The sequence below is a fragment of the Pseudoalteromonas sp. McH1-42 genome, assembly GCF_022347845.1.
GTDB lineage: Bacteria > Pseudomonadota > Gammaproteobacteria > Enterobacterales > Alteromonadaceae > Pseudoalteromonas > Pseudoalteromonas rubra_D.
In genome coordinates, this window is the sequence record NZ_JAKRFU010000019.1 from 1 (window position 1) to 57,671 (window position 57,671).

Sequence of the window (57,671 nt, forward strand, 5' to 3'; positions counted from 1 at the left end):
GTTATCTGGTTAGTTTTTGGCGAAATAAATTAGATCAAACAATGCCGTGCGTGTCCATCACATTGATTTTAAGAATGATTATCTGGGGATTCCTCAGAATCGGGCGTTATGTTTCTAGCTGTTCACTAAGAGAACTCGAGCAGATGTTGTATACCCTCATAGGCATGTTGGCTATTTATCTAGTGCTTAAGCTTGCTCTAAGATTGGTGATTTCTTATCGCTATCGATTAAAGAAAACTCAACTCAATGAGAAAATAGATGTTGATATTTCATCTGACGGTTTCGATCAAAAAATGATGGCTTACAAGCAAAAGGTGCCTACATTCATAGATCAAGGTTTTGAAATGGAAACATGTGATGACTCTATCGAGATTCCTTTCAAAAGAGTAGTTGAAGCTTTTGCGAGTGGGGATACTGAACAAATTCAAGATATTTGTTCCGATATTCTAAGCCTCACTCATGAACCTACACTTGAAGCTTTAGCTTCTCGTTTTGACGAATTTAGGTGTTTAGTTGCAAACCTTCCCGTCGAAAGGAGTTACGGTCGTGACTATAGGTTTACAGCCCTTAGAGCATCAAATTATCTCGGAGACGTTTCTAGAGGTTGGTGCAAATGTAAAAGCTTTAACTCAGGTAATTCCTTTTTTCCGCCGATAGCAACCAAAAAGGGAGATATTAAAATTATTGAAACAATCATAGTTAAAGAAGACTACTCTACTACTTACAAGTATGAATGTTTGAAGTGCGGCGCAATCAGTTCAGTCAATGTTAATATGGGCGGGCACGCCCCATTTACTCGGTCGCTTTAGCATGAAAAAACATAACAAGGCCACCATAGCAAGTACGATGCAAATTACGAAATGGAAATCACTGAGGCTGCTCTGGCTTCCATGGTTTATATTCCACCTTTACATCTATATTGAAATTTCGTTTTTTATAAACTCTCCTGATGCTATTCAGGTAATACGAAGTTTGATTACCTCTTCAATTTTGATTGGGTGTATTTTTTATGCTTTGGGTATACGGTTTCTTAACAGAGCATTCTGGCAATCTTTATTGGTTATAGGGATTATTGACGAACTAATAGGAGGGTTCGAAGACGGTGGTTTTGACCCAGTTACAGTAGTAGTCATTTTTTCATTTTATTTTGTTTTAGCGCTATACGCTCTTCAAAACAAAACAATATGGCGGCTTGATCAAGTATCTGAAACATAACAAGAAACAATGGCGCCAATAGCTAACTTTAACCATATCAGCCATCCCGAGGCGTCATCCGGGATGGCTATTTTGTCCTTTAAATCCGTGTTTGGTCAGTCCTCAGTGTGCGTTCGTTCAGCGATCCGCGCCTTCAGAGTTTGCACAAAGCTCCGTGATACCGGGATTGGGTTATCGGCGCCTGCCAGCAGCACAAAGTGTTTGCGGGCCTGGTATTTAAGCGCTAATAGCTGGGTGGCATTAATGATGTAGCTGCGGTGCAGCCGGTAAAATAGTGACTCGGGCAATTGACTGCAAAAGCCATCAAGCGTTTGTTCAGAAATAATAGTCTCTGTGTTGTGAATCTCTGCTCCGGGTTGGGTCAGGTGCACCCGCCGATAGCGGCCAATACTTTCAATGTAATTGATGTGTTCAAACTCAATGAGCTTTTGCTGTGCATGATCACTGAGTGTCAGGCACGCTGTGGAGTCCGATGGCTTAATCTGGGACTGCTGACGAATGATTTTGCCTATGCTTTTGGCAATCAGCTCCGGCCTGGCGGGTTTGACTAAGTAATCGATGGCATTGGTGTCAAAGGCTTTCAGTGCGTATTGTTCGTACGCGGTCATAAAAACCAGCTGATACTGTAAATCCTGCGTCGCTTTGGCGACATCAAAGCCATTGAGCTCTGGCATTTCAATATCCAGAAACACAATATCCGGGCGCTTAAGCATGATCTGTTCAATGGCGGATTTGCCATCGGCTGCCTCGGCAACAAGGGTGAGCTCATCAAAGCCACAGATCACTTCTTTTAACTGTTGTCTGGCTGCCTGTTCGTCGTCGACGATGATCACGGTTTTCTTAGTCATATACGGCTCGGTTTGGTTATCGGGGTAGCTGGATAAATGCACTGGTGCCTTCATCGCAGGAGATCAGCCTGAAACTCGCAGCGCCCCGATAATGCAGATTCAGGGTTTCACGAATAATGCGCAGTCCCTCGCCCTGACTGAGCTGGGTGTCGTCAAAAGGTGCGCCCGTATCCTGCACTTCAATCAGCAGGTCATGCTCCGTCGTTTCAATAATGATACTGATATGGCCTGCTCGCGCGTAGGGGGCAATGCCATATTTCACGGCGTTTTCAACAATCGGCAGCAACAGTAAAGAGGGGACCGGCAGCGGGTCGAGTTTACCCGGGCAATCCAGATCAAATGTCAGCCGATCGGCGAACCTTTTTTGTTGCAGCACAAGGTAAAGCTCCACCAGTTTAAGCTCCTGCTCAAGTGTAACAAACTGTTGTTTGGCCAGTTCAACGGTGTGGCGCAGCAGATCACTCAGGTCGTAAATCAGCGCTTTTGCTTTGTGCGGGTCTTGAGTAACTTCACTGGCAATCAGGTTAAGCGTGTTGAACAAAAAGTGCGGATTCGACTGCATTTTCAGCATTTGTAACTCAGCTTGTTTTGCCTGCAGCTGCGACTGAAAGTGATAGGTTTGCTGCTTGAGCATCAGCATGACCGCAATGTAGACCAGGGTCTCAAGTAACATAATCACTATGGGCAAAAAGGTCACCTGGGTTACTGCATTGCTGGTGGGCAAGCTGACGATAGGGCCAATCAGGATGTACAGCAGAATGATGGAAAACGGCCTGAGCAGCCAGATGTTATGACGACACCACGCAGGCAAAAACTGGGCGGGCAAAAACCGCGCACAGATTGACTCACACAGGTTAAACAGCAGGTAGCCTGCACAAAATCCGCTCCATATTTTCACTATTACCTCAGCTAACAGGGTCAGTGTAAATATATCGAGTAGCAGCAACACACAGGACAGCAGCAAGATATTGAACCAGGGCCAGATCAGTAGAAATATCCAGGCCTGGGTGGTGCTTTTGTTATAAAGGCCGATCTGGCTCTCTGCGGTAGGTGCAGTATTCACTCGGTGATCCAATCGTTGTTGATAGAGTAAATGGTACAAGCAAATTTGCTTGGATGAAACGTTGCCTCGACACCATTGGCGCAGACTTTTACACCATCTGCACGCAACAGGCTGGGGCGGTCAATTGCGCGGTGTTATTCCTGTGTCCCGGTAAGACAAGTCATTGTCATCTGATACATAAGGAAAACAACCATGGTTTACAACATTCGATCATCACAATTCAAATTAAAGCAGTCAGTTATGACTTTGCGTAAGGTCATTGGCGTATGCCTGTTCAGTAGCATACTGGTGGCCTGTAGTGACAACGATGATGACACGGCCAGTGTCGAAGAAACGGTCAGCACAGACACCCCGGTAGAAACCCGGCCCACAACCGGGCCGCTCAGCGAGGCCTGTCTGGAGGCAGAAATGGTGCCTTCAACCACCAGCAAAGGCGTGGAGTTTATCCGCACTCCGGATGCGTGTTTTGATGAGCTACCTGGCTATGATTTTGCAGCGAATTATCTGGACATTGAAGGGTTAAGGCTGCATTACGTGGATGAAGGACCAAAAGACGGTGAAGTGGTACTCATGCTGCACGGCCAGCCAAGCTGGTCGTACTTATATCGAAAAATGATCCCGATATTGGCTGAGGCCGGTTATCGTGTGATTGCCCTTGATAATATGGGCATGGGTAAGTCAGATAAACCCCTTAATGTGGCGGTGCATCAGTACGAACATCATGTCGCCTGGACCAAGGCGTTTATTAATCAGCTACAACTCACCGATATCAATTTGTTTGTACAAGACTGGGGCAGTCTGATCGGGTTGAGAGTGGCAGGGAATATGTCTGAGCGCTTTGCCAGAATCGTCGTCGCAAATGGGGATATGCCCATTATTCCGACTGGTACGAACCCTTATCAAGTGCCCAGCTTTGAGATAGATGAGTCGCAACCAGCAGATGCCAGCACCTTTTTTGATACCCGTTCAAGTGATCGCGTCGAAGGGTTTCAGCAATGGATCGATTATGCCGCCAGTGTACCGGAGCTGATGGCGGGGGATGTGGTGCAAAAGCTCTCTGCAATTGAACTGACTGAGGCCGAAGTCACCGCATACAATGCGCCTTATCCCAATGTGCAGTACAAAGCGGCTATCCGGGCGTTTCCTTCCATGCTCTCCGGCATAGAAATGCAAACTTTACCGGCATAGCAAACGCTGGGCGCTTATCATAACCCGTTTATGTTCAATGCAGGCGAATATGACACAGGACTCGGCAGCGAAGCCAATCAGCGCAAGTGGGTAGACCATGTACCAGGCTCTGACGGGGTAGATCACAGACGTTTTCAGGCCGGGCACTTTATCCAGGATGATGTAGGAGAGGACCTGGCGCTGCATGTGTTAGATTTTTTGCAAACGACCGCGCCACAGACTCCGCTGGTCACGGGCGGGCCAAGCTACAACATGCGGTACTGTGAGATCTTATTGCCTTTCCTGCAAGATGACAAAATAGTTGCTCAGGTGTGGGGTACGCCGGGCGTGGATATGTGTCGTCAGGCTCAGTGGGATGCCATTGACTTTGAAGACGTTGTCGCAGAATACGGCGCACTGACTGCAATCCCTAACGGTCCACGTTTTTTTGTGGTGGACGAAAGCCGGGGAGCGGAGGTGATAGCGCAAGAGGCTGAAACGCAAATTCGCCAGTTCGGTGAAATAAACATGCGTTTATTAACCACCGCAGATCTGAGCGCTGCGCAGGGCGAACAACTTCCTTACGTTGCCGGTGAGGTGTCGAGAAGCAATACCTGGCACTTCTATAAAGGCAGACGCATTTATGAGCTAACCGATAACACAGGTCAGGTTTTTGTGATGCAGTCGTTCAGCCGTATTTCGGACGCTTCATTGCAAATGGATGACTTGGCAAACCTGGGAGATCGGCTCACGCTGCCTGAAGGCTGGACGTTTTCCAGTCGTATCTTGACGGAAGCGCTGGATATGACGCCCGCAGAGGGCATTGCTTATGTATTGCAGGATGAATTAGGCAATAGTTATCAGCTGGTGCAGTAGTCTTAACAGATCACTTACCTGAGACAGCTATTCGCTTGACATGGCTCAGACACCAACATTGGAGTCGGTGTCTGAGTCAGGGCTTTGCAAACCATGACAAGGACCAAAGTCAAAGAGACGGATACTCAGCGAAGCGGTCCTTTTTGAGTGAATTCGCTATGGCTTTGGCCGGCCAGCTCGATGAGAAAATTGACACGTCTACCGTTGAACAGTGGCATCCTCGCATTAGTTAAACTATCCCGTTTTGATTAATAAGTTACAAGACAGTATGAGCGTTACTTAGTATCTTTTTGGGGTGCAGATTGACACTTTTAATTACAGGAACAGCGTTCTGAGTTTGCATATTGAAGTGTCAGGTTTGATCGAAATTAATGTATATTTTCATAGGGGAAGCGTCAGATTTCAATATTTAATCCATGTGCAGTAGTGTCTTATGCGTTTTCAATTAAAGTACATTGATGGTTACTTTCCAACCAATGATCTTGCAGGTATAATGCGCCCAATTTTGCAATTATAATGGAAGTTCATTTAATGAATAAAACAACTCTACCACTGAGTCTGGTAATGTGTTTAGCTCTGGCAGGATGCGGTTCAGGGTCAGGTGATGATAACAAACAAACTAATGTCGGTTCTGAAGAGCAAAAAGTGACAGAGCCGGAGACTAACTCAACAACAGAGCCAGAAGAGTCTAAAGAGTCAGAAACTGAAGAAGCTGAAGAGTCGAAAGAGACTGAATCTGAAGAGCCGGAAAAAGAGTCTGAAGAGCAGCCTCTGTCTATCTCAGTCACTTCTTTATCCAGCACAAGTATTGTCAGCGCAGCTTCAACTGAAGTCAAAGTTGCCGTCTCTGATGAAAGCTTGGTAAAAGAACTGTCTTTGCTGGTTAACGGTGAGAAAATCAGTACTATCAAGACGGCTCCCTGGACATTTGACTGGAATGCGTACTTTTGGGGCAATTCATCACCGACTATTACAATTGAAGCCGTGGATCAACAGGATCAACGTCACCTTCTGAATAACCCGTTCACCGTAGAAGTGACAAACGAAGTGATTGACCCGTTGGTGTTTAATGCATTGCAGGCTGAGGTGCGCAATGTCGATGCGCTGCAACTTGCGCTAAATCCAGTCGAAGGCGCTACTAATTACGAGGTAAAGGTAGCGTTTAATGACGAAGAAACATTCGTTACATCTGATAGTGTCAATGTTGGACTGAGCGACTTATCCCCTGGCGACTACATTATTAGCTACCGTGCAAAAAATGCACATGACCATACTGGCCCTTGGTCTGCACCAGCTGAATTCAGCCTATTGAATCCTCTCGCTCCAGCAGCACTGGGTGAACCTGAAATCGAGTTCAGCGAACAGGGCTACAAATTGACTTTTGCAGCGCCGGAGCTTGAAGACGGGTTTTACATGCAACTGTCCGTATCAGGTTATGACCAACTGATGGCCACAACTCAAGATGGCGGTGCGTTAGTGTTTGAAGGGCTCAATCCAGGTTACATGCAATTTGAGGCAAGGATCGTAAATGCTTACGGTCATATCTCTGAACCCGCTATGACTTTAGTGAACCTTGCCGCGCCACAGACGCCAAACAACGTCTCTGTTAACATGACACCAGAAGCTTCTCAGCATCGTGTAGCATTCAGTTGGGATGGTGTGCAGAATATTGATTCATACACGTTGACAGCGATTAATACTAAGACTCAACAGTCTTTTACTGAGTCAGTTAGCGGTGCGAACAATATCGAATTGTTATTGCCTGCGGGTAACTACAGATGGCAGATGCAAGCGACTGACATTGCAGGTAACCAGTCACTCTGGAGTGATTCATGGTATATCGACGTTGCGCAATATGATGTTAGCTTTCCAAACGACGGTCACTCGTTTACCAGTATAGAGACTCAGGATAAAGGGCTTGTCATCCTATCTTCAGTACGAAATGACAACTGGCTTACAAAGCTAGATGCTTATGGGCGTGTTGAATGGGAAAAAACCATTGAGAAGCCCGGAAGTGCGCCTCTGAGGGAGATTCATGAACTTGCCAATGGGGAGTTGATCGCCAGTGGTGACATTTATGATGGGACTGTTAGAGCCTATTTTTCAGTAAGTGCTAAGTTCAGTGCGAGTGGCGAATTAATCTGGTACAGCGAAGCGGAAAGCACAACCGACACGGATCACATAGGTAATATGCACTCTGCGGTTGTGTGGAATGATCAGTATTATCGCCTGAAAGTGTATAAGCCACAAGATGGAGACTACGATGCGCAAATACAGCAACTGGACTTGTCCACGGGTGAGATAGTTAAAAGCACAGCGCTGACTAACCCGAACGCTGCTTACCATAACATCCCGAAGCAGCTATTGGTCGTAAACTCTGAGCAACTGGCAATTGGCGGTGTGTTGAGCTCGCGTTCGGACTTTAGTAGTGGTCTGTATGTTGTTAAAGTTGATACTGACTTTCAGCAAACACACTTCTGGGAAGGCATTCTCAATTACGTAGAACTTTTCACAACATTTAAGTTGGATAATCAAAATAACCTGTTACTTTTTGGCGCTGATCATGCATCGAGTGACATTAGAATCAAGTTGGATCCTGACCTAGGTTTGCTGTCGGAGGTCCGTGAGTATGATGATTTCGACATTAATTTCGAATATGCGGCTTATGTCAATGAAGATGGCTCAGTTTCCGGGATAGGTTATAACCACAGCAACGACGAAGTCGTGGAAGTAAAGCTTAATAGCAAACTCAACTATGTATTTGCTAATCCCATTGCTGAGCTAGACTTACCCAGGGAACCAGTATGGGTACATAAATCCGCAGATGGTACAACGAATATCGGGAGCAAGAATTATAGTACTAATACCCTGCGTGTAATACGCAAAGTGCTAAATTAACGGCTTCCATACCAAAACGAAACCCGGAGCAAAAGTAATAAAGACGCTCCGGGTGACGTTTACGACCGGCCTTTAGCAGCAGGCAGTTTTTCCAGATTATATCGTTTCATATTCCTATCTTTGGCTGGTTTTTTCCCATAGGGCCAGAAAGCACATCGACCGCTTCCATCACTTTGATTTTCAACTTTTAATTCGCTTCTTAAATCGGGACTAAGCTGAAAACGTCGTACTTACCGGGTTTTGTGTTGCAACGTCCTGAAATGCGCAGAGTTCATCATAAATATAGTTACCATAAACAAATTATGGGTTAGCTACCTGGGATCTGTTGTTTGGCACATTGTCGAACCCAAAAGACTATGTCCAGCTGGTCGGTTTTGATGAAACACGTAAAAACAGAGTCTACGACATGCGCAAGACCAGGGACGTCTATAAATCATAACCACTAGTCTACACGTCAATTAGCTTAGTGATTCATGGCGTGTGATTGAGCACACGCTGAGCGTGCTTTTTAGTCTCGTTTTTCTCATTGTGATTTTCATCCTGCATTGCGTATTGCAATAACGCAAATCAGAAAAATAAAAACCTTTAAAAATCAGTGTCATAAAGTTGGCCTCATGCTTGCAATCTCTCTAGCAGCAAATCAAAACGTTGGAGAGTCACATGAAAAAGATATTATTCGGAGCCTGCGTGTTTTCCGCAGGACTATCAGCCGCCCCGTTCGACACGTGTCCGTCAAAAGCCTTTTTGGTGCAGGGGAACACGGCAACTATGTATGGCGTTAACCTGGTCTCAGGTTCGTACACCACGTTCGCTGAAAACGTTGGTACCAACAACAAGCTTAATGGCATCGGGTTTAGCGTCCACGACCGTTACATTTACGGTTGGGACTACAGTAACAAAGACATCGGTCGGGTGGGAAAAGACTACGTTCTTGAGCCCATCATGACGTCGGGATTCCCCGATACCAACTTTTACGTGGGTGATGTCGCTATTCACGAGAATGCATTTTATGTTTATAAGAAAGGCAGTAGCTTAGGTCTTTATCGTGTATCGCTCGACGAAAACAGCGACGACTATTTGCAGGCAGAGCGTATCATTGATGGCAGTGCGCTGAACCTTAATATCTTTGATATGGCGTTTGCACCTAATGAAAATGCCAGCCTGGCATATAGCGTAGACAGCAATGGTAATCTACACCGCATTGACGTATCAAATGGCACCAGCACCAATCTTGGCAATGTGGGTCAGTCAGGAACGTTTGGAGCCGTCTATTTTGATGTGGAGAGCAATTTTTACATCAGCAGAAATCAGGACGGGCATGTTTATAAAATAGATATAAACGATACAAATAATACCCAGCTTTTCGCATATGGTCCGGTTTCCAATACTAACGACGGCGCACGCTGTGCAACAGCCCCGATTATTGATGATACAGAAGACCCAACCATAGACTATGGCGACGCACCGGATAGCTATGGCACCTCGCTTAACGCCAATGGTGCGCGTCATAATGTGGGTGACTTATTTTTCGGCCAGAGTGTCAGTGCAGAATATGTACCTAAAGCCACAGACGACGACAACGGCATTAGCTTTTTAACCAACCTTGAAACAGGCTATGAAACGCTGGTTTCGTTCACGCTATCGAAATCCGGGTATGTGAATGCCTGGATTGACTGGAACGGTGATGGCCAGTTCCAGCAGTCAGAGCGTGTGATAAGTGAGTACCATGGGGTTGCCGGTGAAAACCGTGTGCTCATTCCTGTGCCTGTTGATGCTGTCGCAGGCAGCACCTGGGCCAGATTCCGGGTTTCGAACACCAGTGATATTGCACCACAGGGCGGGATTGATAATGGTGAAGTGGAAGATTTGAATGTCTCTGTTGTTGCCAGCAGCCTGATCCAGAACTCGACCTCGTGGAAAACCGCCGCGTTTGAAGATTTATGGCCGCAAAAAGGCGACTATGACTTTAATGACGTGGTAGTGAGATATCGTGTGACGACCAGCCAGATTGGTAACCAGGTTGTGCGTTACAACATTGAAGGCGCGCTTATCGCAGTCGGGGCCGGTTATCACAATGCCTTTGCCATTCGTTTAAAAGACATTGCCCGTAAGCATGTTGATGAAGCCCAGGTTGAACTGACCGTTGACGGATCACTACAGGACGGCAGTCCGCTGGAAGCCAACCGAAACGAAGCCATTGTCGTCATCTTTGCCGATACCAGAGAGATGGTGCCGGTGCAGCCAGGCTGCAAATTCTTCAGAACTGAAACCGGCTGTAGTGACATCCAACGAGCGCCTTATTCTTTTGAAATCAGCATTCCGCTCGCGACCAGTTACAACGCGAATGTGGCGACCAACAGCAAAGTTGACCCGTTTATCTTCGCGGTAGATGGTCATTACCATGGGCCATTCGTAGACCAGAACAACGGTCGTGGCTGGGAAGTCCATCTTAAAAATCATGAGCCAACCGAAGCGTTTGACAGTAGTTACCTGGACCAGGGCGATGACACTTCATCAACCAATGGTTACTTCCAAACGTCAACGGGTTTGCCCTGGGCACTTATCATTAACTCTCAGTGGGACCACCCAATGGAGCGCGTTGATATGTCACTTGCGTATCCTCAATTTGTGGAATTCGCCCAGTCAGCAGGCGCACAGAACGCAACCTGGTTTGAGAATCCAGTATCTGACTATCAATACACCATCAGCAACGCAGCGCAAAACTAGGAGAGCATCATGAACAAATTAATCGTAACGCTAATGACACTTTTACTAACAGCATGTGGTGGTGGTGGCTCTGAAGGCAGCAGCAACAGCCAGTCGACCAGCAATACGGCCCAGGCCAGTGTGACGAATACAACGCAAACGCAATCGAGTAACCAGGCTCAGCAAGGTAACGCAACTGAGCAGCAAGCGAGTAGCACCGAAGAGCAGGTAGCTGAGGAGCAACCTGCGGAAGAGGCCCCAGTTGGGGAAGGCATGGAGGCTGTGGTTGTAGATGGCGGGTTTGATTTCCAGACGGATGTGCCGGTCACTGTTTCAGTTGCCCCCGATGTGGTCAATGGTCGCGCCTACATCAATGTGTGTCAGCAAGATGCCGCGCTCACCAACGACGATACCTGCTTTTTGAGAGCGCCAGTTGATAGCAATGGACTAACGGTTCAGCTTGAACTGCCGCATTCGGAGCAAAAGTTAAAAGCTGAAATTTGGTATTACAGTACTGGCGTCGAGCCGCTTGTATACACCTGGGAGTTTGATGGCACTCAGCAACAGCAAGCGTGGACAATTAACTAACCAGTATGCATGAGCAAGATTCGTGGTGACTCACGATAGTCCAACGTAAAGCATATCTCAGCAGTGAGGTATGCTTTTTTCTTTGTGTTAAACGTGCCAGTTTACGACTTGAGGGAGTTATGCTGAGAGCCGCAATCTGCTGGTGTTTCTGGCCTTCCGCTAAATGTCCCTTAAATTTATTAATCTTTTCTTGCTGGTTTGGCGTTGTAAGCGCTGCAGAATCCTAAAAATCAAAACAGTCTTGCAGACTGGTACAGCAGGTGTTAGTTTGAATTTTATACTTACAATGCGTTATTGCAGTGGTGGTGTATGCTTGCTCAAGTAGTGGCGTGAAACCTGCAAGCTTTCAAACAACCTGCTATGGACTGATCATGTTTAGAGTTGTTTTGGGCACAGTGATATTGGTTGTTTTATTATTCTGGAGTGTGTCCCTGGCCGTTTTACCAAATTATGTGTGGTTAATTAAAGGGCTCACAAAAAAGCAGCCAGAACCGGAGTCACCTATTGAGTATGTGGTTGCATTGGTACCAAGGAATTTAGCCAAATTTAAAATTGAACATTTAGAGAGCGATTGCTTTTTTTATATTGATGGGCAAAGGATCAGTTACCTATCAATCCTTATCGATATCATATTTGATGCCTTTCGCCTGGACTCGTTTGAGCTGGATAAAGTTGCATCTAAACAGCTTGTGTTAAGGTTCAAAGAGCAAGGTTGCAGTTTAAACGTACATCACCCCGCAAATGGATTGGCGCCCATTCATTCTGCCTTGTTATCCGGCTATTTAGATCATGACTACCTGATACGACTGATTGAGCTTGGTGCTGATGTTAATCTGCCCATTAAACATGCTGACTTTCATTCGCATGGTGGGCGCACAGGGCTTGAACTTATCAGACTGATAGTTGCAAACAACAGAAGTACTCACCCGGCCTATTTCAAGCGCTTGTTGTTAGAGTTAGAAGCACGTAACCAGTCATTAAGTCGGGTTGAGGCTTCGCGCTTAGACTGAGACTGATGTCTCGTAAATTGAATGTATAGCAAAGGAGGCACCTTGAAAACCGCAATAGAGATACCGCAATTACCCGAGGACTCAGCGCGGGCTAAAATTTCACACATAAACGTGAACGAAGGTCAGCAGGTTGAGGCAGGGCAGGCACTTTTTGAGGTGGAGACCGACAAAGTGATATTAGAAGTTGAAGCCCCACACAGTGGTGTTGTAGAGGGGTTGAATATCAGCCAGGGGTGTCACGCCGAGCCAGAACAAATCACCATGTATTTGAGAAGCCCCGTGCCCGGAGAAACGCTTACTGAGCGTAAAGAGGCCAATTATCGCGAGGCCATGATTGAACAAGTAGTTAAAGGTGATTCGGATAGGGTCCTTCTGGAGCAAGTGATAGGAGAGCGCCTGTTTGACAAGCGCGGGCTTATGTGTGGCGCTATTGGTTGTGTTGTTGGGGTATTAGTTGGTGTTATTGGGACTTATGTGTTGATGGGGACGTGAGTTAACCATGTCAGTCAGCAGAATGACTTACTGATTTCCTCTGCCATTCATTCTGGCCTGCTATGCTTGATAGGTAAGATGGGACAGCGCAGTTGTGTTGTACACAATTCAGTGCGACGTCAGATCTGGATTAGGTTGACGGTATGTGAAAGGCCAAGGTAAAGGAGAGGAAGATGTCATATGTAGATTGTTTTGTCGCAGCAGTACCGAATGACAATAAAGAAAAGTACATTGAACACGCAGAAGTATCCGCAGTGGTGTTTAAAGAACATGGTGCGTTAGAAGTGGTAGAAAATTGGGGTGATGATGTGCCGCAAGGAGAAGTGACTTCTCTGCCTCTGGCGGTTAAAGCTCAGGACAACGAAACTGTGATCTTTTCGTGGGTGGTGTGGCCGTCTAAAGAGGTGCGTGACACAGGCTGGGGTGCCATTATGGAAGACCCAAGAATGTCTGCGGAAAATAACCCTATGCCATTTGATAGCAAGCGCCTAATCTACGGTGGGTTTAATACGATTCTTACCGCATAGTTGCCAAACCTGGCATACGGGTTATGCAAAGTACTTACACTGTGAAATCTCACCACTCACTAAGCTAGCAGGCAGAGTCGCAGTGTCATTTTAAGTTTTGTGGTATTGTCTGAATTGAATATTGTGACTTGCAGCTGGGAAACTGAAGCGTATGAAAAATGAATATCATGGCTCGTGTTTGTGCGGACACGTCACCTTCTCCGTCTCCGGTTTCAGCACCAAAGTGGCTAATTGCCACTGCACTATGTGTCGTAAATTTCATGGCGCAGCTTTTGGCACTTTAGTGTCCGTGACTGATTTAAACTGGTTGTCGGGTAAAGAGTGCTTAAAAGAGTTCACAGCCCCCAATGGTACCACGCGTACATTTTGTCATACCTGTGGGTCCAGCCTCGGTTTTCGAAGTAAAGGTGTGTCACCAGAAGACATAGAAATCGCCATATCCACATTCGATACAGATATTCCAGTGAAAGTGGATGCGCAGATTTTTACCAGCAGCAAAGCAAATTGGTGTTCACTACAGGCTGATATTCCAACCTTTAAAAACGCCCGAACGTCATCCCGTATGTAAAACCGGCCATGTGATTTTAGCTGGTCGCATTCAGAAGCGTTGCTGTGGTCTCTTCAAAGTGCCCCAGTTTATCGACCTTCAGCCCGTTGCTGGTGAGATATAAATAATCGTTGAACAGGCGCACTAAACTCCAACATATCACGCGTTTTTGTAACTGTATTTGTTCTGCCGGACACTGAGTGTAGAGCGCAATTGCACGGGCTTGCAGGGCAGGATTAACGATGGGACCCTGGCCTTGCCAGTTGATCAGGGCTAAGTCAAAAGCCGGGTCGCCGAAATGTGCACGCTCCCAGTCAATCGGAACAAGCTGCTGCCCGGGTGTCGCAATCAGGTTGCCGGGGTGGAAGTCGCCATGGTTGAGTGTAAAAGTGCTAAGCGAATTAAAGAGGCTCTGGCGGTCCTGCAAAATCGTGCTGAGCTTGCCATAGATATTCGTCATTTTGGCGCGTTCAGACGTGCGGTTGCGGAAATATCGCCAGATGACCCTAAGTTGGTTGGCCGGGTTCAGAGTAAGGCTGGTGGGGGAGCTTACCTTACCATGGTGTGTTGCTGTGATCTGATGGATATCTTTGAGCATAAGGACTACCTGCTCAATATTGAGTTGTGCCCAGTTTGTTGTGGTTGTCCCTTCGATATAAGGGCGAAGCAGCATCTGGCTGGCGTTATCTGAGTGTATTAGCCTGGATGGCAGCGCGAAACGTGTGTTAGCGAGCAGCAAATAGGTGTTTGCTTCGGTGGCAAGTCCACTTTGATGTCGGCCAAGGGAGCGTTTACATACCCATTGGCTGCCGTCGGCGCAGATCAGCAAGGAATTGTCGTGGGTCAGGCCACCCTGGAGTGGCCTTTGACTTGTGATGCACTGTTTTAATGTGTCTGATGAGTCCAATTGCATAGTTGACGCGGACGATTAACGTGAATCCGGATGGGTCCACTGATAGGCTTGCATCGGTGGGTCCAGTTCGGTTTTGGCCAGTGCATTGGTAAAGTTGGAAATGAGTTTAGCGGCCAGGCCGGTTAGCACTTCCAGTGCTTGCTGTTTGCTGTATCCGGCACTCAAAAAGGCTGCCAGCGCGTCATCGCCAATATGCCCCTGTTTTGCCAGCAGCGCTTTTACAAAGTCTTGCAGTGCCTGAAGTTTACTGTCTGGCAGTGGGGTCCCTTCGCGCAGTGCGCTGATCAGATCGTCGGGCATGCCGGCAGATTTCATCATCCAGGTATGACCGGGAACACAATAGTGACAGTTATTTTCATAGTTGGCGGTCATAAACACCACCTGCTGTTCAACGGCCGACAAACTGGTGTCTTGCAGAAAAGCGCTAAAGGTATCGTTATAGGCTTTGTAGGTCACGGCCGACTCTGCCAGCACTTTATGCAGGTTGGGCAGCATGCCAAAACTGGCCAGTGATTGCGCCATGAGGGGTTTAGAGTCTTGTGGTGCAGTGTCGGGCTCATAATAGGTAAACATGTGTGTGCTCCTGTTAAAAGGCGGTTAGTTATGCATACCGCGAATGGGGTAGTTGTTGTCCGGGTCCCTGATCCAGCCAAGACCATTTACCAAAGAAGTCAGATCCGGGCGAACAAAGGGGTTGTTAGAAATATCTGTGACCTGAATGTTTCCGGCTTCATTGACCACAAAGAGCCCGGGCTCGGCAAAGGGGTGGTCGGTTTCCTGTGCTGAACGGGGATCAGAAATAAACAAGCCCAGGGTTTTCATGTCCGCAAGGTGCAGACCATACCCCAGCTCAAACGATACGTTGAGCTGCTCGCTGTGGCTTTGCAGTTGTGCCAGGCTGTCTCCAGATACCGCAACTATGTCGACTTTGATGTCAGCCAGCTGCTCCTTGAATTGTTCCAGTTTATTGAGGTAACGCGTGCATAACGGGCAGTGTCGACCCCGATAAATCAGTACCAGCTGCCACCTGCCAGCATTATTGGCCTGCGCCAGGTGACGTGTACTCCCATCGGCCAGATTAACCTGGATGTCCGGAAATGGGCTGCCGGGGTGCAGTTTTTGAGTGTACTGGTTAGTGTGGCTCATGGTGCGTCCTTAAAAGTAGGTGTTTAAATGGGTGTCGAGGCGCGCAAGGTCGCCCTCTATGTCTGCATTTTTCATCACATCGAAGCAGCTAAACGTAGGTATAGACTGCATAGCAAAGAACTTAAAGTTCATATGGGCCGGGAGCAGCAAGTCGTCCACGCTTTTACCCTCAAAAAACTCATTCACGTCATTAAACGACTCCGCCGGGGCGTTAAAGGTGACGGAGAGCATGTAACGGGTGCCGCTAAGCGTGCCACCTCGTCCGTAATTGGCTTTAGGCTGGTCGGCTGAGCGTCCGTCGCCATTGCACAGCGCACCCCCCATACCTGCGGTATACACCTCGTCCATATACTTTTTAAATGACCAGGGCAGACCCATCCAGTTAATTGGGGATTGCAGGATCACGACATCAGCCCAGCGGTGCAGATCTAGTTGGTGCTCAATGTCGAGTGGTTCAGCCATTGTTACCACTCGGGTTTCGTATCCCTTGGTAGTCAGGTGAGAGACCATACTATTAACCAGCGTGGCATTGAGTTTCCCTTCAGAAAAGGGGTAATACTGATGTGCGTTAATGATCAGGGCTTTGTTCATGTTGATTCTCCGGTAGGCTTAATTACTATCGTGGTTTATAATAGTAACCTGTGACCTTTATTCAATTAGTTTACTTTTGGTAACCACCCTGATTTTGGAGTGCTGACTGTGGAAAGTGTTGTTAAAACAGATAGTAAGGGAAGAAAAAAAGTTTTAAATGCGTGTCTGGAGCCTTGTGCCATCGAAAAGGGCATGCGTCTCATTGGTGGAAAATGGACGGGATCTATCATCTATCATCTTAAAGATGAGCCGGTGAGATTTAACGATCTGGCCAGAATGCTCGGTGGTGCCAGCAAAAAGATGATCGATCAGCGCCTCAAAGAGCTGGAATCCCAGGGCATGGTGCTACGTACGGTTGTTAATGAACGGCCAGTGGCAGTCACGTATGAGCTGACCGAGTTTGGCCGCTCAGCACTGCATATTCTGGAGCAACTGCGAGTCTGGTCCGAATCTCACCAACTCGACTAAGAGAAAAGCATGAACTGGCGATGAGCAAGTCGTCAGGGAGTGCATAAAAAAGCGACATGCCCGGATCCAGATCAATTTTTGTTTATTCAATGTAAATAAATATGGCTTAATTGTTTATTCCGGGTTAATCTTCTCTCGTTCACAGGAAATGAGCTGAATGTGCCTGAAATAGGGCATAGACGAGCGAAAGGAACCGGGAAAACGGTTGTACACTTTTTAGTAGTTAACTTTTAATTATCATTTCAAGTTACCCTCAACGTCACTGGCTCTTACCTGTCCTGTATATCAAGCGTACATGCTGCGCTCGATGATGTATCACTACATGAGAGAGACAAGTTATGAAACCACTTAAGCGCACCCGAGACATTACGCCTCTGCCTTCGCGCAATTTTAAAATTACCGTCGATGATCAATCTGTTGAGGCCTGTGAAGGGGAAACCGTGTTGTCGGTTTTGCTTGCCGCCAACTATGCCAAAGTGATGGAAAACGACCGCAATGTTGCATCTGGTGCCTACTGTGGCATGGGGGTATGCCATTGTTGCCAGGTTAAGATCAATGCCAAACACAAGCAACGCGCCTGCCAGACCTTAGTTAAGCCACACATGTCAGTTGAAACCCTGACCAACCGCTTCAAAGAAGAGGGGATCAAGCATGACTAGCCAGACGCACGACAAAGTGGTGATCGTCGGTGGCGGTCCTGCGGGGACTGCTGCGGCAGCTGAATTAGCACGTCATGGCTTAAAGTCAGTGATCATTGACGAAGCACCTAAGCTGGGTGGGGTGATATATCGCGGGCCGCTGCGCAAGACGGATTCATTGCCGCACCTGGATGACAACCTGAAGCGCGCCATGACGGCATTGCAAACCCGCTATCAGGCGCACCGAGAATCCATTGAAGTCAAAACGCAGACCCGGGTGCTTGGCCCGGAAGGCAGTAATCAACTTTTACTTAGTGATGACTCGGGATTGAGTCGTCAACCATATGGGCATCTGATCCTGGCAACCGGTTGTCACGAGCGCAGCGTTCCGTTTCCTGGCTGGCAGTTACCCGGCGTTATGTTATTGGGCGGTGTGCAGCTACAGCTTAAAAGTGGTCTGGTCAGACCGGGGCAGCGCATGGCCTTGGTGGGCACCGGGCCTTTATTACCACTGGTCGCCTGCCAGTTGCATAAAGCCGGTGTAGATGTAGTTGGCGTGTATGAAGCCAGCCCATTTGCCAAGCTGGCAAAAGAGGCCGTTGCTTTGCTTAATAAGCCCAAGTTAACGCTGTCGGGCATGAGCATGATGAGTTACCTCAAAAAACACAAAATCCCGTTCAAATATGGTTGGGGAATTGTCAGTGCGCAGGGCGAGGAACAGCTTAGCAGTATTCATGTTGCGCCATACGATAGCCAGTGGCGACCTCAACGCGACCTGGCTGAGCAGGTGGCAGTCGATGCCATTGGGGTGGGGTACGGATTCGTGGCACGGACCCAGCTTGCTATGTTACTGGGCCTGGAACACACCTACAGTAAAGTCAGTGGTTATGTGCCTGCACTGGATGAGTGGCATCAAAGCCAGAATCACAGTGCTTTTGTAGTGGGCGACAGTAATGGCTTGCTGGGGGCTGATGCTGCCATTTGTGAAGGTCAATTGGCGGCATTACGTCTGGCCTGGCAGTGTGGAAAGATCACAGAATCTGAGCTGTTCTCACGGGCTACAAAAGTTAACAACAAGCTGGCGCGGATTAAAAAATTCCGTTTTGGCTTTGACCGGTTCTCGGATCGTCAACCCGGCTTATTGTCTCTGGCGCAGCCACAGACCGTGGTTTGCCGCTGTGAGCAAGTACGCAAAGAGCAGCTGGATGAGGCCATTGCGCAAGGCGTTAAAGACATCACGAGCCTGAAGATGCGAACCCGCATTGGTATGGGTGACTGCCAGGGGAAAACCTGTAGTTCCTACGCGCTGGACTACCTGCATCAGGCAGGTCTGACAGAGAATATTGGCGTGATCAAACCACGTTTTCCCCTTGATCCTATCCCCTTTACCTTAATGGAATGAACACAATGAAAAAATATGATGTTGTCATCGCTGGTGGCGGTGCAGTGGGTGCGGCGTGCGCATACTTTTTGAGTCGCGATACAGATTTAAAAATCGCATTAATTGATTTAAAAAAACCTGGCAATGCGTCGCGCGCGTCAGCCGGCGGGTTGTGGGCCATTGGTGAATCGGTTGGTCTTGGATGCGGAGTCATTTTCTTTAAAACTCTGTCTAAATTGCACAGTGAGGCACAAGGTAAGGAAGTGCCGGTCATGCGTCCGCACCAGTTGCCAGATTGCTTTTTTGAGTTTGCATTAACGTCCAATAATATGTATCCGGCATTGCATGAGGAGATGCTGGAGAAGCACGGTGTTGATTTTAAATTTGAGCGTACAGGGCTGAAATTTATCATGTACAACGAAGAAGACAGGTTGTACGCCGAGCAGATCACTCAGGGGATCCCTCACCTGGCCGATCAGGTACGCTGGCTGGACGCCGAGCAACTCAAAAAAGAAGAGCCTTATGTGACCGACGATGCCATCGGTGCCATTGATTTTATTTGTGATCACCAGGTAAATCCGTATCGGCTGGTCGACGCGTATCTGGAAGGCGCACGTCAAAATGGGGTGTCTTTGTATCTGAATACTGAAGTCACCTCGGTGATCCGCAACGGCAATGTTGTGGAAGGAGTGAAAACGAGCGATGAAGTCTTTTTCTGCGATACCCTGATCAATGCCTCCGGTGCCTGGGCCAACGAGTTATATCAGCAAGCCACTGGTCGTACTATGCCGGTGTATCCGGTGAAAGGACAAATCGTGCTGTCGGAGCGCATGCCAAAGATCATGAACGGCTGTATCAGTACCAGTGACTGTTACATTGCACAAAAGGACAACGGCGAAATCCTGATCGGTTCATCGACAGAAGAAAAAGGCTTTGATACCACCAATAGCCTGGACAAAATTCAGGAGCTGTCGCAGGGGGCGATGAAGTGTTTGCCGATATTAAAAGAGTCGAGCATCAAGCGTTGCTGGGCTGGGTTACGTCCGGGGACACCGGATGAGTTGCCAATCCTGGGTCCGGTCGAAGGGGTAGAAGGTTACCTTAATGCTTGTGGCCATTTCCGTACCGGTATTCTGACATCGGCTATCACAGGTCAGCTGATGACTGAACTGATTATGGGTAAAACACCGTCATTGGATCTGACGCCGTTTAGTGTCGAGCGCTTTGAAGAGGCGGAGCAAAAGGCTGGTTAAAACCGATTAACAGGGAAGAGGCATTGGGTGCAAGGATGTACCTGAACTCACTCTATTTATTGCGATTTAATTAATAAAAATAAAAGTAATAATCAGTATAAAAACTTCATTGATTACACCTTAACACCTGGCTGCATTCGTGGTACAGTCCCCGCGCATATTTGTTATAATATATCATAATGAAGGACTGATAATGAAACCCTTACACTCTGCGTGTCGTTTAAGTGTACTCTCTTTGTCTCTCGCTGCGGCGTTTTCCGTGTCTGCTGACAGTACTATTGAAAAAATTGAAGTAACCGGCGAGCGCCAGGCCTACCGTGGTGACTTTACACATTTGCAATCACCAGAATCTTTGTTCGAGTTCGACTCTGAATTAATTGAACAAACCGGTGTGACAGGATTAACTCAGGTATTGGATATGTCGGCGTCGGTCAGTCGCCAAAATAGCCTGGGTGGCCTGTGGGATAGCTTTGCGATCCGCGGCTTCTTCGGTGATGAGAATGTGCCCAGTGGTTATCTGGTTAATGGATTTAATGCGGGCCGTGGATTCTCTGGCCCTCGTGATATTTCGGGTATTGAGCGGGTTGAAGTGCTTAAGGGTCCAAAAGCGGCCTTGTTTGGCCGTGGTGAGCCGGGTGGCTCAATTAACCTGGTAACTAAAAAGCCGACTTTCCAGTCTTCCAGCGAATTTGAACTGACAGCGGGCAGCCGCGCCCATCGCCGCCTGGAAGGTGACGTGAATGCGGTGTTGTCTGAGTCGGTCGCCGGTCGCTTTATCGGCTTCTATCAGGAAGAAGACAGCTTCCGTGACACCATAGAAACACAAAAGCATGGCGTGATGGCATCCTTCGTGTTCGACCAAAGTGCCGACTCAACCTGGCATTATGACTTTGAGTATGCCGAGCAGGAAATCCCGTTTGACCGTGGTATTATCGCGCCAAACGGCAACTTTGACTTTATGCCCATCGAGCGTTTCCTGGGAGAGCCGGGCGATGGCCCGACAACGACTATGGTACATGGCCATCAGCTTAACTGGTTGTACGACCTGAACAGTGACTGGCAGCTTAGCTCAGCGCTGGCATATAGACAAACTGAGCTGGACAGCCTGTCTAGCGATGCTGATATTGCGCCTTCCAGACAAAAGCTTTACATAGATTTTCAGACCCTGACGCGTCAGCACAGACAGCGCGCTTATGATACCGATCAGTATGTGGCACGGTTTGAACTGGCAGGGGATATCACAACAGGTTCAATCAAACACCACATCATCGTAGGTGTTGACTATGACCGTTTTGAGTTTGACAGAGACTATCGGGTTGCCCGCGCACCAGCACTTAGCACCAACCCAACCGATGCACAGCTTTATGCCATCAATATTCATCAGCCAGTGTATGGTCAGCATACACCACCGACGCCGACCCCGGTGATTGTGCGCCAGCAAAACCAATGGGCAACCGGTTTTTATATCCAGGATCAGATAGCGCTGACGGACGCATTTCAGGTGCGTATTGGCGGTCGTTTTGACTGGCTGAAACAAACCACAGACGACAAGATCAGAATGCAGAGCGCAGATCAGTCTGAGCAACACTTTAGTCCGCAGCTGGGTCTGGTCTATCAGTTCAGTGATAACTGGTCACTGTACTCAACTTATGGCGAAGGTTACCGTCTGAACTTTGGTACTGACTACAAAGGGGATGGCTTCGATCCGAATCAGAGTGAGTCAATTGAGTTCGGCAGTAAGTGGTCTCTGCTCGACAATAACCTCGACATCACGCTGGCCTATTTTGACAGTGAGCAGACCAACATCATTGTTGCTGATATCAATAACCCAGGCTTTAGTGCTGCCATTGGTCAGGCTACAAGCGAGGGCATTGAGCTGGACGTGGTCGGTCAGTTACCGGCAGATGCGCAGATCCAGTTCTCATTTACTCACCTGGATGCACAGGTTGATAAAGATTCCATTGATACCGGCCTGGGTGTTGCCATTAAAAAAGGCGACGACCTGCTAAACATCCCTGAGAATGCAGCCAGCATTCAGCTGAGCCAGCAATACTCGGTATTTGGTAATGCTTTGTCAGCGGGTGTGGGGGCTCAGTATGTGGATGAGCGACTGGGCCAGCGTGGTACTGATTTCTACCTGCCTTCCTACGTTACTGTGAACCTGTTTGCAGAGTATGCAATCAGCGATCGCTGGTCGGTAAAGGCGCAGGTACATAACGCCTTTGATCGCAAGCACTTCACCAACTCATATTCTCAGATGTGGGTGCAGCCGGGTGAGCCGCGTAAGGTACTAGTGTCGACCTCATATCAGTTCTAATTTTGCCCACAGACCTTTTGAGTCGTTTAATGTGTCCCGGTGCTCCCTGCCTGGGCACATTTTTTTATTTAGAACTCTGCTTTTTTAAAGCCTGAATAGAAAAAGCCCGGCACTGATTGCCGGGCTTTTTGATGCTAGGCCAACAGACGTCTGATTGGTCTCAGCAAGGAACCAGACATCTCTTTAATATCTTCAAGCATCACATACATACAAGGCACCATGATCAGCGTTACCCCGGTTGCAAACAACACTGAGAAGCTCAGTGATATGGCTGTCGGGATCACAAACTGTGCCTGCAGGCTTGACTCAAACATAATTGGCACCAGTCCTAAAAAGGTGGTCAGTGAGGTGAGTAAGATGGCCCGGAAGCGACCAATACCGGCGCGGATAACCGAAGTTTTGATATCCAGGCCTGCTGATCTGTGGCGGTTGATCACATCCGTCATGACCAGGGAGTCATTGATCACCACCCCAGCTGCCGCAACAATACCAAAGACTGACATCATGCTGAGGCTATAGCCAAGCAGGTAATGTCCCCACAGTGCGCCGACCACGGAAAAGGGGATCACAGACATCACCAGGACAGGTTGCAGATAGCTTTGCAGCGGCAGTGCAAGCAAACAATAGACCACCAGTAACCCAACCAGACCAAAAATCAGTACCTGGCTTTGCTCTTGTCGCTGTGCTTGCAGTGTGACACCGGGCTGAGTAGTTAACCCTGGGTGGGCCTGAGTCAGTTCGCTCAGCAGTTGTGACTCTATGTGTTCTGTTACGTGGGCGATACTTGTGTATTGTTCGTCCACATTGGCACTGATGGTAGCGACCTGATAGCCCTGCTCACGACTGATGCTCGAAAAACCCGGTACTTCAACGGTACGCGCCACATCGCCAAAGAACACCTGCTCGCCATTTGGCAAAGTGATCAGCGTGTGGTCGAGGGCACTCAATTGCTGACGGTCTGCCTGTGCACCTCGCACCTTAAACACGACCTCCTGACCTTCACGCATGACGCGCTGCACTTCAAGCCCATAGAATCGCGCCCCCACTTGTCGGGTAACGCCTTTTGCGCTCAGGTTTAGCTGGTGCGCCAGTGGCTTAAGTTGGATCTGATATTCAGTTTGTGCACTATCAAGCGAGGAGTAGACGCTGTGAACACCGCTGATCCTATTCAGTTTGTCGATCATTGCCCGGCTGGCCTGATAAAGGGTTTCAGCATCGTTGGCAAACAGGCGGTACTCCAGATCCGTTTTCTCAGCAATGTCGATCACATCGGATTCTATGGTCAGCTTTTTTACACCAGGTATATCAGGCAACTGTTCCCGCCAACGTCTGGCCAGTTCAAAGGTATCAAACGGGCGCTCTGCTTCTGGCACCAGAGGAACGACCACTTCGGCCTCCGTCAGGTGATCGATGCGGGTATACATCACATCCATCATTGGCTTACCAGTCTGAGTTCGGATATCTTGCTCAACACGATTGATCAGGGTTTCAATTTGCTCAACGGCGGCCAGAGTGTGTGCTTCGGATACACTGTGGTCCATCTGAATATTAATTGAAGGATAATCATGAGGCACTTTTGGAACGGGCGTAAAGCGCAATAAACCACTGATGATGAGACAAATTGCCAGAACTAGCAAACACATAAATCCAACGATGACCGCATAGCGATAGTGAATACAGTGCTTGAGTAACGGGGCATAATGGTTGTTCAGCAGTTGTTGAAGCCTGCTGTTAAAGCGGTTGCGCCAGTGCTCAGCTGGTTTGGGCGGTAAACGCGTTGCAGCCAGGTGTGCAGGCAAGATGAGCTTAGATTCAATTAAGCTGAAAAACAGGCATAAAATACACACACCAGCGATAGCTATGAACTGTCCTGAGTTAGGACCGCTGCTGAACATAAAGGGCATAAAGACGGCGATGGTGGTCAGTACGCCGAAGGTGGCCGGCATAGCCACTTTTTGTGCTCCTCTTATCACCCGCTGTGGAGAGTGGCCATTTGACTCAACTTCCTCGCAGACGCTTTCGCCTATTACTATGGCGTCGTCCACAACAATACCCAGCACCATGATAAAAGCGAATAAAGACACCAGATTCATGGTGATCCCGAATAGCGGCATCAGCCAGAAAGCGCCCAGCATGGAAACCGGCAGACCCAGCATCACCCAGATAGCAAGCCGGGTACGCAGAAATACGGCCAGCACGATAAACACCAGAATGGCACCCTGAGCGAGGTTTTCCAGCATCATATTGAGGCGACCCTGCAAGTAAAAGGTCACATCAACAAACTCGTAGATGTTGATGTGCTCAGGCAGTGCCTGACGTTTGTAGTCAACATAGGCTTTAACCTGAGCAACCACATCGGTCAGTGACTGTTCTTTGGCCGCCAGAACCATGATGTACACTGCCTGCTCACCATTAAAGCGCCCGGCATCCAGGGTTTCACGGAATCCATCTTTGATGGTTGCGATATCGCGCAATTGTACAGTTTCACCTAAAGGGCCGGTGATAACGGGTGTGCTGGCCAGGGCTGAGCCCTGATAGCCGCGTTGTGCCAGTCTGAGGTAGATGTTACCGCGCGCGGTTTTTATTTCACCAGCTGACACATTATCGGCCTGTGTCTGAATTGCACGCACTACATCTGACAGGCTGAGATTGTATTCTCGTAATCGAAGTGGTGACAGCTCAATCGCGACTTCATAATCGGGAATGGCCGAGAGATCGACGTGTGCAATCCCCTCAAGTTGCAGTAACTCTTCTTTTAATTCATTTCCGAGCTTTCTCAGTTCGAGTGGGTTATCCGGACCGGATAACACAACGCTCAGCGCGCGCTGACGCTGTGCGCGCTCAACAATTTGCAGTGGCTCCATGGCGGGTGGAAAGGTGGCAATGGCATCCAGCTTCATTTTGATTTCATCAAGACGATGGGCTAAAACCTGATCGTGTTCCAGCTCTATTTCAACTCGCCCACGCGACGGCGTTGCCTGGCTGGTAAGGCGTTTAATGCCGACCTGAGGTTTGAGTGCCTGTTCAATCTTAAGCAGTATATTTTCTTCAACTTCTTTGACCGATGCGCCCAGTTCGGTGGCAGTGACAATAATTTTATTGTTGTCGGAGACAGGGAAGGTTTGTCTCTGGATCCCCTGATAGCTCAGCAAACCCATGCAAACGATAAACAGCATCAGCAGGTTCGCGGCGACCGGGTGATGAACAAAATAGCCGATCAGTTTACTTGGCTGGCTCATTGCTTGTCTCCTTTAACAGCCAGCTGGGTATGTGGGGCAGGGGCGCGCACTTGCATACCCGTTTGCGGATAATCAGGTAGTTGAGTGACCAGCTGATAATCTGAGTGGGGCGGGGCACTGATCAGTACACTGCTGTGTTCTCTGCGCAGCACCTTAGCGGAATATTTCAGTAGCTTTTGCTCTGGGCTCAGTAACCAGAGCGTGTCGTTTTTAACCCATTCCTGAGGTACTTTCAGGACGTTTTTGAGTGTGATACCGGCTATTTCAGCCTGTAAAAACTGCCCAAAGTGTACGGCTGGCAAAGTGCTGTGCAGTGCATAAGGGTCGTCTATTCTGATCACATAGTAGGCCATTCTGGTGGTATCGCTGAGCAGGCCGGTATGGCGCGTGAGTGTGCCGGTGCGCTGGTTGTTTCCAGCTGCTATCCTGACATCTGCTGCTGGCAGGGGTGGCAAAAAAGGCTGGTCAAACTGAGCGACGGGCACATGCAGTTCACCATAACTTAGGTTGACCAGCTGGCCAAGTGGCTGACCTGCCTGAATAACCTGACCAAGGCCGGTATCGCGTTTTGCAACCAATGCATCGTAAGGGGCGTAGTAGTGAGTACGTGCCAGGTTCTTTTGGGCCTGTGCCAATTCTGCTTCCGCTGCTTTTAGGTGCGCCCGGGCGCTGGCAACCTGAGGTTTTCTGAGTGCAAGGTCGGTGACATGTGCACTGGTAGCCCATTCTTTCTTTGCCACATCAGCCAATGCAATTTGCTCAGACAAACGAGCCTGCGCCAGTGCAAGCTCTGCCTGTTTATTGAGTAACTGAGTTTGATAATCAAATGGGTCAAGTCTGGCCATCACGTCCCCTTTTTTTATAATCCCACCTTCAATGAATCCGGCGTTGAGCCAGGCAATTTTGCCCGGGAGTTCAAAGGCAATGTCTGTTTGCTCGGCTGGTTTTAAGACCCCTGACAAGTTTAACGTGGTTTGATGATCTGTGGGTATCAAGACTGTACTCGATACTTTTGGCAGCACGGCTTGCTGAACCTGATCCTCTTTAGGGGATTTAGCGAGCGTAACTAAAGCAACACAGGCTGAACTGCCCATAAACAGGACCAGGAGCAGGGCAACAGAACGATGCTTAAGTAGATGATAAAAAGACTTATTTTTATTTGTGTCCATGGTAATTTCCCTGCTTGTCACTTAACTTTCATCGTAAATTATTTGTTTCGTAATTTTATTAAGTGACTCACTTAACTAAAAATTGTTGAATAAAGTGGTTTACACATAAATAACCCATGAGTTATGTTATAACATAAAATCGGAACAGTACAGCAGTGACTTACTTATGACTATCGCGAATCACGTAGGGATCCACGCCTCGCAAATTGTGGACGTTTATGAACAAATTCATAGCATGGAAACGCTGACTATCAACGCCCAAACCATGGCTGTCTTTGATCGTTTTCTGGGTTTACTATCCAATGAACACGGCAGTGAGTTTGCTGAGCAGGTTCTGGCACAAGCCAAAATTAAGGCTATTAAACCTCAGATCCAGCACTTGTTTAGCCTGGCTTCCAGTATGTATGAGCGACACTGGGCGGAGCGCATTGTTAACAGCGATGCACCTGAGCAGGTACTGCGTGAGGAGTATCCGTACTTCAAGCACTATCAACGCGCCACGGGTCTGGAAATTAACGCCATTAATTCGCTGGCGGATGAGCCGGTAAAACGGGTCCTGATGGTGGGTTCCGGTGCATTACCACTGACTTCTATGGCTTTGTATAACGCAGGGTTACAGGTTGATAACCTTGATATTCAGCAGGATGACCTGTTGCTTGGTAAGCAAGTCTGCGGCGCGTTGTCGGCTGATAATCAGATGGACTTTATCCACAATGATATCTGTGAACAGGCAGATCTGGTCCAGTACGATGTGATCTGGTTAGCCGCCTTGGTCGGAGATGCGCAGCTCAAAGATAAAATTATTGCGCACTTATATGAGCAAATGCGCCCAGGGGCGCAACTGGTGGTCCGCACTGCTTTTAACCTGCGCACCTTGTTATATCCGAGTGTAGATGAAGCCGGGCTGGCACCATTTCAGCTGAAACTGAAGATCCAGACCTACGCCGATAACTTTCATTCTATTTTGATTGCACACAAACCGGTTTAGCTGATATGTCGATAGTTACCTCTTATCTGAGGCTCAGCGCGGAATACCGCTGGATGCTCATCGCAGCCTTTGTGTTTAATCTTGGTTTTTACATGCTTATCCCATTTTTAGCGGGTTACCTTAAACAAGACTTGCTGCTGAGCGCCACCCTGGTTGGACTGGTTTTGGGTGTGCGCTCTTTTTGCCAGCAAGGATTGTTTTTGGTTGGCGGTCTGCTGGCCGACTTGTTTGGGGTGAAGAAGCTGATAGTGATCGGGTGTTTACTTCGGGCACTTGGATTTTGCCTGTTTCTGTTCTCTCAGATCACAGAAGTGCTGTTCTTAGCGGCTTTTCTGACCGGGTTTGCAGGTGCCTTGTTTACGCCTGCTGCACAGTCCTATTTTTCTAAACAAACAGAGCTGAGTCGTGCGCAAATGTTTGCGCTGGTAGGCGTGGCCAGAAATGGCGGTGAGTTACTGGGTCCGGTGTGCGGCTTATTGCTTTTGAGTGTCAGCTTTGACGCGTTATGTGTGGTGTCGGCGTTACCTTTCGCGGTGTTTGCGTTACTGTTTACCGTGCTGTTGCCGGGTAAACAGGCTAGAACGAGCAATGCGTCGGTAAAGGAAACCTCAAAAGAAGGTGGCGTATCGGCCATGATTGCAGGTGTGCTGGGCAACCGCACATTCATCGCTTTTTCGCTGATTATGTCGGGCTACTTTATGTTGATTAATCAGATCTCATTTGCTATCCCGTTACATATCGTCAATCAATCAGGTGCACCCGGAGATGTCGCCTGGGTACTGACCTTGTGTGCACTTATCTCTATTTGTTTTCAATTTCCGGTCACGCGTCTGTGCGAGCGTTTTCTGTCTCCTGATCAGTGGATCAGTATCGGCATAGCCCTGATGGGGCTGTCTTTCGCCACCTTGATCCCGGCCTGGCCCTACCAGGGCGGTGTATTGTATTACCTGCCAATGAGCCTGCTTGCTGTCCTGTTTACGCTTGGCACTATGGTGAGCTTTCCTTTTATCATGAGCCAGATTTCGGTGCTGGCAAAGGATAAGTCGGTTGCCACACACTACGGATTTTTCTATTTGTTTGCCGGAGTCGGGTTGATAGCAGGCAGCGCTGTGGTGGGAGTGGCATTCGATTATGCCAGCTTAAGTGATGATCTGGCCTGGTATTGCCTGGTCGTCATAGGCTTAGGGACTGCCATATGCAACACACTGTTTATGTCGACACGCGATGTCCATTCCCAAATTCAAACAACCAGCCCAACCACATCAAAGTAAGGATTAACCATGATTCAACTTACTCAAGCGCAGCAACGAGCCTATATGTCAGACTATCTCGAAAATGGCTGGCGTGAGGAGCGTATGTCGTTTAGTTCCGTCTCTTTAGAGCCCGGTTATATTGACGGTCGCATTAATGTTGAGCATTTTCAAATGCCCGGAGATGGCCGTTTTCATTTCAGTGCGCAAAGTGCCATGATCTGGATCTCTCAGCTTGGCATTATTTACGGCTGTTGGGACAACCAGCTGACCGAAAAAGTGGGGGAAGTCTACCTCAGAGATCTCGACATTAAATTCAAGCGCACTATCAATACAACCGAAGAGGTTCGCTTTGAAGGCTTTTTCCCTAAGCACTGTAAAAAGCGTTTGTCTGATAATCTTGTGTATTACAAGAATGGTCAGATCCACGTTGAAGGCGGCGCTTTTACTGGGACTGCGAGCTTTTTGGTGCCAATAGGTTAATACCTCAGGGAAATAAAAACTGTTCCTATTTAGTTAATTGGTGTTATGTTATAACTAAACGTGACGTTGATTACGTCTTACCAAACCGCCCATGCTTAGTGTTCAGGTCTTTATCTAGACAACACGGCGTGCGCGGTTTTTATTGTATCAGGGAGTACTATTTGTGTTAGAAGCCATACAGTTAACCAAATCATTTGCAGATAAACAGGTGATCAGCGAACTGAGCTTTAAAGTCGAGCAGGGCGAGATAATGTGTCTGCTGGGTGCCAATGGCGCGGGGAAAAGCACCACGCTGAATATCTTTCTCAATTTTTTACAGCCCGACAGTGGTCAGGCATTGATCGATTCAGTGGATGTGCACCAGGGAACCAGTTGTAAAGATAAGCTGGTGTACTTGCCTGAGCAGGTTAATTTGTATCAGGAATTCAATGCCATTGATAACCTGAAGTATCTGGCGAGCCTGTCGGGACTGTCCGTGAATGAGGCACAGATCCATGCGGCGCTCGATGAAACCGGGCTGGAACAAAATGCCCGTAAACAGTCGTTAAAAAACTACTCAAAAGGCATGCGACAAAAGGTTGGTATCGCCTTTGCGATTATGCGCCAGGCCAAAGTGTTACTGCTGGATGAGCCGACATCCGGACTGGATCCCAGTGCGACGCTGGAATTTATCCGCATTATCGAGCGACTGGCAAAAAAGGGCGCTGCTATTTTGATGGTGACACACGATTTTTACTGCGCGCATACACTGGCCGACAAAATCGGCATTATGGATAAAGGCAAACTGCTGACCCTGCTGGATAACAACAAGCTGCCGCTGAGCAGCCTGGAAACCACCTATCACGAACTTATTTCAGGGAAAACGGCGATACGTGCAGCCAGCTAATGCTGCAACGTCGATGTTTAAACAGGAATTGTCTTATCTATGAATAATAAAATAATGCAGATCTGTCGCCATGAATTGGCCAGTAAACGCAAAAGTCCTAGCCTGTGGCTGCTCTTTTTTATGATCCAGTTATTACTGGCGATTGCCTTATTTACTGGCTGGCAGCAATACCAACACAGCGTGCATACCCAAACTAAAGCGCAGGAAATTGTCGAGCAACAATGGAATGCACAACCAGACAGGCACCCTCATCGGGTGGCGCATTTTGGTCACTTTGCGTTCCGTCCTCCCAGTGCGCTTAGCTTTTTTGATCTGGGTGTGAATGCCTGGGTGGGTGACAGTATCTTTTTGGAGGCGCATAAACAAAACAGCGCCAATTTTGCCAACGATCAGGATGGCGGCACCTTGTTACGGTTTTCCGAGCTCAGTAGTGCCAATATTTTGCTGATCATCTGGCCACTGCTGATTATTGCGCTGGGGTTTGCCAGCGTCAGTGGTGAGCAAAAAAGTGGCACGCTCAGACAGCTTATGTCTATGGGCGTGTCGTTCCGGGAATTGATCACTGGCAAAAGCCTTAGCTATCTGTTTGTATCTGTGGTGTTTATCTTGCCTGTGTTTGTTCTGGCTCTGGGCCTTGCCGCCGGTACCGGCGCTCAGTTTTCGGCAGAAGCACCACTCAGGCTGTTGCTGTTATTTGGGGCTTACCTGCTATATTGTCTGTTCTGGATCGCAGTAACCCTGTTGATTTCAAGCCTGGTGAAAGCCCCTAAGCAAGCGCTCATACTGCTGACGTCAATTTGGTTTATTCTGACCATATTGATGCCGCGTATGCTGGCGGAATTTGCCCATCATCAGTATCCACATCAAAAACGCAATGACTTTGAACTAGCCATTAAGCTGGATAACCGTAAGGTCGGAGACAGTCATAATCCAGACGATCCCTACTTCAGTAAATTCCGCGAAGAAACCCTGAAAAAATATGGCGTATCTTCAGTCGAGGAGTTACCGGTTAACTACAAAGGGTTGGTGATGCAGGAAGGTGAAAAGCTCAATGCCGAGATTTACAAGAAGCATTATCAGCAGCAAGTCGCACAATTTGACGCGCAACGCCAGTTTGTCAGTCAGTTTTATTGGATCAATCCCTATTTGTTTGTGCGCGATTTTTCAATGGCATTAACCCGGACAGATACCCGACACTTTTTGGATTTTGAGCAGCAAGCTGAAGCGCACCGATACGCGCGTATTCAAAAATTAAATAAGTTACACACTCATGAGATCCACCATCACGATGACAGAGCACAGCGGGTTGATAAATCCTATTGGCAGGAGTTTGATGCGTTTCATTACACCTTGCCGAAGCTGAGCTGGTCATTGAGCGCGTTTTCTCTGGCCTGGGCTTTGCCGCTGCTGGCGGTTATTGCCCTATTTATTTTCCTGAACTCAAACGGGATGCAGAGGAGGATCTATGCTGCTGTTTAAACTCGAATGCAAGCGTTTGTTTGCTGGCACCATTAACAAACTGGTTTTGGTGTTATTTATCATTTCGGGGGTGTTTGCCATCTACCAGGGAGCACTTGGTTATAAGTCGGTACGCATCGACCAGTATAAATCTATGGTGGTGTTTCAAAAAGAGCGGGAACATGTTAACAGCCGTGAAACGCTGCCCGCTGCGGGATCTTTGGCGTACTATGCCAGTGCCCCGACTGAGTGGAAGTTGAGCCCCTGGGCCGCTTTGTTTGTAGGCGAGACCCCGTCGTCTATGGTGGCCACGAAAATTCGCGCAACGGCATTGCAAAGCCAGATTTTCAATCGTGAGATTGTCAATCCGGCTCAGCAACGGGCAGGTGGCCTGGATTTGGGCTTTGTGCTGGTTTATTTTCTGCCTCTGGTGATAGGCATATTAACGGTGACTTTGATCTCAGACGAGCAACATGCGGGCCGCTGGCGATTGCTTAACGCGCTGCCTAACAGCGCATTTGGGCTACTTGCCAAGCAGATTGCGCTGCGCTTTATGGTCATCTGGTTGCTGGTGGTTACCCTGCTACTCAGCGCTGCACTGATATTGTCTTTGCCGTTTGACGGCCTGTTCTGGATAGTGCTGGGGGCGACCAGTTTGTATATGGTGTTCTGGTTTGCACTGGCAACTTTAATCATGAGTTTTGGTAAAAACAGTGTGGTGAATAGTCTGGCTTATCTGAGTAGCTGGGTGGTACTGGCGTTGCTTATCCCCGGGGCTGTGCACTTGTATTTGTCTGGCCAGTACCAAAGCGATGCGCCACTTGAGATCACACTGCAACAGCGCATGACACTCAACGATGGCTGGGACAAGGACAAGCAAGCCACGCTGGACGAATTTCTGACGCACGAAACACCGTGGCAGAATACCGCGCCTCTGGGCGAGGCATTCGACTGGAAATGGTATTATGCGCAGCAGCACATGAGCGATCTGGCGGTGCAAACTCTTGTTGAAGAGCATATCCAGAATAATCAGGCTCGCCAGGCCCGGTTGCAAACACTGAGTGTGTTGTCTCCGGCTTTGTTCTTTCAGCTTTCGCTGAATGAACTGGCCCATACCAGTAGCGGCTATCAGCTGAAGTACCGGCAACAGGTGGCTGATTACCACCGCGTCATGCGTCATTTTTTCTATGACTTTATGTTTTTTGATAAGCCAGTGACACGTCAGGATGTGGAAGATTTTCCACTGTTTAAAGCACAGGCGATGGAAGCAGCCAGTGGCCTATGGAAATTGCTGATCAGTGCTTTATTCGTGCTGGCCATTTCTGCCTTGTCGATTGTCAGGATCCGACAGCTAAAACCGCTTTAACTTTCCTCAAATCATACGGGCGGTATTCGCCCGTATGTAACATCCAGGTAACATGAATAATTGGCGAAAAAGGGTGTTGTCGAATTAGGTGACGCACAGTAGGATGACTGTTTCCAACATTTATCCAATTCGCTAAGGGACGTGCATGTTATCACTCAGATTATTTGAACCTTCAGATGAACAATATCTGGTTCGTTATTTAAACAACCCTGCTACGGTACGGTATCTTTCGCCCAAAGTGCCTTTTCCTTACACTGCGGCTGATGCACAGTGGTGGATCAATACGGGGAGCAAAGAAGGGATAACGCGTGCCATTATTCTGGACGGTGTGTTGATCGGGTGTATCGGGGCGCGGCCAGGTACGTTCGAGTATTGCCGAAGTGCAGAAATCGGCTATTGGCTGGCTGAGGAATATTGGGGGCAGGGCATTACAGGACAGGCACTTGATTTGTTGATCGCCGATGTTGAAGCCACGACAGAGATGGTCCGGCTGGAAGCGGTTGTTTTCGAACAAAATACTCGCTCAGCCCGGGTATTAGAAAAAGCGGGGTTTGAATTTGAAGGCGTGCGCCGCAAAGCAATTTATAAAGATGGCGAGCTGTTTGATGCGCGTTTGTTTGGCAAGGTATTTGAACTAAATTAGCAATCAGCTTACGTAAAAAGCGGAGTTTTCAGCCTGCGTTTTGTCTGTCACTTTGCTGAGCTGACCTAACTCACTTGAAGCGGTGTACTTCACAGAACTCAAATAAATAGTAGGATTATCGCTTCACTACGAGTCTCCCATCAAGGACGGACTACAGGCCCGGCAGTCCGTCAGTACATCGCTTTTTTATTGCCCAAGGTTAAACTTGAAGGCTTTAGGGCTGAGCTGCTTTACCTTCGGAATAAAATAACGAATATCGTAAATGTCGTCGTAATGATGCCAGTGCAGGCCTTCATCATCTGTGTCGGAAGCATCGCTGTGCCAGGGCTCCAGAGGCTCACTCAGAAAGCTCACATGTAAATGGTTTTTGTGATTGGCTTTGACCTGGGTTACCCCTGTCAGATTATCGGCAAAGATGATTTGGGTTGCGCCAAGTTGCACCAGTGCATCAACCAGACTTTGTGTAGCCTGACGATCATACGCCGCATCACCAACGCTAATGGGGCCTGCTTGTGTGCCAATCGGCCGAATGTCGACAGTGCCGCCAAACTTATGAGTAAAGTGGGGAGGATTTATGCCGCCCCAGCGCATGGTCGCACCAGTAATGGTTAAGTAGTCTGGCATACCTGTGGGTTTACTCGGCTGGGCGTGCCAGGCGCGGCCGAGGCTTTGTAGTGCCGACAATAAATCCGGGTGCAAATGACGACCGACTAACCCTGCGGTAGTGAGCCCCTGAGAGGGCGTGTCCGGGATGGCAACCAGCCCGGTTACTGCACATTTAACGGTTAGGGTGAGTTGCTGCGTGCCTGCCCGGGCAACAAACTGATCTGAGCCCGGTACGCTGTCGTTACCGCAACTGTGAAAATTGTTTATCGAGACGCTGATTTGTCCGCGCGCATCCGTGACCGGGCTTGATATCTCAAACGGTGCTTTCAGACGAAACAGGCCCTGTTCAATGCGGGTAAGTATCTTAGTCCGCACGCTGCTGCTAAATCGCGCAGCCATGTAACTAGGTTCACGCCACTGCGGTGCAATCAGGGTAAGCGGTGCTGCGCTGATTTCGACTGGCTCGCCCACAATAGGCTGACCCTGAGCATTCGTTAATGTGAGCGTCCACAAGGCGGTATTGCCATTTTTAGGGAAGAGGGTAACCTCAGTGGCATTTTCAACCCAATTCTGGCCAAAGTAGCCTTTGCCGTCTGGCGTCATGATCAGGCCGTCGTAGTAAAACTGACTGGTAAGGGCTGGGGTGTTTAGTGTGTGTGCAAAAGTGGGGCTGCACAAACCCAGTGCTACGCTTAACAGCGCAATCCGTGCTTTCATGATGACTCTCCTTGAGTGACTCTCTCAAGGCTAGCAGCTCAGGTCTGTGTGACAAATTTATGAAGATGCATATTTTTCATGCATTGGAACTGCGGTGAGGAATTAGAAACGAAAAAAGCGAGCCTTAGCTCGCTTTTCTTGCAAAATGCGTAGTAATTAAAGAACTACGATTTTGTCAGCCTGAGGACCTTTTTGACCCTGAGACACTGTGAATTCTACGCTCTGGCCTTCAACCAAAGTTTTGAAGCCGTCGCCTTGGATAGCGCTGAAGTGAGCGAATACGTCAGGGCCATTTTCCTGAGAAATGAAACCAAAACCTTTAGACTCGTTGAACCACTTAACTGTACCAGTAACTGTGTTAGACATAGTATTAACCTGTAATATAAATAAAAATTAACCTTCGATAGGTGTGAATGCATCAAAAGTAGTGGTGAAACTTAAATACTGCAGGTTGCGTTACGAAGTGTAATACAACGAATTGTAGGATGTAAATATCGACTTTCTTTCTAGCGGCCTTAACTTTACAGAGACTAACCGGACCTGTCTAGTATTATTTGTACAAATTTTAAATTTATCGTTTGGTGTGCTGTGCACAAAGCTGCTTAAAGCACACCAGAAAACTCGCTGAACATCAGGTTGTTGATTATATTTCGTCAATGACCTGAAACGCACGATACTCATCAAAGGCAAATTGATCAGTCATACCACTGATGTAGTCAATGATTAATCTGACTCTAAGGTAAAACTCCTGTTCCTGAGGATCAGGGATAATGGCATTCATCGTGTCACTGTTGAGTGCGCTCCGGTAGGCCTGCTTGTGTTTCTCAGGTAACTTTTTGAACAGTCTGGCGGAGTATATCGGGATCCTGGAAACATAAGTCGTTGCCGGTATCTCGATGTTCATGAGTGTGGCAAATTGATTTTTACCCAGCTGCAGCAGTGGTTCATATACGCTCAGCAGCCCACTGATAACCCGATAGCCCTGTAATTCTCGCCCTTCGACCTCTGGGTGGGCAAAGGCCAGCTCTCTGGCGACCTCTTTAAAGGTTTTGATAAGCAGGTGGCAGTCACTGCCATCTTCAATCAGGGCCTGATTAAACTGGCCACGCATCACGGCGTCAAAATTATCGACAAATTGCCTTGCGGCATGTTGTGGTAGTTTCTGGTTAACCTGAACCCGCAAGAAAACAAAGAATTGGCTGTGGTTGCCTGCAATTTTTTCTGTTCTTTCTGTGGCTTTTTTAATGATGTCGGCCATCAATGTTTGCTCTGAAGCGGGCAAACTGGCACTGAGCGCCTGATAGGTGTCCTGCAGGGCGATTTTGAGTTGCTGGTAACTCAGGATGTTTTTTTCAACGGCGTCTTCCAGATCGGCCATGCCATAAGAGATGTCGTCTGCGGCTTCCATGATGTACGAAAAAGGAGAGCGGCAACCCGGTGCGATATCCAGTGCATGTCTGAGTTTGCTAATGTATTCCTGCTCACTGAGGTAAAAGCCCACTTTCTTTTTAAGGTAACTGAGTGTGTCACCCTCTTCCGGGGCGGCCTCAGTGCCGCAACGGGTGTATTTCATGATCCCGGAGGCCTGCGAATAGGTCAGGTTCAGGTTCAACAGTGTGTGCACCAGACGGATCCCCTGCGCGTTGCCCTCAAAGTGAGTCAGGTCTCTGAGTACGTCGGGGCTCATTGCCTTACCACTGAGCTTTTTGTAGATACCGGCAATATGCTGCCCCAGCCAGTCACTCAGCGCTGCCTCGCCAAAGTGCCCAAAGGGTGGGTTACCTATGTCGTGCATTAGGCAGGCCATCTCAACAATGGACTCCAGCATACGCTCATACTCGCCGACACTGGTTTGCTCGTCGAGCTGTTCACAGATCAGCTGACAGATATAGCGCCCGGCCTGCTGCACTTCTAAAGAGTGCGTTAGTCTGGAGCGTACCGCTGCGTTTCGCTCTAGCGGAAAAACCTGGGTTTTTTGCTGTAACCGGCGGATTGCAGCCGAGGTAATAATGCGGTTTCGGTCACTTTCAAATTGTTTGCTAAGCTTGCTTGAAAACTCGAAGGGGCGATCCGCGCGGATCTTACAGTTGAAGGTCGTCACCATGTTTCCTTATGATTTAATTCATACCCTTATGTTGTCTGTTTTTTATCCACAAAGCAACACCTTAGAGTTTTATGCTAAGGGTTGCTTAAGCAAGTCTAGCAGGGCCTGCGGGACAAATTTACGGGATGTCGTAATGGCGTAAAAGTGCTCAAAAATGGGCAGCTGACTGTGATACTGCTCCAGCACACCCTGAGCAATTTCATCTTTAACTACTACAGGGGGCAATACTGCAAGCGCGCCACTGTCTCTGGCCAGCAGGCGCAGCATCGCCATATCATCTACTTCGGCCTGAATATCCGGTGTGTATTGATGAGCGGCGCATAAGGCATTGAAGGCGGAGCGGATCTCTGTGGTGGGCCCGGGCAGTACCCAGCGCACTTTGTCATACCCTTCTGGAAAGTCACTTTTAATGCCGGCACCTTTAGGGCCGACAATGGCAACCTGCTGGCGCGACACCAGTTGCGTATGCCAGCGGGTTTCATTCTGGCTGGCGAGACGGTTGGTCAGCACCAGATCCAGTTCATGGTTGCTTAATCCTTGTAGCAGGGTATCCATGTCGCGGGTGGTGAGGGTAAAGCTGATATGAGGGTCACAAAGCAAGGGGCTGATAAAGCTTTCAATGAAATTTCGCGACAGGGTGGTTTGCACGCCGATCGACAGATGTTGCCGTTCGGTGGCCACACCTTTAAGTAAAAAGGATTCGAGCTCTTCGCCTTTGTAAAAGATATCGTCAGCATAAACCAACACCTGCTTGCCGGCATCGGTCAGGATCAGCTTGCGTCCTTGTTTTTCAAATAATGAGACACCCATCGTATGTTCCAGTCGTTTGATCTGGATTGACAGGGCTGACTGCGAGATGTGCACATCCTGAGCGACCTGTGTCAGGCTACCAGCCTTCGCAACGCGCCAGAAATAATAGAGGTGGTGATAGTTAAGCCGGCTCATATTAATGTTATATAAAATATATAGTTTAGTTAGAATATATATATTTTTTATATCTTTCAACGTCTGACATACTGTGCCTGTTCTGAATGGAGTGGGATAATTATGTCAATATCGTTAATGATGATGCTCGCCATCACGCTCAGTTTTGCGCTCAGCGCCTGGTATTGCGGCCGTGCCAGTCGCATCAACAGGCGGTTTGTCAATGTATTGTCTGGCTGGCTACTGGTTTTATTGATCACGGCCATTGCCGGGCAGGGCGTTGGGACCCTTTTTCTCTCTGAAAGTACGCTTACGCATTGGATACATGTGACGTCTCTGGGCCTGATCATGTTTGCCCTGGTGGTGTTTATGGCCATTATTCTGATGCGCTTTTCTCTCAATTACATGGCCGGTGAGCCGCGACTGGGCGTTTACTGGCGCTGGTTACTGGGCACGCTTGCGGCTGTCTCATTGGTGGTGATGAGTAATCATTTGCTCTTGCTGCTGCTGGGCTGGACTGTGATTAGTCTGGCGCTTCACCAGTTATTACTTTTCTATCCCGAGCGTCCCCGAGCTGCACTGGGGGCACATAAAAAGTTTATTCTGGCCCGTCTGGCTGAGCTGGCGTTGCTGATTGCCGTGCTGTGCTTGTACCAGGCGCACGGTACCTTTTTGCTGACCGAGATTCTGGCACATTATCAGGCTCCTAACCCTGACGTCAGTGTTTACACCCAGATTGCCGCAGTCATGCTGGTAATAGTCGCACTGATGAAATGTGCGCAGTTGCCGGTGCACGGCTGGCTAATGCAGGTGGTCGAAGCCCCTACGCCAGTCAGTGCTTTATTACATGCGGGTGTTATCAATCTGGGTGGTTTTTTAATGATAGTGTTTGCGCCTGTGGTGATGCAGGTTGCTGCCGCTCAGTGGTTGCTGTTACTGGCAGGCGGTCTGACAACGGTACTGGCGGCGCTGATCATGACAACCCGGGTAAGCATTAAAGTGCGGCTTGCCTGGTCGACCAGTGCACAGATGGGTTTGATGCTGGTTGAGTGTGCACTGGGATTATATGAATTGGCATTGCTACATTTATTAGCGCATTCAGCATATAAAGCGCATGCTTTTCTTAATTCCGGGCACGCGGTTCGGGATAACCTGCAAGCACGTCTGGCGGTCCCTGTTACGCCGTCTCGGGCACGCTGGCTGGGTGCGGCATTGCTGAGTATGAGTCTGGTTGCCATGACGTATTGGTTCGTGGGGCAGGGCACAGCGCTGAGTATGTGGGTCTTGCTGGCAATGTCATTTACGCTGCTTCTGGCACAGCGCAGCAGTGCGCATCATAGCCTACCCTGGGCAGGTGTGCTGGCGTTCTGTGTCGTGTTGTTGACCAGCTATGCTGCTATGAAAACGCTGCTTGCTCATACTGTGTTTGCTGAAGTATCTCTGCATGAAACTCCTCTGAGTGCAGCCGATAGTGTGGTGATGACGTTGTTTTTCAGCTTGTTTGTATTGAATTGGTTATTGACCTACAAGACTGCGCACCCTCGGGTGCAAAGGTTATCAGTGGTGCTGTTTGCTGGTTTGTATCTGGATGAGTGGTGGACCCGTCTGACACTAAAAATCTGGCCCGTGAAGTTACCTGCCCCTGTTAAAGCGCAGCGTACGGCCAAGCGCCCGTATGGATTAATTCAGGAGTCTTAAGATGGCAAGAGATATTCGCACACTCACCCAACCACAACTTAGCGCGATTCAAACCGCTTGTTTGAAGCTTGCACCCAGCTGGCCGCTGGACCAGATGATAGCGGTCAGTCCATACTGGCCAATGCGTGATGAGCCAATTGAGCAGGTCAGTGCCCGGCTCAGTGCGCTGGCTGGTATTTCGATGTTGATGCCAGCCAGTGACTATCTGGATTGGTATCGCCGTGGCCTTATCACCGAGCAGGCCCTGCAAACGGCACTGGCGGAATCAGGGCTTGGGATCAGTCAGGGGGAGCTGGTTCAGGCACTCGAGCGGATACCGGAGCAGGTGCCATGGCAGCCGTTGTCGGGGTTGCTGGACGAGCACAGAGCGCGTCACAAAATGGCCTGGCGTGATGAGATAACACATCAGATCAGTCAGTTTTGTGCGGCGCATTTTCAGCAGGCTCAGCCCATGTTACACAGCAACGAAAAGCCTGATCTTTATGCCCACTGGCTGGCGGTGAGTCAGCGTGATAGGGGACTCAGCATTGTGCTGGATGAGCCCGATCTACACCGTTATTTTGCGCAGTTACCGGATGACCCGCATGCTTTGATAGCGCAGGCATTAGACACCTTTGGTATGCAAAATGAACAGGTTGAGTTATACGCCCATGCCATGTTGCTGGATATCAGTGGGTGGGGAGCCTGGGTCGCCTACCTACGCTGGCAAGGTGAACTCAGCAATACGCCACAGGATCAGACGCTGGAGCTGCTGGCAATTCGGATGGCCTGGGAGCTGGTGTTGTGGCGTTATCAAGAATCACAGTTTCCTGGCTTCTTTGCGACTTTGAAGCATGCATGGAAGCAATCGATGGCACGGTTGACGGATTTGCCTGTGCAACATCAAACACAACAAAAACCGCTGTGGATCTGGGCCAGAGCGGCTGAGCTGAGTTACCAGCAGCAGCTACACAGCATGTTGAGCCGCCCGGTAAATTTATCGGCACGTGCCATTCAGTGTCAGGTTGCATTTTGTATCGATGTGCGCTCCGAAGTTTATCGTCGGGCATTGGAAGGTCAAAGCGATGCCATACAGACCATGGGGTTTGCGGGCTTTTTTGGCTTACCCATTTCATACCAGCCACAACAGGCTGATGTAAGCCGCCCTCAGTGCCCAGGCTTGTTGATGCCCAGTCTGGTGGCCTCTCATGCGCAAACAGACAAGCATGGTGCCGCCTCGCTAAACGCCGGTGCTCGTTGGCAGGCATTTTCGAAGTCGGCCACGGCGTCATTTTCCATGGTGGAGTCGGCTGGGTGGATAGATACATTTAAATTGCTGAAAAAAGCGTTTTTTGCCTCTGAGCAAGTGCATCCAGTCGACAAGTTATCAAACAGTCAGAGCTGGTCGTTGACGCAAAATGGCGAGGAGTTAAACGCACTGCAAAAGGCTGAACTGGCTGCTGGCGTATTGCATGCGATGGGGTTTGAGCAATTCGCACCAACCGTACTATTGGTCGGCCATGGCAGCCACTCTACCAACAACTTACAGGAAGCCGGGCTTGGATGCGGCGCATGTGGTGGGCAAAGTGGTGAAGTTAATGTCAAAGTGCTGGCTTGGTTACTGAATGATAAGTTGGTACGAGCTGCATTACCTGAACTTGGGGTTGAGATCCCTGAGCAAACCCGGTTTATTGCGGCACTGCATAATACCACCACAGACCACATTCGCTGTTATGGTGAAAAACCCGATGCTCAGATAGAGTCCTGGCTTTCGCGCGCAACGGCTGTGGCACAAAAAGAGCGCGCGACAAAACTAGACGCACAGCTGGCTGACTTTGATCGAGAAGCGCTGGATCAGGCTTTGATAGCCCGTAGCCTGGATTGGTCTCAGACTCGCCCCGAGTGGGGATTGGCCAATAATGCTGCATTTGTTGTGGCACCTCGTGACTGGACCCGGGGAGTTGATCTGCAGGGGCGCAGCTTTTTACATGATTATCAATGGCAGCATGATACTGATTTTAAGGTGCTCGAAACCATCATGACCGCACCTATGCTGGTGACCCATTGGATCAACATGCAGTACAACGCCTCGACCACAGATAATCTGCATTTTGGTAGTGGCAATAAAGTGTTACATAACGCGGTTGGCGGCAATATTGGTGTGTTTGAGGGCAATGGCGGAGATCTCAGAACAGGCCTTGCGATGCAGTCGTTACATAACGGACATGACTGGATGCACCAGGTACAGCGATTGTCCGTTTATCTGGCAGCACCTAAATCGGCGATTAAAGATATTGCATCTCGCCACGAAGTGGTTCAGCAGTTGATCGATAACGAGTGGTTGTACGTATTTCAGTGGCAATCGTCGGGCGAGATAAGTCGTTTTTACCAGCAGCGCTGGTGGCCTGTGTCTGCGCCCGCAGACAGACAAGGTGAAGAACAGAAAATAGTACAGTGTCTTTGACTTCTGGTATGCATGATACCAGAACAAAGCTGTGGGGCACGAAGCGGCAACCTCCGGGTTGCCGCTTTTTTTATTGTCAATCGCCTTGGTATATTTGCCTGAGTCTGCCAGAGTTAAGAGTACCTGTGTTAATGTCAGCATGGGCAGAAGGAATGAATGCGAGTGTCATCAGCACATAATTTGGGAGTGAGCATGTCGGGAGATATCGTTAAAATTCAGGCCGGGCACTGGTCAGAAACACAGCTAAAACTCAAAGCGCTTAGCGATAAAATGGCTGAGCTGGAGCCTTTGGTACTTGAAGCGGTTGAGCTACTCAACTCCGATAATTGCAACCCTGATATTGAGGAACGCCGGGCACTGGCACAGCAACTAAAAGCCGTGATGTCCAAAGATAGGTCTGCCGATTAGGTATGATTTTTAAATTTAAACAGCGGTGGCTGTGTTTCTTTATAATTCCTGTTCTCAAAAGCAGACTTAGTCTCTGCGCTGTTGCCTCAGATGCAAATCTTGTTGGGTAGGTATTGCAGCGTGTGTAAACCCCTCTAAAATAATAAGCATAGAAGGAAATTGGTAGGTGCAATGAACTCATCGCAGTGGCTTATTATTTGTAGCATTCTGATATCCGCGTTGTCGTTCGGCAAACTTGCCGTAGCTGACGTATTGGATGTTTCCGTTGGCTGGACTAAACCCCCGTATGTGATTGAACAGGGTGATACTGGCTTCGAACTGGATATGGTAAAGGCCATTTTTGCCTTGCTGGGCCATGACCTGCGGTTTGTGTATGTTCCCTTTGGCCGTTCAGATTCACTGTTGAAAACACACAAAGTAGACGCGGCACTGACCATGAACCGGCGCATGGATCTGGCCGGCGCGGTATTATCCGAGCCTTATATCACCTACCACAATACTGCCATCAGTTTAAAAAGTCGGAAGTTAATAATACCCAGTATCAGCGCTCTAGAAAATTACGCTGTGATTGGCTTTCAGAATGCTTCTTTGGTACTGGGCATGGAGTATCGACTGGCGACTGCCAGCAGTCCTCTGTACATTGAGCTACCCGATCAGCAAAAACAGGTAGAATTGCTGTTGCAGGGGAAAGTAGATGTGGTGGTTATGGATATCAATATTTTTAACCATCTGAGTAAAGCCGTTGTCGGCCAGGATCAGATGCCCAATGTATCAGTGCACAATTTGTTCCCTGCATCGCCATACCGTATTGCCTTTCGGGACCCAGATCTTAAAGAGGCCTTTAATCTTAAAATGGTGCAGTTTAAACGAAGTACTGCTTATCAAACGTTGTTGAACAAGTACGAATTTCTTCAGTGAACTCCAAACCCCTTTTGCTATGAACGCGGCTGTCTGATACAGCCACACAGGGTCTTATCTTGCGATTTCACCATTCAAGATGTCTCTTTTTGCCGTTAAAATGCAATAAGCGACGTGTCAGGATGAGCTATGATGTGTGCCAAAGGAGTAAAGCATGACAAGAAAACAAGTATATTTTATCGCTGATGGATTTCAGGCACTGGATTTATTTGGGCCTTTAGATGCGTTTATGGAGACCAACTCCCATGTGTCTCATGCGTATGAATGTAAGCTATTGAGTTTAGGGACTGGACCTGTAAAAACTGTTTATGGCCAGCAAGTTCAGGCAGATTATGGCCTCGAAGACGAGTTTGCTCTAGACGACCTGATCATATGTGGGGGCAATGGTATGCGCACGTTGTCGCTCAGTGCCAGGCAGGTTGAGAGACTGTCTGAACTGGCGGGCAGAGCTCAGCGCGTTTTCAGTATATGTACCGGCGCATTCGTGCTCGCCCGGCTTTTCCCACAAAAGGCCTTAACGTTAACTACCCACTGGCGGCATTGTGATAGCCTGGCCCGGTTGCATGGCCACTGTACCATTTCACCCGATCCGCTCTACATACAGGACAAGCACATCTGGTCGTCAGCCGGTGTACTGTCTGGGGTTGATTTAGCACTTGCTATTGTCCGTGAGGATCACGGTAACAGTGTTGCTGCGCAAGTTGCCAAAGATCTGGTGGTTTATTTGCAGCGTTCTGGGAATCAGCGTCAGTATTCAGATGCCCTGGCATTGCAATCGGGTGACAGTTTAAAGCTCTCCCCACTTATGGAATGGTTAAGTACGCAGCTCAACCAATCTGTTTCTGTTGCCAGGATGGCGGAGTATTGTCACCTCAGCGAGCGACAGCTTACCCGTTTGTTTAAACAGCACCTGAACTGTACACCGAGTCATTATTTTAAAGTGCTCAAGCTAAATCATGCTCGAGACCTTTTATCTGAGGAAAACATTAGTCTGCGCCATGTGGCAGGTAAGCTGGGGTTTAATAACTACGACAGTTTCAGGCGCGCGTTTATCAGACAGTTTGGGGTAACGCCGTCACACTATACTAAAGGAATTAACCGATGAGCCAGAGGGTGAAAGCGTTACTATTGGGCTGCTGTGCGATGCATGTTACAGCGGCGCCGCTTAATGAAGCAGAGCAACAAGCCTGGGCCACAGACATTGATTTTTATGCTGAGCAGGTGAAAGCCAGGCATATTCACCCATTTCATACGCTGACGGAAGAGGATTTCAAGCACAATATTGAAGCACTTAAAGTTGAACTGCCCAGACTGAGTGAAGCTCAGGTTGAAACCCGATTGATGGCAATCAGCCGGGCGATAGGAGACGGGCACAGCAACTATTTGATGATGTCGGGCCCGCATCAACACTTTCCGTTTCGCTTTAAGTTTTTTGGCGATACTTTGAAAGTGGTAGATGCTACTGCGGAGCATCATGAGTTAATCGGTACACAGCTTCATTCAATTAATGGCTTGAGTGTGGCTGAGCTGTTCACTCAGCTTGCACCTGTGCTCCCAGGTGTGGACAACCAGTTTAGTGAGCACAGTAGTTTTGAATACTATCTGTCTTTACATAAGTTGCTAGTGGGCCTTGGGATCGTTGAGCAGGGTAGACCGGCCTCATTTCACTTTATTGAGGGCAAGGGCGCAAAAACCTTACAGGTTTCTCCGGTCAGCATGCGAGAGTTCGGCAAGTTGAGCTCTGCCTACTCGCGTGTGGAACCTAAGTTAACCAACCAAGATATCGGGATGCCCGGGATCACATTGAGCCTGTTAGAAAGTCAAAAAGCAGCCTATTTTGACTTTGCCTCTTATCCAGCGCCTGAGCAGGTAATGTCGCATTGTGATGCATTGCAAATAACACTTAGGTCGGCTGGCTCACGGTATCTGATCATCGACTTCAGGGGAAATAGCGGCGGGAACTTTTACTCGGGTTTGGCATTATCAGCTTGCTTACAGCCTCTGGATCAGATTGACTGGATGCAGGGTGTCTATGTGCTGACGGATGGTGCGACATTTTCTGCCGCAATGTCGAATACGGCCCAGTTCAGGCAAATTCTAAACGCCCAGGTTGTGGGGACCCCAACCGGAGGCGACCCAAATCATTTTGCGGAAAATAGCCAGTTTTTAATGCCTAACTCTGGTCGTCGATTCACTTTGTCTAAACGCTACTATCCGTTTATCGCAGAGCAAAGCGATGCTGTGTATCCCGATATTTATATTGAACCGAGCTGGGATGATTATCGGCACGGTAAGGATACGGTACTCACTGAGCTGCTGGTGCGATTGAATGGCATGCTGATTACGGGCAAAACCGTGCCAGCATTAGCTGAATAAAGCAAAGCTCTGTCGCGTACTTAGTTGCGACAGAGCACTTTTGCGCGACGAGCTACGTGGTTATGAGCAGATAAAGCGGCTATGGCATAAAGAAGTGGCACAGGCATAAAGCACAGTCGGACTCCAGGTGCCACCAGCAATGTGTGGTGTTTCTGCCTGTTGAATTTGCTTAGCGTTTGTTGAGAGGTGTTTAATTGATGTTTTTTTCAGCGTAAGTTTCATTGTTCATTCCTTTAGTTGTTACGTTCACCTGATTGAACGCGCACTTAATGTACAGCACAAGTAGTCTGGTTACACCTTTTTTCCATTAATTTTTAATTAACCTTTCTTTGCGTTTTTTCTCTAGTGTTATGATTTAGAATGACATAAATAAATGTTTCAAAATTTAATTTGTTAAATTTATTTTTTATTTATGTGAAATTTTTTCGTGGGTGTCAGGTCTCTTTGTAAGAATTCAAAAGGAGATACAACATGACCACATTATGCAAACCTGCGACTTTTTACCCTGAACACCTTGTCAATGCAGATGACATCATGACAGTAATTGAGATTTGTCACCCGGACAGCCCATATAAGCAACGGGCTTTTGAAATGATCCAAAACACAGAGGTAAAGAATCGGCATCTGATTTTACCTCTGACGGAGATTGTGAAACTTCAGGATTTTGGCGCGCGGGCCACTCGGTATAAGGAGGCCGCCATTGAAATGGCTGAAACAGTAGCCGTTGAAGCGATGGAAAATGCGCTGGTGGCTCCTGAGGACATCGATATGGTGATCGCGACGTCCTGTACCGGCTTTATGATGCCTTCACTAACAGCGCATCTGATCAATCGGCTGGGGTTACGCAACGAAACTAAGCAAATCCCGGTTGCACAATTAGGGTGTGTGGCGGGCGCGTCGGCAATCGGGCGGGCATTTGAATATTGTCAGAGTCGTAAAGACAGCAATGTGTTGATCGTCTGCGTTGAGACATCCTCATTGTGCTTTCACAAAGAGGCCGATAGATTACAGGACTTTATCAGTGACGCTCTATTTGCTGATGGCGCAGCGGCGGTGGTAATGAGGGGCGACAGTCTGGTGTCCGGCCTTAAGCTTATTAACAACCAAAGTGTGACGATTAAAGACACCATTCCTTACATTGAATATGACATTACGCATCAGGGCTTTAAGTTTTCTCTGGATAAGGAAGTTATGCACTCTATTCCACATGTTGCGCCATATTTGCAATCGTTTTGCCAACGCAGTTTATCGCGTAATGCAAACCAGGTAGACAGCACGATTTTTCATACCGGTGGTAAGCGTATTTTGGATGAGCTAGTACGTTGTTTGTCGCTTGAGCCTGACATGGTAGCACGCTCACGTGATTGTCTGGCCGAAACAGGTAACACCTCCAGCGTAGCGGTCATTGATGTGTTAAAACGTACCTTTGACTCTGCCAGGTGCGGTGATGCCAGTCTGCTTGCTGCGTTTGGCCCCGGTTTCACCTCAGAAATGAGCATTGGCGTATGGCATTGAAGTGCTGCTAGGAGTTAGCTTTAGACAACAGGAGCTGACTTGCAGCTGATCGAATTTACTCATCAGCGCGAGTCAAATCTTCCCATTCGTTGCTGGCTGATTGCTACGCCAGACTAAAATTTGACGCTGACCCTTGTTAGTTTGGGGATTTATAATCTCAGGCAAGACTGTGGCTTTATTGTATAATTTAGCAATTATCATTTAATGATCAGGGCCATGTACAAAAAAGCCTTTCTTGCGCTGAGCGTATTCTTTATTTCGGTGTTAATTGTGGCAACACTGGACACGTTTTGGTTTCACAGTGCCGCCACACAACGGCCAGCCGTGATGTCGTCAGTAATACCCCCCGAGGCTCAGTTAAAGCAATTGCAATCTGCACACCCACTGCTCGATATTTATGAACTGGCGTCAGACTCCCCGCAAGCGGCGTTAACACAACTGACGCACTGGCAACAAGGCGCGCGTGATCTGGCGCCCATTGAACAAGTGTATGTGTTGTGGATCCGCAGACGTGCAACCGATGATGATCCCGAGCGGGCAAGACTAAACCAGCAACTGACAGATCTTGCGAGCCAACATCAGCTCAACTGGCTGGAAGCCTGGGTGGCTCAGGCGCAGGCAAAAGCGGCCTTACGTATCGGTGATCTTGAAACAGCGCGCTCTGCCATCTTAAAAGCAGTGGCGGTTGCACAGCAACACCAGATTGGGTTCCTTTTAAAGGAGGTTTATAATACCGCAGGTGTGGTGTTTAACTCGACCAATGAACTGGTTAAATCACAGCAGTACTTTTTAAAAGGGATTAAACAGATTGAAGCGTTACCTGAGCACCGACTGCGTGCGTTGTTGCACAACAACCTTGGTCTGCTGTACGTGCATCTGGAGCAGTGGGACAACGCGTTAAAATATCTGAGTCAGGCTGAAAAACTCTACAGCCAGTATGCCTATGCTACGTCAGAGTACATGTCGTTAATTTTATTTAACCAATCTTTTGCCCATAACCGTGCAGGCCAGGCCGTTCAGTCCAGAGAAAAATTCGAGCAGGCTCTCAGTTATCTGGATGAGGGGGTGAGTGATTTTTATCGCGTTGTCGCGCTTAAGAATGAGGCCAGACTACTTAATCTGGAAAAAGACTTGAGTGGTGCGACGCGAAAAGCCAGCCAGTGCGTTGATATGACCAGCGCTGAAAAATACCCAATGCAGCATGGGATCTGCTTACTAGAGCTGGGTTTTGCTTATTACGCAAATAGTGATTTAGAGGAAGCACACTTGGCGACGCGCTCTGCGATGGCGGCTTTTAGCAAGCTCAATCATGCACGCTGGCTGATAAAAAGTCGGTTTTTCCTGGCACAAGTGCTGGAGCGCCAGGGGGAGGCGCAAGCGGCATTGTCGATACTTAAAGAAGCCCGGGCAGCAGAAAAAGCCATGATCATGAATGAATTGATTGCACTGGATACCGCGCTTGAGGTGCAACAAATTACTCAGGAGCGCGACTTGTTAAGTGCTCAAAGTCGCTTATCTAACCTTGAACTTTTGCTTGATAAACAGCGCTTCAGATTGCTGGTTTTATGGTTGATCCTTGCATTTACGGGGGCTGGGTGGCTGGCGCTGCGTGCCAGAGCAGTGAGCAAAGAAAATCGTCGCCTGTATGACCTCAGCTTTGTAGACCCGCTCACAAAAGCGTCCAATCGTCGTTTGTATCAGCAGGAAATGGCTAAGCCGGACAGATTGCGTACTGAGGTCCATTACCGACTGGTCGTGATTGACCTGGATCACTTTAAACAGATCAATGATACCTATGGTCATGACAAGGGAGACTGGGTTCTGAGCGAAGCGGCAGCCCGACTGCAAAAGTTCGTAGCCGATGATGAGCTATTTGTACGCTGGGGGGGAGAAGAATTCTTGATGGTAGTAAAAGAGCGTGATGCATTTCGGGCGTTCGTTCAAAGCATGGTTGATGCACTGAGGGAGGTGCCTTTTGAACTGGGAGAAACAGCGCTGCGCGTAACCGCCTCTTTTGGTGTTAGCGATGCAATGAGCGTGCAACAGTTGGGGGCATCGGATGGGGCATTTAAATGCGCCGACCGCTGCTTGTATCAGGCTAAAAACAATGGCCGGGATCGAGTGGTTATGCCGGAAGAAGTGCTTTAGTGAGTTCAAAGTGTGATTGTTGTCAGAATATAAGCATATGAAGATTAGAGGGTGCTTGTGGTGTTGTTTCTAAAGAGGTGCTCAAGGAGGCGATGTATGCGGCAGATGCTTTTGGATAGCAGCGAAGACAGTGGCCGGAGTGAACCGGCCAGCAATCCACTTGCTTTCCACTTGCTTTTACTTGTACAGTTCCAGCTCACCTAAACTGAGGTAGTTGCCCAGATCATTGGAGACATCGAGACGATAGTATTGGTAATGTGCTTTTGACTCCAGACAGTACTCAGACATTGCCGGGAAGTCGGGCTTGTCGCCAGAGCCAATGGGTGCCCAGACTTGTTTGTCGTTACTGCCATACAGTTTCCAGCTGGTGGTCACCCAGGTCGTGGTGTGATTGTAGCCTTGTGCAAGAGCGATTTTAGACACCGCTTGTGCCTGAGGCAAAGTGACATAGATTGACTCTTGCTTCTCTTTAGAGAACCAGACGTGGTTATAGCTATAGACAACGACACCATCATTTAGGTGGTTAATGCTGCCATGACTGGTTGTTGCAACCTCAAAGCCACTGATATCGACTTTTTCGTCAGCCAGTTGGCAAGCTCGGTTAGGCACCGTGCCGTCACCTATGGTCAGCTCAAAATCACCGCTTTGCTCATTGGCATCAACCCAATGCCCATACCAGCCATTAAAATCCAGAGACGGAGAACCGTAATAAGTGGTTTTCACACCGGTCTGATTGATCACATCAAAGGTAATGTACTTGGTGCTATCGGCAGCATTTAACTGAGGCAGGCTACCGTGAATCTGGTTACCAGAGATAATACTGCCGTGGCTGTCCGTTGCAATGAAATGCGCGCCACGAAAGTCGGGTGTGAATGTGGTTAATTTATCCTGCGTCAGTATATTGTCTCTGACACTGTCCTGCTTCAGGACCAGTTCATCGCTCTGCGCGACAGCAGAGCAGGCAACCAGCGCCAGTGTACTCAAACAAAATTGGGTATTGTTATTGGTTAACATATCTATTCCTTAAAATTATCCTTGTTTCCGATTTAGTATTCTACTGAATTAACTGTGAAAAGAGTATGTTTGAGGTACTTAAACACTGTGAAATGTGTGGCCGTCTCATGACGCTTTGATTAGGAAGTGTACACTGCGAGTCGCGCTCTCAGGTTTTGTGCATACATCGCACTCATATCCATAAATAGGTACACTTTGGTACATCTTTTCCGAACCTGTACATTTATCATTGCGCTTTATAGGCATTACTAATTAGATGGAATAAGTATGAATTCGATATATGCCAGAGCGTGTTTACGCGTTTCACTGGTGTCGTTACTTGTTTTGAGTTCTCAATCAGGGCTCGCCGCACAAGAAACCATACAAAGCGCGGACGATGAAGCGCTTGAAGGCGGGTATGTTAAGCTGGGGCTTGGCTACCGGGCCTCAACGCCAAACCGAGCGCGGGATCATCAAGGAAGTGGGGCTTCAGCATTTATCAATGCTCGTTATCAGTTAGCGAATGGTTTGTTTGCTGAGCTGACTAATTACAGAATGCTCAATGATGGCACGCGTGTTGGGTACAATTTTTATAATCCCGACGGCTGGAACTTTGATGTTATCACCCTCAAGGCGCATCAAAGCCTTGATTTCCCGGGCTGGCATAACAATAAGCTGACCGTACATTATCGTAAATCAACTCAAATGCTGGGCGTTCGGGCCACAGGTTCTTTTAACAAAACCACAGTCCAGTTTAGCTGGGCACCATACTCGTTTAACCGGGAGTATGACGATGGCATGTTTGCCTCTTTGTGGGTCGATCAGTCTTTTCAGTATAAAAACTGGCAGATGTACGCCAATACGGGGTTAGTTTATCGTTCTGAGGAAATCATCAATTACTATTTTGGTGTGCCTGAGGAGATAGCGTCGTATATGTTTCCTGCCTATTCCACTTCCTCCGGGACAGAGGTTAGTGCAGAAATTGGGGCGCTGTATCCTATTTCACAACACTGGATGTTTGAAACCTATTTTAAATACAGCCATATGCCACGCAGTATCAATAACAGTCCGTGGGTCGCTATGTTCAACAAAGCTGAAAACCGTGACGGGCATGTATCTGAGTTGGGGATTTTAGTGAGCTTTGTGTTCTGACCTGGTTGAAAGTATCTACTGTTATAGCGTTATGAAAAGAATTAAAAAGAACCGAGCAGGTTTGCTCATTATCCTGGGTTTTACATGTCAGGGGTTGTTATTGGGTGGCCATCTTCAGGCACAGCCTGACCCTGAGCTGAGCAGAACCCGCCTGGAAATATCTCCGACTCAGTGTGTGTCGGTTACACAGGGAGATAAGTGTCATGTCGACGTAAAAGTGCAATGGCAGACACAAGCAGGAGGGACGTATTGTCTAAAATCCTCCCATTCTCTGGAGGCCTTAAAGTGCTGGACGGGAGCACAAAGTGGCTATATTGAACAAACTATCGTGACCACAAAGCCTGTTGTATTTACGCTTTACAAAGAAGATGGCGCGGAGCTTGCCAAACGTGAGCTCAAGCTGATGTGGGTATATAAGCGTTCGGGCCGTTCACCTGCGTCATGGCGGATGTTTTAATCCTGAGTTTGAAAACAGCGTATCTTGGTACGTTTTGATACACATTGGTAGGCCTTGGTACACCTTTGCATGCTGACTTCTTTTAGGATGGTTTCACTTAAGCAAACCACCTAAAGGATATGCAATGCAATTTACAACAACGATAAAACACAGTGTGCTGATGGCGTCGATGTGTCTAGGTCTGGGCGCTTGTGGCGGGTCAGATAAGCATACACCGGCAAGTCAATCAGAGCCGGTAAAAAAAGCCGAAGTAGTGCAGCCTGAGAGCAACACCCTGGATTACCAGGCACTGATAGATCAGCTGGTGTCGGACGAAGTGCCAGGAATACTGCTGTATGTGAGGACCCCCGAGCATGAATTCACAGGGGCTGCGGGGATCGCTGACCTTCAGCAGCATTCCCCGATGGATGTTAATAGCAGCTTTCATATCGCCAGCTCTGGCAAAATTTTTACCGCGCTGCTGGCCTCTATGCTGCATGAAGACGGTATGCTGGATCTGGACAACACACTTGATACCTGGTTGCCAGACACTTTGCTGGATCAAATTCAATACAGCGACCAGATCACACTAAGGCAACTGCTTAATCACAGCAGTGGTATTTACAACTACTCAGATAAAAATACCTATGTAGAAGATAAACTCGCTAATCCGGCATTGCCTGTCACCAACGAAAGCCTGACACAGTATGCACTGAATAATCCCGGTTATTTTAAGCCCGGTGCTGACGTTCATTATTCTAATACCAATTATACGCTTGCAGGCATGATACTGGATAAAGTACTGGGATATCATAATGCCATTGAGATACGAAACCGCATTATCACGCCTTTATCACTGGATGCGACATTTGCCATCGGTTACGAACAAGACCAGGGTGAATTAACACCGGGCTATGATTATATCGACGGCGAGTTCATGAATGTCGGCCCGCTGTTTAGCACGATCTGGTCAAATGCAACGCCGGTGGCCTCTTCGGTTGCAGATCTGGCACTGCTCACCCGTAGTCTGTTTAAAAATTCAGACTTTGCGAGTGAGTCATTACAAGGGTTATTGCGCGGCAGTGACAGCCTTGTTCGTGAAGATGACAATACTCAATACGCGCTGGGTATGATGAAACACACTTATCCAAATGCCACCGTATACGAACATAGCGGCGGTAACCATGGCTACTCCACTCAGAATGCCTACATTGAAAGTCACGATACCAGCATTGTGCTGTTTCTGAATTGCGGCTTTAGCAGTGAGGAATGCGTCAATGCAGAATATGGACTATTTGAGTTACTGCTTATGGAGCTGACAAAAGCCCCGATTGTTGAATAGCATATGAGGTGAGGGGTAGCGGGTGTTGCCCTTTTTTAACTGTTGCGCCCAAATATTATTGGACTTATGGGAGGCGGATCAGGTCACATTACATCCGGCAAAATCTGACTTTTAAGCAATTCAAAGTCTGGCAGGCGGCATAGTTTAAGGATGGTACTTTGCTTCTGTACTGAGTGTGCTGATATAGTGTGGCGGATTGATTTTTACTGGGGTAGCACATTGATTATAAGAAAAGAGATTGATTATTCGACATATTCACTTAGCGAGCTAGAGGAAGCCTGGCTCAGCGTAGATGATTATGCTTACCCCGAAAGAGCTATTGAGATTTACACGCGACTAAAAAGTATGGAAAAAGAAGAAGAGGGAGACGACGCTCAAAGCCCAAACGAATTTGTGAATCTACTATCTCGCTTTTTCCAGCCGCATACCTTTGCGGATACCACCTTCAGTGATGAACTGCTTGAACAGAGCAATGCCGAAATGAAAGAAATACGAGTGCAGGCTATGATTGAATCGCGCGGAAAATTGGGTAGTTAAAAAACATATTTGAGGATAGACAATCCCATAAAAAAAAGCCCCCGCAAATGCGGGGGCTTATTTATTGGTGGAGCTGGGGGGATTTGAACCCCCGTCCAGAAAGCGTCGATATTCGAATCCCTCTAATAGAAACAGTAACTTACAGTCTTTTCAAATAGTTAAAATCTCATGGTATGTGTTGGAAGCTCTTTGAGTCTCGCTAAATTGGATGGAAATTGGATGTTTTTGGCTAGTTGTGAATTGTTTGATTAGGCGCAAGGAATTTTAAATTCCATTAAATCTTAGTACGCGTATGGTTTTATGAGTGTTGTTAATGGTGTAGCTTTGTATTAATGTACCATTCACTTTTTTGCGGGCTTTTTAACTATAAGAGAGATTAGAAATGAGGGCGCTGAATAGGGCACTTTTAAAATTATCAAAGCGTGCTGAGAAATATACAAACCAGCAGCTAGTAGAGTCTTTTGTTGATGTTGGACCGTTGTTCACATTGCTTTCCAATAGTGATAACCAAGTGATTTTTGGCAGACGAGGAACAGGAAAAACCCATGTATTATCATACCTGAATAACCACCTCGTAGATAATAATATTACTTCAGTAAAGATAGACATGAGGACCATAGGTTCTACAGGTGGAATATACTCAGATACTGATCTTTCTATTTCAGAGCGGGCTACGAGGTTGTTATCAGATACGCTATGTGCAATCCATGATGGCATATTGGAACTGGTAATTGAGGATGATAAAGATATATACGATTTATCCTCTATGGCCTCAAACTTGGATAGGGTAGCTGAACAGTCTACATCTATTGTAATTGAAGGGGACATAGAGCATGAAACTGGTTTAGGGAAAAAATCGACATTTAAAATAAAAGAGTCTATATCCTCTAAAATAGCTAGTACGAAATTGGAAATTAGCGCAGGGGCAGAAAGTACTGATAGTTCTGAATCAAATATAAACCAACGTAAATTACGTAAAGGCACTGAAAAACTTAGAATACATTTTGCTAGCGTATACAGTGAGGTTGATAAGTTGGTTTCTAAACTACCTTCGTCTGAATTATGGATACTCATAGATGAATGGAGTGAAGTGCCACTGGATTTGCAGCCTTTTCTAGCCGACTTACTTCGTCGTACCCTTTATCCAGTTGATGGTGTTACAGTAAAGATTGCTGCAATTGAACAGCGATGCAATTTTAGAAGGCATAATGAAGTTGATGGTTCGTATATAGGTATTGAAATAGGAGCTGATGCTTCTGCCAGCTTAAATCTAGATGAGTTTATGGTATTTGATAACGATGAGGTTAAGGCCAAGGAGTTCTTTGGAAATTTGCTTTTCCAACACGTTATGTCTCTGGATAAGGAAGATTCCAGTCCTTTCAATTTGTCTACTAAGGCTCGCTTTATTAATGATGTTTTCACTCAGCAAAGTGCATTTGAGGAGTTTGTAAGGGCTTCTGAAGGTGTTCCTCGGGATGCGATTAATATTATCGGCTTGGCTGCTCAGAAAGCTCTTGATAGACAAATCTCCATTCCAATCACGAGAGATGCAGCGAGAATTTGGTATCATCGCTCAAAGCACAAAGCTGTGTCAGATAGAAGTGGTGCAATAAGTCTGCTCGATTGGATTACTAATGAAGTAATAGGCACAAGGCAGGCTAAGGGGTTTTTGTTACCAATTAGCGTCAAAGATGCTCTTATTGATCACTTGTTCGACAACAGGGTATTGCACCTTTTGAAAACAGGTGTTTCTGCACAGTTATATCCAGGAAAGAGATATAATGTTTATTGTTTAGACTACGGGTGTTACGTCGACTTACTTACAACTAAGAATGCTCCACGTGGGTTGCTTATGAGTGATAGCGAAGATGGAGAAGACACTGTTAAATATATTGATGTACCTAAAACGGACTTTCGCTCTATTCGGAACGCGATATTGAACCTAGAAACCTTTTATGAAACTCAGTAGGTAGATGCTGGCATCTTCACGAATGGTGAAGTTTGAACAGGGGGTTTAGTCTCACAGCATCTTCATAGTGACTTGGTGCAAAGTGTGCGTATATCATTGTTTGCTCAATCTTTGCGTGACCAAGAATCTTTTGAAGTACGAGGATGTTACCCCCATTCATCATAAAGTGAGAAGCGAACGTGTGGCGCATGACGTGTGTGCACTGGCCATCGGGCAACGTAATTCCCGCTCTGTCTATGGCTCTTTCGAACGCTTTTCGGCAATCAGTAAAAAGAGGGCCTGCTTTTTTGGGTATCTCTTCGAATAGTTTCTTGCTGATGGGAATGCTTCGGTTTTTCTTTCCTTTGGTTTTGAAAAATGTAACTTTGAATGAGTTGCCAGATTGAATTACATGTGAGCCGTGCAATCCACACGCTTCTGAAATTCTAGCACCTGTACTCAAGCAAATTTTAGTCACTATTTCTAGATGTGGGTGCCTTGCTGATTCGATGGCCCTGAATAGTTTCTCGATATCCTCATGAGTCAGGAAAGCTAGTTCTTGCTCCTGGACTTTAATCTTTTCAATATTGGCTATGGGATTAGGGTAGTGGATATCTTTAATGCTTATTAGCTTGTTGTATACGCCTTTTAACAGCGTTAGGTCGTTGTTTGCTGTTTTTGGCTTTAAACCAGACTCTAGCCGCTTACCTCTGTACTTGCTGTATGCGTTTGCTGTGAGTTGTGAGGCAATAGGATTGCCGAGCGCTAGCGCAATAGCATCAAGCTTTCTCTTTGATGACTCTGGGTCTGCATAGGTTCGCCCGTGAACGTCATACCATTTATCTATGATGTCACTCAGCCGGCGCTTATCTTCTCTCTGCCTACTCCACGGCTTCTGTTCTCCTTCCGTTACAACGTAATTTAGGTAACGCTGAGCCTCGGCCCTTGTCCTGAACTTTTTCTGTATTCGTTTTCCTGATGAGCCCCACGGTCTTTCATCTAAGTAGTACCCGTCATCGACTTTTTTTATAGGCATACAACTCAATCCTATTGACAAAATGATACAAAAAATTAATATACTGCTAATCGCAACATAAGGAGCTTAAAGCGATGCCTCACAACACGTCAAGTGAACAGGCTAGTTCTCGTCCGCGTTTAGTTTTGAGTAAAACACACCTCAAGCATATAGGTGGGTCCAGAGGTGGTGGACTTGTAGTGGTTACTCAAGCCTTTAACAAATCAGTCTCAGAGCACTGTTTGAAGCCATAATATGATTCGTG

Annotated in this window: 51 protein-coding genes; 36 read left to right on the plus strand and 15 right to left on the minus strand. The window is 47.8% G+C overall.

Translation table 11 applies throughout. The features are described from left to right. Nucleotides 1-809, plus strand: an 809-nt coding sequence (locus MHN31_RS16780; RefSeq protein WP_239444834.1) for a hypothetical protein, incomplete at its 5' end; no start/stop codon positions are given. 1 nt (nucleotide 810) lies between these two features. Then, nucleotides 811-1,215 (plus strand): hypothetical protein, encoded by a 405-nt coding sequence (locus MHN31_RS16785; protein WP_239444835.1) that lies wholly within the window; start codon nucleotides 811-813, stop codon nucleotides 1,213-1,215. 95 nt (nucleotides 1,216-1,310) lie between these two features. Here the strand turns inward: MHN31_RS16785 and MHN31_RS16790 are convergent, their stop codons facing one another. Together MHN31_RS16790 and MHN31_RS24400 are read right to left on the minus strand one after the other, a co-directional pair. After that, nucleotides 1,311-2,063: a LytTR family DNA-binding domain-containing protein gene (locus MHN31_RS16790; protein ID WP_239444836.1), complete on the minus strand. Its 753-nt coding sequence runs from the start codon at nucleotides 2,061-2,063 to the stop codon at nucleotides 1,311-1,313. Nucleotides 2,064-2,079: 16 nt separating this feature from the next. Then, nucleotides 2,080-3,126 (minus strand): histidine kinase, encoded by a 1,047-nt coding sequence (locus MHN31_RS24400; RefSeq protein WP_239444837.1) that lies wholly within the window; start codon nucleotides 3,124-3,126, stop codon nucleotides 2,080-2,082. A 240-nt stretch (nucleotides 3,127-3,366) separates the two neighbouring features. Here MHN31_RS24400 and MHN31_RS16800 point away from each other — a divergent pair, with 240 nt between their 5' ends. The 9 genes from MHN31_RS16800 to MHN31_RS16840 all read left to right on the plus strand — a co-directional run bounded on the left by MHN31_RS16800 (nucleotide 3,367) and on the right by MHN31_RS16840 (nucleotide 13,958). After that, nucleotides 3,367-4,314: a haloalkane dehalogenase gene (locus tag MHN31_RS16800; protein WP_239444838.1), complete on the plus strand. Its 948-nt coding sequence runs from the start codon at nucleotides 3,367-3,369 to the stop codon at nucleotides 4,312-4,314. Nucleotides 4,315-4,344: 30 nt separating this feature from the next. After that, nucleotides 4,345-5,169 (plus strand): hypothetical protein, encoded by an 825-nt coding sequence (locus MHN31_RS16805; RefSeq protein WP_239444839.1) that lies wholly within the window; start codon nucleotides 4,345-4,347, stop codon nucleotides 5,167-5,169. A gap of 531 nt (nucleotides 5,170-5,700) precedes the next feature. After that, nucleotides 5,701-8,067, plus strand: a complete 2,367-nt coding sequence (locus tag MHN31_RS16810) for an Ig-like domain-containing protein (protein WP_239444840.1) — start codon at nucleotides 5,701-5,703, stop codon at nucleotides 8,065-8,067. A 660-nt stretch (nucleotides 8,068-8,727) separates the two neighbouring features. Then, the gene (locus tag MHN31_RS16815) at nucleotides 8,728-10,794 is read left to right on the plus strand and encodes an LruC domain-containing protein (protein ID WP_239444841.1); all 2,067 of its coding nucleotides are present in this window, start codon (nucleotides 8,728-8,730) and stop codon (nucleotides 10,792-10,794) included. 9 nt (nucleotides 10,795-10,803) lie between these two features. Continuing rightward, the gene (locus tag MHN31_RS16820; protein WP_239444842.1) at nucleotides 10,804-11,361 is read left to right on the plus strand and encodes a hypothetical protein; all 558 of its coding nucleotides are present in this window, start codon (nucleotides 10,804-10,806) and stop codon (nucleotides 11,359-11,361) included. A gap of 371 nt (nucleotides 11,362-11,732) precedes the next feature. Then, a complete protein-coding gene (locus tag MHN31_RS16825) occupies nucleotides 11,733-12,371 on the plus strand; it encodes a hypothetical protein (protein WP_239444843.1) in 639 nt (212 codons plus the stop codon). A gap of 42 nt (nucleotides 12,372-12,413) precedes the next feature. After that, a complete protein-coding gene (locus MHN31_RS16830; RefSeq protein ID WP_239444844.1) occupies nucleotides 12,414-12,863 on the plus strand; it encodes a lipoyl domain-containing protein in 450 nt (149 codons plus the stop codon). A 173-nt stretch (nucleotides 12,864-13,036) separates the two neighbouring features. After that, nucleotides 13,037-13,390, plus strand: a complete 354-nt coding sequence (locus MHN31_RS16835) for a DUF1428 domain-containing protein (protein ID WP_239444845.1) — start codon at nucleotides 13,037-13,039, stop codon at nucleotides 13,388-13,390. Nucleotides 13,391-13,541: 151 nt separating this feature from the next. Then, nucleotides 13,542-13,958, plus strand: a complete 417-nt coding sequence (locus MHN31_RS16840; RefSeq protein WP_239444846.1) for a GFA family protein — start codon at nucleotides 13,542-13,544, stop codon at nucleotides 13,956-13,958. Between the two features lie 16 nt (nucleotides 13,959-13,974). On the opposite strand, the gene MHN31_RS16845 is transcribed toward MHN31_RS16840, so the two are convergent. The 4 genes from MHN31_RS16845 to MHN31_RS16860 are packed head-to-tail and all read right to left on the minus strand — an operon-like array spanning nucleotide 13,975 to nucleotide 16,587. Then, a complete protein-coding gene (locus MHN31_RS16845; RefSeq protein WP_239444847.1) occupies nucleotides 13,975-14,850 on the minus strand; it encodes an aminoglycoside phosphotransferase family protein in 876 nt (291 codons plus the stop codon). A 15-nt stretch (nucleotides 14,851-14,865) separates the two neighbouring features. Next, on the minus strand, nucleotides 14,866-15,423 hold the full coding sequence (locus tag MHN31_RS16850; RefSeq protein WP_239444848.1) for a carboxymuconolactone decarboxylase family protein: 558 nt from the start codon (nucleotides 15,421-15,423) through the stop codon (nucleotides 14,866-14,868). 24 nt (nucleotides 15,424-15,447) lie between these two features. Next, nucleotides 15,448-15,996, minus strand: a complete 549-nt coding sequence (locus MHN31_RS16855) for a redoxin domain-containing protein (protein ID WP_239444849.1) — start codon at nucleotides 15,994-15,996, stop codon at nucleotides 15,448-15,450. A 9-nt stretch (nucleotides 15,997-16,005) separates the two neighbouring features. After that, a complete protein-coding gene (locus MHN31_RS16860) occupies nucleotides 16,006-16,587 on the minus strand; it encodes an NAD(P)H-dependent oxidoreductase (RefSeq protein ID WP_125563398.1) in 582 nt (193 codons plus the stop codon). A 108-nt stretch (nucleotides 16,588-16,695) separates the two neighbouring features. Between MHN31_RS16860 and MHN31_RS16865 the strand changes: the two genes are divergently transcribed. The 5 genes from MHN31_RS16865 (at nucleotide 16,696) to MHN31_RS16885 (ending at nucleotide 22,644) form a co-directional block, all read left to right on the plus strand. Continuing rightward, nucleotides 16,696-17,055: a helix-turn-helix domain-containing protein gene (locus MHN31_RS16865; RefSeq protein WP_010385819.1), complete on the plus strand. Its 360-nt coding sequence runs from the start codon at nucleotides 16,696-16,698 to the stop codon at nucleotides 17,053-17,055. A gap of 338 nt (nucleotides 17,056-17,393) precedes the next feature. Then, nucleotides 17,394-17,714: a 2Fe-2S iron-sulfur cluster-binding protein gene (locus MHN31_RS16870; protein WP_010385820.1), complete on the plus strand. Its 321-nt coding sequence runs from the start codon at nucleotides 17,394-17,396 to the stop codon at nucleotides 17,712-17,714. Then, complete coding sequence (locus MHN31_RS16875) at nucleotides 17,707-19,095, plus strand: NAD(P)/FAD-dependent oxidoreductase (protein WP_125563396.1); 1,389 nt, start codon at nucleotides 17,707-17,709, stop codon at nucleotides 19,093-19,095. The genes MHN31_RS16870 and MHN31_RS16875 overlap by 8 nt, the downstream gene beginning before the upstream one ends. Nucleotides 19,096-19,100: 5 nt before the next feature. Beyond that, the gene (locus MHN31_RS16880; RefSeq protein WP_275446835.1) at nucleotides 19,101-20,327 is read left to right on the plus strand and encodes an FAD-dependent oxidoreductase; all 1,227 of its coding nucleotides are present in this window, start codon (nucleotides 19,101-19,103) and stop codon (nucleotides 20,325-20,327) included. A gap of 193 nt (nucleotides 20,328-20,520) precedes the next feature. Next, nucleotides 20,521-22,644, plus strand: a complete 2,124-nt coding sequence (locus MHN31_RS16885; RefSeq protein WP_194866747.1) for a TonB-dependent receptor — start codon at nucleotides 20,521-20,523, stop codon at nucleotides 22,642-22,644. 134 nt (nucleotides 22,645-22,778) lie between these two features. Here the strand turns inward: MHN31_RS16885 and MHN31_RS16890 are convergent, their stop codons facing one another. Together MHN31_RS16890 and MHN31_RS16895 are read right to left on the minus strand one after the other, a co-directional pair. Next, nucleotides 22,779-25,883, minus strand: coding sequence for an efflux RND transporter permease subunit (locus MHN31_RS16890; protein ID WP_239444851.1), 3,105 nt, complete (start codon nucleotides 25,881-25,883; stop codon nucleotides 22,779-22,781). Continuing rightward, entirely contained in the window at nucleotides 25,880-27,052 is a 1,173-nt protein-coding gene (locus MHN31_RS16895) for an efflux RND transporter periplasmic adaptor subunit (RefSeq protein WP_239444852.1), read from the minus strand. Before MHN31_RS16895 ends, MHN31_RS16890 begins: the two co-directional genes overlap by 4 nt. 166 nt (nucleotides 27,053-27,218) lie before the next feature. On the opposite strand from MHN31_RS16895, the gene MHN31_RS16900 reads away from it, so the two are divergent. The 7 genes from MHN31_RS16900 (at nucleotide 27,219) to MHN31_RS16930 (ending at nucleotide 34,126) form a co-directional block, all read left to right on the plus strand. Beyond that, nucleotides 27,219-28,040 carry a nicotianamine synthase family protein gene (locus MHN31_RS16900; protein ID WP_239444853.1) on the plus strand — a complete coding sequence of 274 codons (822 nt, stop codon included), beginning with the start codon at nucleotides 27,219-27,221 and terminating at the stop codon, nucleotides 28,038-28,040. A gap of 5 nt (nucleotides 28,041-28,045) precedes the next feature. Further along, nucleotides 28,046-29,311, plus strand: coding sequence for an MFS transporter (locus MHN31_RS16905; protein WP_239444854.1), 1,266 nt, complete (start codon nucleotides 28,046-28,048; stop codon nucleotides 29,309-29,311). A gap of 9 nt (nucleotides 29,312-29,320) precedes the next feature. Then, nucleotides 29,321-29,773, plus strand: coding sequence for a hypothetical protein (locus MHN31_RS16910; RefSeq protein ID WP_010385831.1), 453 nt, complete (start codon nucleotides 29,321-29,323; stop codon nucleotides 29,771-29,773). 163 nt (nucleotides 29,774-29,936) lie between these two features. Next, nucleotides 29,937-30,659: an ABC transporter ATP-binding protein gene (locus MHN31_RS16915; RefSeq protein WP_125563386.1), complete on the plus strand. Its 723-nt coding sequence runs from the start codon at nucleotides 29,937-29,939 to the stop codon at nucleotides 30,657-30,659. Between the two features lie 39 nt (nucleotides 30,660-30,698). Further along, nucleotides 30,699-32,138 carry a DUF3526 domain-containing protein gene (locus MHN31_RS16920; RefSeq protein ID WP_125563384.1) on the plus strand — a complete coding sequence of 480 codons (1,440 nt, stop codon included), beginning with the start codon at nucleotides 30,699-30,701 and terminating at the stop codon, nucleotides 32,136-32,138. Then, entirely contained in the window at nucleotides 32,125-33,483 is a 1,359-nt protein-coding gene (locus MHN31_RS16925; RefSeq protein WP_239444855.1) for a DUF3526 domain-containing protein, read from the plus strand. The genes MHN31_RS16920 and MHN31_RS16925 overlap by 14 nt, the downstream gene beginning before the upstream one ends. Before the next feature lie 145 nt (nucleotides 33,484-33,628). Continuing rightward, nucleotides 33,629-34,126, plus strand: a complete 498-nt coding sequence (locus MHN31_RS16930) for a GNAT family protein (RefSeq protein ID WP_194866741.1) — start codon at nucleotides 33,629-33,631, stop codon at nucleotides 34,124-34,126. 186 nt (nucleotides 34,127-34,312) lie between these two features. On the opposite strand, the gene MHN31_RS16935 is transcribed toward MHN31_RS16930, so the two are convergent. The 4 genes from MHN31_RS16935 to MHN31_RS16950 all read right to left on the minus strand — a co-directional run bounded on the left by MHN31_RS16935 (nucleotide 34,313) and on the right by MHN31_RS16950 (nucleotide 38,498). Beyond that, nucleotides 34,313-35,449: a hypothetical protein gene (locus MHN31_RS16935; RefSeq protein WP_239444856.1), complete on the minus strand. Its 1,137-nt coding sequence runs from the start codon at nucleotides 35,447-35,449 to the stop codon at nucleotides 34,313-34,315. Nucleotides 35,450-35,605: 156 nt separating this feature from the next. Beyond that, nucleotides 35,606-35,815 carry a cold-shock protein gene (locus MHN31_RS16940; protein WP_010385841.1) on the minus strand — a complete coding sequence of 70 codons (210 nt, stop codon included), beginning with the start codon at nucleotides 35,813-35,815 and terminating at the stop codon, nucleotides 35,606-35,608. Nucleotides 35,816-36,092: 277 nt separating this feature from the next. Beyond that, nucleotides 36,093-37,553: a dGTPase gene (gene dgt / locus MHN31_RS16945; RefSeq protein WP_239444857.1), complete on the minus strand. Its 1,461-nt coding sequence runs from the start codon at nucleotides 37,551-37,553 to the stop codon at nucleotides 36,093-36,095. 69 nt (nucleotides 37,554-37,622) lie between these two features. After that, nucleotides 37,623-38,498, minus strand: a complete 876-nt coding sequence (locus MHN31_RS16950) for a LysR family transcriptional regulator (RefSeq protein ID WP_194866739.1) — start codon at nucleotides 38,496-38,498, stop codon at nucleotides 37,623-37,625. A 102-nt stretch (nucleotides 38,499-38,600) separates the two neighbouring features. On the opposite strand from MHN31_RS16950, the gene MHN31_RS16955 reads away from it, so the two are divergent. The 6 genes from MHN31_RS16955 to MHN31_RS16980 all read left to right on the plus strand — a co-directional run bounded on the left by MHN31_RS16955 (nucleotide 38,601) and on the right by MHN31_RS16980 (nucleotide 46,320). Continuing rightward, nucleotides 38,601-40,175: an NADH-quinone oxidoreductase subunit L gene (locus MHN31_RS16955; RefSeq protein WP_239444858.1), complete on the plus strand. Its 1,575-nt coding sequence runs from the start codon at nucleotides 38,601-38,603 to the stop codon at nucleotides 40,173-40,175. A gap of 1 nt (nucleotide 40,176) precedes the next feature. Next, on the plus strand, nucleotides 40,177-42,618 hold the full coding sequence (locus MHN31_RS16960; protein ID WP_239444859.1) for a DUF2309 domain-containing protein: 2,442 nt from the start codon (nucleotides 40,177-40,179) through the stop codon (nucleotides 42,616-42,618). A gap of 192 nt (nucleotides 42,619-42,810) precedes the next feature. Then, nucleotides 42,811-43,026, plus strand: a complete 216-nt coding sequence (locus MHN31_RS16965) for a hypothetical protein (protein WP_239444860.1) — start codon at nucleotides 42,811-42,813, stop codon at nucleotides 43,024-43,026. A gap of 171 nt (nucleotides 43,027-43,197) precedes the next feature. Then, complete coding sequence (locus tag MHN31_RS16970) at nucleotides 43,198-43,944, plus strand: transporter substrate-binding domain-containing protein (RefSeq protein WP_239444861.1); 747 nt, start codon at nucleotides 43,198-43,200, stop codon at nucleotides 43,942-43,944. Between the two features lie 154 nt (nucleotides 43,945-44,098). Continuing rightward, complete coding sequence (locus tag MHN31_RS16975) at nucleotides 44,099-45,049, plus strand: helix-turn-helix domain-containing protein (RefSeq protein WP_239444862.1); 951 nt, start codon at nucleotides 44,099-44,101, stop codon at nucleotides 45,047-45,049. Then, nucleotides 45,046-46,320: a S41 family peptidase gene (locus MHN31_RS16980; RefSeq protein WP_239444863.1), complete on the plus strand. Its 1,275-nt coding sequence runs from the start codon at nucleotides 45,046-45,048 to the stop codon at nucleotides 46,318-46,320. Before MHN31_RS16975 ends, MHN31_RS16980 begins: the two co-directional genes overlap by 4 nt. 60 nt (nucleotides 46,321-46,380) lie before the next feature. On the opposite strand, the gene MHN31_RS16985 is transcribed toward MHN31_RS16980, so the two are convergent. Further along, nucleotides 46,381-46,542 (minus strand): hypothetical protein, encoded by a 162-nt coding sequence (locus MHN31_RS16985; protein WP_171045113.1) that lies wholly within the window; start codon nucleotides 46,540-46,542, stop codon nucleotides 46,381-46,383. A 249-nt stretch (nucleotides 46,543-46,791) separates the two neighbouring features. Here MHN31_RS16985 and MHN31_RS16990 point away from each other — a divergent pair, with 249 nt between their 5' ends. Together MHN31_RS16990 and MHN31_RS16995 are read left to right on the plus strand one after the other, a co-directional pair. Beyond that, nucleotides 46,792-47,835, plus strand: coding sequence for a type III polyketide synthase (locus tag MHN31_RS16990; protein ID WP_125563358.1), 1,044 nt, complete (start codon nucleotides 46,792-46,794; stop codon nucleotides 47,833-47,835). A gap of 216 nt (nucleotides 47,836-48,051) precedes the next feature. Next, entirely contained in the window at nucleotides 48,052-49,983 is a 1,932-nt protein-coding gene (locus MHN31_RS16995) for a tetratricopeptide repeat-containing diguanylate cyclase (protein ID WP_239444864.1), read from the plus strand. Nucleotides 49,984-50,160: 177 nt separating this feature from the next. Here the strand turns inward: MHN31_RS16995 and MHN31_RS17000 are convergent, their stop codons facing one another. Continuing rightward, nucleotides 50,161-50,997, minus strand: coding sequence for a hypothetical protein (locus MHN31_RS17000; protein WP_239444865.1), 837 nt, complete (start codon nucleotides 50,995-50,997; stop codon nucleotides 50,161-50,163). A 267-nt stretch (nucleotides 50,998-51,264) separates the two neighbouring features. Between MHN31_RS17000 and MHN31_RS17005 the strand changes: the two genes are divergently transcribed. From MHN31_RS17005 to MHN31_RS17025, 5 genes are all read left to right on the plus strand, one after another. Next, nucleotides 51,265-52,128 carry a MipA/OmpV family protein gene (locus MHN31_RS17005; RefSeq protein ID WP_239444866.1) on the plus strand — a complete coding sequence of 288 codons (864 nt, stop codon included), beginning with the start codon at nucleotides 51,265-51,267 and terminating at the stop codon, nucleotides 52,126-52,128. A 31-nt stretch (nucleotides 52,129-52,159) separates the two neighbouring features. Beyond that, nucleotides 52,160-52,585 carry a DUF3019 domain-containing protein gene (locus MHN31_RS17010; RefSeq protein ID WP_239444867.1) on the plus strand — a complete coding sequence of 142 codons (426 nt, stop codon included), beginning with the start codon at nucleotides 52,160-52,162 and terminating at the stop codon, nucleotides 52,583-52,585. A 124-nt stretch (nucleotides 52,586-52,709) separates the two neighbouring features. Next, entirely contained in the window at nucleotides 52,710-53,906 is a 1,197-nt protein-coding gene (locus MHN31_RS17015) for a serine hydrolase domain-containing protein (protein ID WP_239444868.1), read from the plus strand. Nucleotides 53,907-54,125: 219 nt separating this feature from the next. After that, a complete protein-coding gene (locus tag MHN31_RS17020) occupies nucleotides 54,126-54,443 on the plus strand; it encodes a hypothetical protein (RefSeq protein ID WP_239444869.1) in 318 nt (105 codons plus the stop codon). 382 nt (nucleotides 54,444-54,825) lie between these two features. Further along, nucleotides 54,826-56,412 (plus strand): hypothetical protein, encoded by a 1,587-nt coding sequence (locus MHN31_RS17025; protein ID WP_239444870.1) that lies wholly within the window; start codon nucleotides 54,826-54,828, stop codon nucleotides 56,410-56,412. Nucleotides 56,413-56,428: 16 nt separating this feature from the next. Here MHN31_RS17025 and MHN31_RS17030 read toward each other — a convergent pair whose 3' ends face one another. Next, a complete protein-coding gene (locus MHN31_RS17030) occupies nucleotides 56,429-57,427 on the minus strand; it encodes a tyrosine-type recombinase/integrase (RefSeq protein WP_239444871.1) in 999 nt (332 codons plus the stop codon). Nucleotides 57,428-57,671 lie beyond the last annotated feature (244 nt).

Bases quoted from the DNA above. Each gene is read 5' to 3' on its own strand.
- MHN31_RS16840 (WP_239444846.1), top strand. From the start codon at position 13,542: ATGAAAAATGAATATCATGGCTCGTGTTTGTGCGGACACGTCACCTTC.
- MHN31_RS17030 (WP_239444871.1), bottom strand. From the start codon at position 57,427: ATGCCTATAAAAAAAGTCGATGACGGGTACTACTTAGATGAAAGACCG.
- MHN31_RS16900 (WP_239444853.1), top strand. From the start codon at position 27,219: ATGACTATCGCGAATCACGTAGGGATCCACGCCTCGCAAATTGTGGAC.
- MHN31_RS17015 (WP_239444868.1), top strand. From the start codon at position 52,710: ATGCAATTTACAACAACGATAAAACACAGTGTGCTGATGGCGTCGATG.
- MHN31_RS16905 (WP_239444854.1), top strand. From the start codon at position 28,046: ATGTCGATAGTTACCTCTTATCTGAGGCTCAGCGCGGAATACCGCTGG.
- MHN31_RS16950 (WP_194866739.1), bottom strand. From the start codon at position 38,498: ATGAGCCGGCTTAACTATCACCACCTCTATTATTTCTGGCGCGTTGCG.
- MHN31_RS16845 (WP_239444847.1), bottom strand. From the start codon at position 14,850: ATGCAATTGGACTCATCAGACACATTAAAACAGTGCATCACAAGTCAA.
- MHN31_RS16890 (WP_239444851.1), bottom strand. From the start codon at position 25,883: ATGAGCCAGCCAAGTAAACTGATCGGCTATTTTGTTCATCACCCGGTC.
- MHN31_RS16790 (WP_239444836.1), bottom strand. From the start codon at position 2,063: ATGACTAAGAAAACCGTGATCATCGTCGACGACGAACAGGCAGCCAGA.
- MHN31_RS17005 (WP_239444866.1), top strand. From the start codon at position 51,265: ATGAATTCGATATATGCCAGAGCGTGTTTACGCGTTTCACTGGTGTCG.
- MHN31_RS16785 (WP_239444835.1), top strand. From the start codon at position 811: ATGAAAAAACATAACAAGGCCACCATAGCAAGTACGATGCAAATTACG.
- MHN31_RS16990 (WP_125563358.1), top strand. From the start codon at position 46,792: ATGACCACATTATGCAAACCTGCGACTTTTTACCCTGAACACCTTGTC.
- MHN31_RS17000 (WP_239444865.1), bottom strand. From the start codon at position 50,997: ATGTTAACCAATAACAATACCCAATTTTGTTTGAGTACACTGGCGCTG.
- MHN31_RS16895 (WP_239444852.1), bottom strand. From the start codon at position 27,052: ATGGACACAAATAAAAATAAGTCTTTTTATCATCTACTTAAGCATCGT.
- MHN31_RS16930 (WP_194866741.1), top strand. From the start codon at position 33,629: ATGTTATCACTCAGATTATTTGAACCTTCAGATGAACAATATCTGGTT.
- MHN31_RS16850 (WP_239444848.1), bottom strand. From the start codon at position 15,423: ATGTTTACCTATTATGAGCCCGACACTGCACCACAAGACTCTAAACCC.
- MHN31_RS16970 (WP_239444861.1), top strand. From the start codon at position 43,198: ATGAACTCATCGCAGTGGCTTATTATTTGTAGCATTCTGATATCCGCG.
- MHN31_RS16955 (WP_239444858.1), top strand. From the start codon at position 38,601: ATGTCAATATCGTTAATGATGATGCTCGCCATCACGCTCAGTTTTGCG.
- MHN31_RS16980 (WP_239444863.1), top strand. From the start codon at position 45,046: ATGAGCCAGAGGGTGAAAGCGTTACTATTGGGCTGCTGTGCGATGCAT.
- MHN31_RS16885 (WP_194866747.1), top strand. From the start codon at position 20,521: ATGAAACCCTTACACTCTGCGTGTCGTTTAAGTGTACTCTCTTTGTCT.
- MHN31_RS16870 (WP_010385820.1), top strand. From the start codon at position 17,394: ATGAAACCACTTAAGCGCACCCGAGACATTACGCCTCTGCCTTCGCGC.
- MHN31_RS16960 (WP_239444859.1), top strand. From the start codon at position 40,177: ATGGCAAGAGATATTCGCACACTCACCCAACCACAACTTAGCGCGATT.
- MHN31_RS16800 (WP_239444838.1), top strand. From the start codon at position 3,367: ATGACTTTGCGTAAGGTCATTGGCGTATGCCTGTTCAGTAGCATACTG.
- MHN31_RS16855 (WP_239444849.1), bottom strand. From the start codon at position 15,996: ATGAGCCACACTAACCAGTACACTCAAAAACTGCACCCCGGCAGCCCA.
- MHN31_RS16975 (WP_239444862.1), top strand. From the start codon at position 44,099: ATGACAAGAAAACAAGTATATTTTATCGCTGATGGATTTCAGGCACTG.
- MHN31_RS16805 (WP_239444839.1), top strand. From the start codon at position 4,345: ATGTTCAATGCAGGCGAATATGACACAGGACTCGGCAGCGAAGCCAAT.
- MHN31_RS16815 (WP_239444841.1), top strand. From the start codon at position 8,728: ATGAAAAAGATATTATTCGGAGCCTGCGTGTTTTCCGCAGGACTATCA.
- MHN31_RS16910 (WP_010385831.1), top strand. From the start codon at position 29,321: ATGATTCAACTTACTCAAGCGCAGCAACGAGCCTATATGTCAGACTAT.
- MHN31_RS16810 (WP_239444840.1), top strand. From the start codon at position 5,701: ATGAATAAAACAACTCTACCACTGAGTCTGGTAATGTGTTTAGCTCTG.
- MHN31_RS16875 (WP_125563396.1), top strand. From the start codon at position 17,707: ATGACTAGCCAGACGCACGACAAAGTGGTGATCGTCGGTGGCGGTCCT.
- MHN31_RS16940 (WP_010385841.1), bottom strand. From the start codon at position 35,815: ATGTCTAACACAGTTACTGGTACAGTTAAGTGGTTCAACGAGTCTAAA.
- MHN31_RS16825 (WP_239444843.1), top strand. From the start codon at position 11,733: ATGTTTAGAGTTGTTTTGGGCACAGTGATATTGGTTGTTTTATTATTC.
- MHN31_RS16985 (WP_171045113.1), bottom strand. From the start codon at position 46,542: ATGAAACTTACGCTGAAAAAAACATCAATTAAACACCTCTCAACAAAC.
- MHN31_RS16820 (WP_239444842.1), top strand. From the start codon at position 10,804: ATGAACAAATTAATCGTAACGCTAATGACACTTTTACTAACAGCATGT.
- MHN31_RS16920 (WP_125563384.1), top strand. From the start codon at position 30,699: ATGAATAATAAAATAATGCAGATCTGTCGCCATGAATTGGCCAGTAAA.
- MHN31_RS16860 (WP_125563398.1), bottom strand. From the start codon at position 16,587: ATGAACAAAGCCCTGATCATTAACGCACATCAGTATTACCCCTTTTCT.
- MHN31_RS17010 (WP_239444867.1), top strand. From the start codon at position 52,160: ATGAAAAGAATTAAAAAGAACCGAGCAGGTTTGCTCATTATCCTGGGT.
- MHN31_RS16965 (WP_239444860.1), top strand. From the start codon at position 42,811: ATGTCGGGAGATATCGTTAAAATTCAGGCCGGGCACTGGTCAGAAACA.
- MHN31_RS16935 (WP_239444856.1), bottom strand. From the start codon at position 35,449: ATGAAAGCACGGATTGCGCTGTTAAGCGTAGCACTGGGTTTGTGCAGC.
- dgt (WP_239444857.1), bottom strand. From the start codon at position 37,553: ATGGTGACGACCTTCAACTGTAAGATCCGCGCGGATCGCCCCTTCGAG.
- MHN31_RS16835 (WP_239444845.1), top strand. From the start codon at position 13,037: ATGTCATATGTAGATTGTTTTGTCGCAGCAGTACCGAATGACAATAAA.
- MHN31_RS16925 (WP_239444855.1), top strand. From the start codon at position 32,125: ATGCTGCTGTTTAAACTCGAATGCAAGCGTTTGTTTGCTGGCACCATT.
- MHN31_RS17025 (WP_239444870.1), top strand. From the start codon at position 54,826: ATGAGGGCGCTGAATAGGGCACTTTTAAAATTATCAAAGCGTGCTGAG.
- MHN31_RS16880 (WP_275446835.1), top strand. From the start codon at position 19,101: ATGAAAAAATATGATGTTGTCATCGCTGGTGGCGGTGCAGTGGGTGCG.
- MHN31_RS16995 (WP_239444864.1), top strand. From the start codon at position 48,052: ATGTACAAAAAAGCCTTTCTTGCGCTGAGCGTATTCTTTATTTCGGTG.